Genomic DNA, 57,671 nt, shown 5'->3' with positions numbered 1-57,671 from the left:
AACGAATTTGTCGTTCTAACGCATCAAGATGCCAACAAATACGCAAACAGCAAACGACAGGAACTTAAATCTTGGCTAAGTTACATACAGCTGCTGGGCGGCATTTTCCTCGTTTGTTTGATCTTATTGCTGCTTATAAGTTATCGATCCATCCGAAACTTAAAGCAGGTCAATGACAAGTGCTACGCATTAGAATCTAAATTACAGGACGTTCTTGAAGAAAAAACCGACACACTGACCATGATTTCTCAAGAAGTCCGCGCCCCTCTTAACGCCGTGTTAGGCGTCTCAGGCAGTTTAAGTAAAGGGCCTTCCGCTGAACGCAGTAAGGATCTTGGGCGTCGACTGGAAGAATACGGGACACAACTGCTAGGCAGCATCGAGATGTTGCAAGATTTAGCTCTGATCGATGTACAACAATTGGAGCTTGCACCAAAATCAGGGTCCGTTCGCCTTAATATCGAAAGCTGTTTATTAAACAGCGGTCCTCAACTCAACCGCAAAGGGCTACGGTCAGTGTTTGTTGTAGACCCGTCTATTCCAGAAACCATCGTGGCAGACTTCTCCCGATTACGAGAAATTGTGCTCGCCCTGATTCAGAATGCCATTACTTTTACGCCTTCAGGTACAGTTAGCGTCATTTTACGTATGTCTGCGAATGAGCCGAATACCGTTAACCTATCCGACGAAAGTAGCGAACACGTTACCCAAATGATGCAAATAGCGGTAAGGGATACAGGGACTGGCCTGCCTCTCGCGATTCAAAAAGCCCTCAGAAACAACCCGCTGTTGGCTTCTCATTCAGAGAAGCATGCGGCAAAAGACATGAAGTTAGGCCTCACCCTGTGTCATAAGCTCATTTATTTAATGGGCGGCAACCTTCACTTTTCCAGTTCCTCCAGAAACGGGACAGAGTTTTGGGTTGATGTCCCAATCCACATAAAACACAATACGAAGGCGCTGTTTAATCCGCTTCTTAAGGACAAACACGTCTTGTTGGTTGATCCAGACAAGCATTTATCGCGTACCATTACCATATTACTCATGTCATATGGAATGCACGTAACCCATTCTGAAACAGCCGGTTTGCTGACAGATGAAGATTTCGATTTGGTGCTTTTAGCCCAAGATCTAGCGGTCAACAACGACGGCGTTGATTACCTTGTTGAGCTCTACAATAGCGGTATTCCGATTGTTGGAGATAAGCGCTACATCGGTGAACGCTGTCTTTCATTGCTGTCTGAAACTCAAATTAGATTTCCATATACGCACAATCAAACGGAACAAGAGCTGATTCGCCTTTTCACAGAGATGGAATCCAATGCAACATCAGAGTCTCTTTCTAAGGAGTGAACATGAGTAAGATCGACGATAATCTGTTAACGGAAGAACTCGTCAATGTAGAGCATTTATCCGAATTGAAACTCGTGATCGGATTGGACGCCTTAGACTCAATAAAAAAGACATACATTGCCGATGTGCAGCAAAAGTTCCCTGAGTTGCTGCAGCAATCCGAGCGCGGCAACTTTCATTCTATCCATCAACTCAGCCATTCTCTGAAATCAGCAAGCGCCAATATGGGGTTAGTACCGCTCAGCAAGTTGTATGCTGAAATAGAAAGTGCTGGAGAGAAGGAACAACATGAGTCTATTTTAGCGCTCATCCAACCCGTCCAAACCTTACAGAATGCTTCATTAACGGAGCTTAATAACGTATTTATGGCATTTGAAGCGCACGCTTTTGACGCTTCTATTTAGAAGCGTGTGCGGAAAACCTGACTGGAAACAATCACAAAAAACGCACCTCAAAACTGCCAATCAAAGTCTGTCGCTTCAATAAAAGAGTTGACCCAGTTCTCTAAACCAAACTGGTCTTCTTCAGTAAAACGGCCTTTTTCCGGACTGTCTATATCAAAAACACCGATAAATCGACTGTTGACCACGATGGGAATGACGATTTCAGATGCACTGTTCCCATCACAAGCGATATGGCCAGGAAACATATGCACATCTTCAATTCGCTGAGTCTTTAAAGATCGTGCGGCAGCACCACAAACACCTCGTGTAAAAGGGATACGAGTGCATGCGACTTTGCCAACATAAGGCCCTAATACCAGCTCTTCACCACGAGCAAAGTAAAACCCAGCCCAATTCACGTTTGGTAAGGCTTGCATAACAAACGCAGAAAATTGCGCTGCATTACAAATTAAATCTCGCTCTCCACTTAGCAGAGCGGACAGTTGTTTGTTTAACGTATTATAAGATTCTGTTTTAGGTAAGTTATCGCTTAGCTCAATGGTAAACATACTTCATCTCCTTACTCTTATCGTTATATGAAAATCATATGCCGAGACGACTCATAAAGAAAGAAGAGAGATTAAAAGAGCAAATGCGAAATAAACGTGAGGAAATGAAAGCGGGAAAAATTAATAATGGAGAAAATTAACAATAGAGAAAGTCATATTGTAAAACATAACCCCCGCCAGCGACATTCGAACGAGCGACGGGGGTTACGAGTTTTTAGCGCCGTAATTTACTTCTTGTCAGAAACTTCTTCAGACAACTGGCTGACAGGAACATGGCGTACATCCTGTCCTTTAACCAAGTAAATTAAATGCTGGCAGATATGCTGAGCATGATCGCCAATACGTTCAAGTGAGCGAAGTACCCAGATAACGTTGATCACACGTGTGATCGAACGAGGATCTTCCATCATGTAAGTCACTAAAGAACGCATCGCGGTCTTGAACTCCATGTCGACGTTGCGATCTTGCTTCGCTACGCGAATAGCGGCATCAACATCCAAACGCGCGTAAGCGTCCAACGCGTCGTGCACCATACGCGATACCATTTGACCGATACGATTGATTTCAACGTAACCGCGTGGCGATTCGCCTTCTTCAACCAATGTAATGGTCAAACGTGCAATTTTCTTCGCTTCATCACCAATGCGCTCAAGTTCACCCACGGCTTTACCGATGGACAAAATCATACGCAAATCGGTTGCTGCCGGCTGTCGCTTGGCAAGAATGCGAGTACATTCTTCGTCAATGATGCCGTCTAGCTGATTCACCGTCGCGTCTTTGTCTTTCACGTCTTCTGCAAGAGCGCCGTCGCTGTCCAACATAGACTGAATCGCATCTGCGACTTGATTTTCAACTACACCACCCATTGTTAGAAAATGCTGGCGTAATGTCTCTAGTTCAGCGTTGAACTGCTGAGAAATATGATCTGATGTGAATTCTGTCATGTTCCCTCTCCTCGACCTAACCGTAACGGCCAGTGATGTAGTCTTCAGTTTGCTGCTTAGTTGGGTTTGTGAACAGCGAATTAGTGTCGCCAAATTCAACCATGTCACCCATGTACATGAAAGCAGTATAGTCAGAAACACGAGCTGCCTGTTGCATATTGTGCGTTACGATGGCAATCGTGAATTCTTCTTTCAACTCGTGAATCAACTCTTCAATTTTCAATGTAGAGATGGGATCAAGTGCTGACGCAGGTTCGTCCAACAGCAAAACTTCAGGCTTAACAGCTACCGTACGAGCAATAACCAAACGCTGTTGCTGACCACCGGACATACCCAACGCACTTTCATGCAAACGGTCTTTTACTTCATCCCAAAGCGCCGCTGAGCGTAACGCCCATTCAACAGTTTCGTCGATAACACGCTTTTTATTAATACCTTGAATACGAAGGCCATACGCAACGTTTTCATAGATGCTTTTCGGGAATGGGTTTGGCTTTTGGAATACCATACCGACTCTACGACGAAGCTCTGCGACGTCCGTCCCTTTTTCATAAATATTTTGCTCATGAAGCCTGATTTTACCGTCAATGCGACAGCTATCTACCAAGTCATTCATGCGATTGAAACAACGCAATAACGTAGATTTACCACAACCAGAAGGACCGATGAACGCCGTTACCTTCTTTTCAGGAATGATCATATCGATGCCTTTCAGTGCTTCTTTTTCACCGTAATAAAGGTGAAGGTCTTCTACTGATAGACAAATTTTTTCATCTTCAATGCGCAACGGTTGTTGAGTACGCTGCATTGCAGAAATATCAATTGAGTGTGTTTTAGTTTCGCTCATAATCGTCTCTTCTCCGCCGCTTTACATTTCCAGCGATTTGTATTTTTCACGTAAGTGGTTACGAATCGTAACTGCCGCTAAGTTAAGCAATGCAATAACGATCACCAGCAATAATGCCGTTGCGTATACAAGAGGGCGTGCTGCCTCTACGTTTGGACTTTGGAAACCAACATCGTAAATATGGAAACCCAAGTGCATGAATTTTTGATCCAAGTGGATAAAAGGGTAGTTACCGTCTAATGGCAAAGAAGGCGCAAGTTTTACAACACCCACCAGCATCAACGGAGCCACTTCGCCAGCCGCTCGCGCCACCGCAAGGATAACACCCGTCATAATAGCTGGGCTCGCCATTGGCAAAACAACTCGAAACAAGGTTTCAGCCTTTGTTGCACCTAATGCCAAGCTGCCTTCACGAACATTACGTGGAATACGTGACAAACCTTCTTCCGTCGCAACAATCACCACAGGAACTGTCAACAGTGCCAGCGTGATCGACGCCCACATAAGGCCGCCTGTACCAAACGTCGGAGAAGGAAGCGCTTCAGGGAAGAACGCCTGATCGATACCTGATCCAAGGAAGTAAATGAAGAAACCTAAACCAAATACACCGTATACAATAGACGGTACACCCGCCAAATTGTTTACCGCGATACGAATGATACGAGTTAATAAACCTTGTTTCGCATATTCACGAAGATAAACCGCAGCGACAACACCGAAAGGCGTCACCAATACCGTCATCAACATAACCATCATGACCGTACCGAAGATGGCAGGGAAAACACCCCCTTCTGTATTTGCTTCACGCGGTTCTGCCGTTAAGAATTCACCCAACTTAGCTCCGTAGAAACCAAGCTTCGCCACAATGCCCATTGCATTCGGACGGAATGCACGAACGATCTTCGATACTTGAATCTCATGTTCAGAACCGTCCATGACTTGTACGATGAATGAATCACGGTTGATTTGCTGATAAAGGTCGACAAGCTTACTTTGCAAGCCTTTATACTCTGCATCGTATTGAGCACGCTCTGCATCAAGATCCGCACGGCGTTCAGGTGTAAACGTGTTATTAAGCTCATAACCACGCTGTTCCAAGCGTATGCGTTCAAGTGCGTAGTTGATCTTACCAATGTCATGCTTCTCTACTTGGTAGATTTCATCATGAATGGCTGTTGCACGATCAATACGCTTCTCAAACTCGTCCCAAGTATTAAGAGCAGAGTCGGTTGGCGTTAGATCTTTTGTTTGCGCGATGATCTTGCCGTCTTCCTTAACTGCTTTTAGATAACCGTATAAGTTACCCCACTCATGACGCTCAGCAGCAAACAGCATTTCCGGACGTTTAGTGTCGGTTACGTAGGCATCAACGACCCAACGGAAATCCGATCCGTAAACATCGCGGTTACCTGTTTTCATCAGTGTACGCATCATAATGTCATGATGCTCACCAACGTTAACACCCGCTTCACGAAGCTGTGCGGCTGGCACTTCTACGCTTTCAACGCGCTCTGCAACAATGTTGTATGCAGAATCACCCGGTAACTCGTAGGTTGCTTCAACAATATCAGCAGGCCAGAAGTGTCCCAAGCCACGAACGGCAATAAGAAGTAAAAGACCAATTACCATGATGACCGAAATCGCCACAGCGCCTGCGTTAAGCCATACCCATGGATCACCAGACTTGACCCATTCAGTTACGGACTTGTTCTTCATTTTTATTTCATTACTCATTACAAAGACCCGTATTTCTTACGTAGGTGCTGACGCACGGTTTCAGCGATTGTGTTCACAACAAAAGTGAAGACAAAGAGTACAAACGCTGCCAAGAATAGGATTCGGTAGTGAGAGCTTCCCACTTCAGACTCAGGCACTTCTACCGCTAGGTTGGCTGCCAAAGTACGCATACCCTCGAAGATATTGAAATCCATAATCGGCGTGTTACCCGTCGCCATCAAGACGATCATGGTTTCACCCACCGCACGGCCCATACCGATCATGACGGCAGAGAAAATACCTGGGCTCGCAGTAGGTAGTACAACACGTACCATAGTTTGCCAATATGTAGCACCCAGCGCTAGAGACCCTTGAGTCAACGCTTTAGGCACGGAGAATATGGCATCTTCGGTAATCGAGAAGATGGTTGGAATAACCGCAAATCCCATCGCAAACCCAACAACTAACGCATTACGTTGGTCAAAGGTAATGCCAAGATCATTGGTGATCCAGCCACGGATGTTGCCGTCAAAGAAGTTCAACTCAATTGCTGGGCTCAAAGCAACACACATCCAGCCAAGGAAAACGATAACAGGGATCAACAAGAGCGGTTGCCAGCCATCAGGCACTAACCAACGAATCTGCTGAGGCATGCGCGACCAAATGAAGGAGAACAAGAGCACACCAACAGGCAATACGATCAACACGCTAAATGCCGCAGCCAAATTCTCTTCAAGGAAAGGTGCAAAGAACAACCCTGCCAAGAAACCAAGAATTACGGTAGGCAGTGCTTCCATCAATTCAATGATAGGCTTGATTTTACGACGCAGCGCTGGCGCCATGAAGTAAGCCGTGTAGATTGCACCACAAATAGCCAAAGGAACGGCCATCAACATAGCGTAAAACGCCGCTTTAATTGTACCGAATGCCAACGGCATTAAGCTGTATTTAGGTTCAAAGTCGTTGTTGGCAGCAGAAGACTGCCAAGTGTAAGTCGGCTCTTGATAGCCTTCATACCACACTTTGCCCCAGATAGAAGACCAAGACACTTCAGGGTGTTCGTTATCAACGTAGAAGAATTGAATGCCTGATTTGTCTTCGAGTAACAGACCGTTTGCACGAGGTGTAAACGAAATCAGTCTTGCGGAACTGTCACTCAACTGTTCATCCATGACTTGGCTGCTTGCTGTTGCGTTGTATATCGCAACCACACCGTTTTGATCCAGCGTTGCAAAGCCTTTGCGTCGATGCTCCATAGCAACGCCCGTCAAACCAACAGGTTGCTTAACATCGCGAATAAACGTCAGCACTTCTTCGTTATCATCACCGCGCACGTTAAACCACTGACTGACGCGGCCAGAAGAGTCAGCGACCATAATCGAAGACTGTCCCACCAAGTAACTCATCGAGATCAGTTGTGTATCGCCTTTTAGAAGCGGAATTTCAGCTTTAAACTTAACGTCGTTCATATTGCGAAGATCGTACTCGGACAACGTGCCGGAGCGAGTCGCAAGGTATAAGTAACGCTGATCACCTGAAATAAGCATCTTAAACGCGTCCTGCGTCTTCGGAAGTTGAGCAGAAGTTTCACTTAACGTCACTTCACCGGAAAGAAAATCTTCTTCTTTCTCAAAGACTGTAACAGATGCTCTTCCGTCTTTAGCCATCGCCGCAATCGTCAATTGCTCTTCAGAATCACGAACAGAAAGTTCAGACACAGGGAAATCAGCAACGTTTATTGCTTCTTCACCGTAAGGGTATTCAACTTGAGGGGTAATCTTACGAACACCGTCTGGGTACGTAATCTTATAAGCATGCCTCGCTAACAAGACTTGACCATCTTCATAGCCGAATGCCAATAAGTGGCTTACATCAGACTCAACAGCCAATGCCGTTACTGCTTCTGAACGAGGATTTTTGACCTGCTCAATAACAGCGCCATCCGCTACATTAAAGAAAATAATGTCGCCATTTTGGCCAACTCGCATTCCCACTTCTGATTGCTCTTCAGCGGTGATATACAAGCTTGGACCTGCTTCTGTAGCAGGAAGTGCATAGCTGGATTCTTTCTCTATGCTCGCACCTGTAAATAAAGGCGCAACTTCATACAATAAGTAGAAACAAATTAGCAGTACCGCCAAAATGACGCTACAGCCCCCTATAGCAATACCGATTGTGGCACTGCGGTCTTTTAATGCACGAACTTTACGATGACGCTTTAACGCGGGCGTATCGAAGTCTAATTCGGGCATTTTGTGATCTGTTGAAGTACTCATTCGATCTCAACTCTATGTGACAATTTTGTGACAGCGTTCAATACAAGAAAAGCAGGAGAGCGATTAACCTCTCCTGCTTACAAGCATCTTTCGTGTCGTCCGTGACCTCAGATTATGTTACTGAATACCTAGATCTTTAAGGTATTTGTTAGCAACTTTTTCTGGTAGTGGAACGTAGCCGTCTTTTACAACAACTTCTTGTCCCATTTTAGAAAGAACCATTTTAACAAATTCACGCTGTAGTGGAGCAAGTGGTTTGTTAGGTGCTTTGTTTACGTAAACGTAAAGGAAGCGAGACAATGGGTACTTACCAGTCGCAGCGTTTGCTGGAGTTGCTTCGATGAACTTACCACCTTCTTTCTTAGTTAGAGGGATAGCACGAACAGAAGACGTTTTGTAACCGATACCTGAGTAGCCAATACCGTTCAAAGAAGTCGATACAGACTGAACAACAGAAGCAGAACCAGGTTGCTCGTTTACAGAGTTTTTGTAGTCACCTTTGAAAAGAGCTTTTTTCTTGAAGTAACCGTAAGTGCCTGATACTGAGTTACGACCGAAGATTTGGATATCACGGTTCGCCCAAGCACCTTTAAGGCCAGTAGCACCCCATTTAGTGATGTCTTCGCTGTGTCCACCTTTACGAGTAGAAGAGAAGATCGCATCTACTTCAGGAAGAGAAAGACCTTTGATTGGGTTATCTTTGTGTACGAATACTGCTAGTGCGTCGATTGCAACAGGGATAGCGGTTGGCTTGTAACCGTATTTTTTCTCGAAAGCTGCTACTTCTTTGTCTTTCATTGTACGAGACATAGGACCGAAGTTAGAAGTACCTTCAGTAAGCGCTGGTGGCGCAGTAGAAGAACCTGCTGCTTGAATCTGGATGTTCACGTTAGGGTAAAGACGCTTAAAATCTTCTGCCCATAGTGTCATCAAGTTCGCTAGAGTGTCAGAACCAACACTAGAAATATTACCAGATACGCCGCTTGCTTTGCTGTAAGAGTGAAGACCAGCGTCAACGTCCGCTACCGCATTTACAGATACGCCTGCTAGGGTTGCTACCGCTAGACCTGCAACTAGTTTTTTCATCACACAAACCTCAATGGTTATTGTCAATTTAGATGGAATTATTCCATCAGCTCGTTCGATGTTTGCTAACTATAGAGTGCTTATGTGACAAAAATGTTAAAAATTGAAATATTTGCGAGTTCATGAAGATTCTTTTTGCGATGAATAACTGCGTTACACAATCGATACAAAACCCTATTAGTGAAAACGACATGTATTAACTAGCTTTTAGGAGTAGAAATATAAATCCATTGTTCCTACTTCTAAGCTGTAAAAGGAATGAATCTCACACTCGTACTTAGAATGTATCAGGGATGTAACACGTATGACCCGACCGTCTACCGCTCATTTATGGAATTCGTTGCGTTTCGCGGGCCTTTGCTTCTTATGTTATTTCTTTTCTGCGGGTTTATCGTTGAGTCTCGCTCAAGGCGAAAACGCGCCCACACTGATCTGGTATGCCAACATCATAGGCGGATTTTTACTCATCTTTAGACCTCGCTCTGAGTGGGTAATGCTGCTAACAACCATGACGGCAGCACACGCTTCCGTTTACTATTTCTTTGAGGTTTCGCTGCACAACACGCTCATGTTTCTTCCAGCAAATTTGGTGGAAATAACGCTAATTGCCTACCTTCTTACCGAAAAATCCACTTTTAAGCGAGCATTCAATTCCTTACCTGACTACCTACGAGCCTTAAGCCTTGGTGTAATCATACCGGCGTTTTCCGCCTCAGTGGTCGCTGCGGTTCTCTTTGCCATCGGTACAGGACAACACCTTCTAGATGCGTGGCTCATCCATTTCAGTAGTTCGCTCGTTGGCGGAATCTCATGTTTTCCACTTGGGATCTACCTGATCAATAACACATCGAAGAAAGCCTTTAAGCACATCGTCAATCCAAAAGGCTTCCTAGCCATTGGCTGTTCGGTATTGATTACTGCTTTGGTCTTTTCAGCGCTCTCTTATCCTTATGCGTATCTTTCCGCCGCTTTACTGTTTTTTGCGCTTAAAAGTAATTTCGCAATTTTAGCCGTTACCATTTTTTTAACTGGGGTCATGTCCTACTTTTCTGTCGCTTATAATCTCTATACACCTGTTAGTAACGACTATCAGCACAGCGAAGTCTTTTTCTACGCCCCTTTATTGCTCACACTGCTGACTCCTACTTTGCTTTGTGTATTGACTATTCGCATGAAGAAAACGCTTGCTGATTTAGAAATATCTGAAGAAAATTTTAGAGGCTTGTATGAAAAGGCACCAATCCCCATGCACACAATCAATGACGCAGGTGTTATAACCTATGTCAGCGACAGATGGCTCAGTATGCTTGGCTTTCAACGCCAAGAAGTGATAGGCAAACATTCCATTGATTTCCTTACGCCTTCAAGCAGAAAAAAAGCAAAAGAAGAGCATTTACCGAAACTGCTTTCAGAAGGCAGCATTACTGACGTAGCAATTCAAGCCGTTAGAAAAAACGGTTCCATTATTGATTTAGATATCTCCGCAGTCGTTGATCCAATTAAGACTAACCATGCAATACATGCCCTCGCCGCCTTAAAAGATTCCACAGAAGAAGTTCATTTGAGAGCCGAATTGGCCGAAGAGAAAGAGCTGCTTGAAATAACCCTACATTCCATTGGAGATGGCGTTATCGCTACAGATAGAAAGGGCAGCATTACCTTTCTAAATCCCGTTGCTGAACAGGTTTTACAATTATCAAAATCCGACGCAATCGGAACGGAATTTGAAAAAACCGTGTATTTGTTTGATCAACGAACAGGCAACATGATCGACGACCTGATCTCACGAGTACTTACCTTAGAAAAAACACAAAGAATTGATCAATTTGATGCAGCAATACGCAACCGGAAAGGGCAAGTGTACTGCATACAAGACTCCATATCCCCGATAAAAAACGACTGTGGTGAGGTCGTCGGCACGGTAATGGTCTTCCAAGATGTGACTGAAACGCGAAACCTGTCGAAACAAATGGAGTATCTTGCCCACCACGACATGCTTACAAAATTACCGAACCGCGCACTATTGATCAGCAAACTGCTGGAGCTGTGCCCTCACGACAATACCGAGCCAAAAGACAACTTTGCGGTTCTCTTTATCGACATAGACAATTTAAAATCCGTTAACGATCAATATGGCCATAAAGCGGGTGATGAGCTGCTAATTGGCACGGTAAAAAGCGTACAAAAAGTCATGACTGAACACGATTTTCTCGCACGTATTGGTGGCGATGAGTTCATACTCATCTCTCCAAACTTCAAAGATAAGGTGACTCTAGAGCTGTATTGCCGCCAGCTGATCAAAAGCGTTAGCCGCCCTCAGAATATCTATGGCAACGACGTTCAAACCTCAATCAGTATTGGTGTATCGCTTTATCCCGAAAATGGCCAAGATGCCGATACGCTGCTCAGTCACGCCGATGCTGCGATGTATCAGGTAAAAAGCAAAAATAAAAATGGCTACCGTTTCTACACCCCAGAATTTGATAAAGAAACCATTTGGTTAGCAGAAGTCGAAGAAAAAATGCGCAATGGATTACCCAGAAAGGAGTTTGTCCTCTACTTCCAACCTATTATTGACTGCTCAAACCAAACCATCACATATTTTGAGGCCTTGTGTCGTTGGCACAGTGACGACCAACCCAATATCATGCCTGACACCTTTATTCCGATTGCTGAGCAAGCGGGTTTGATTGGTTCGTTAACGACTCAACTCTTGCATCAGGCGTGTTCATTTATCAAAGAGTTGGATGAAAGTGACATTCGAATTTCCTTCAACATCAGCGCAACTCACCTCCAATCACCTGATTTTTTAGCCGAGATAAAAGCGGTGTTTGATAAAGAGAACGTGACGCCGTCGTGCTTTATATTTGAAATAACCGAGACGGTTCTAATGCAAAACTGGAAGCGCAACGTCTCATTGTTAAATAACCTAAAACTGATGGGTATCGAAATTGCGATCGATGATTTTGGCACGGGTTACTCAAGCCTTGGGTACTTAAAACAATTCCCTGTCGACATTTTAAAAATTGATCGCGAGTTTATTCGGGAGCTTCATCATGATGCAAAAAACAGAATATTCGTCGGTGCCATTGTCAGTATGGCAAGCGCGCTTTCGCTGCGCATTGTTGCCGAAGGCGTCGAAAATAAAGAGCAGGCGTCGATACTTGCGGAAATGAACTGCTTTTTACAACAAGGTTACTATTACGCAAAACCTCTCCCTATTCTCAAAGTATTGCGCCATATAGGAACCCATTCGGTGAATTCCAATGTAATTCAGCTTAAATAAAGTGATTTTACGCTACTTTCCGATCTCACTTATTCACTCTCCTTTTAATATCACATAAACTGACCCGATCAAAAAAGAGGCCACACGTTGTTGAAATAGGATGTTCATTCAACCTTCTACACAACTGGCTCGATTCAAGATAATCTGTGGGAAACAACATGCTTAACAAACTTATCTGCGCAGCGGAGTCAGTGTCTACGATCACTGGCCGATGCATCGCGTGGCTAACTCTCATAATGATGATACTCACCTGTGTGATCGTTTTATTAAGATACGGTTTCGGCTATGGTTCAATCGCCATGCAAGAATCCGTACTCTATCTCCATGCCATCGTCTTTATGCTAGGCGCTGCCTATACTTTTAAGGCCGATGAACATGTTCGTGTGGATGTCTTTTACCGTGGTTTCAGCGCTAAAAAGAAAGCCTTGGTCAACATTGCAGGCGGGCTGTTTTTACTTCTCCCATTCTGCTGTTTCACGTTCTATATGAGCCTAGATTACGTCGGCGCATCTTGGCGGGTATTTGAGACGTCTCCTCAACCCGGAGGTCTAGCGTACGTTTACCTTTTGAAAACCCTGATCCCTATTATGATGGTCACACTTATTGTGCAGGGTCTTGCTGATATCTTAAAAAATCTCGCTGTGATTTCAGGCAAAAACACGGTAGAAGGACACTAAATCATGACAGAGTTTTTACCTTTATGGCTTTTTGCTGGCGTTTGCCTATGCCTGCTCTTCGGTTACCCCGTCGCCTTCTCATTAGGCGGTACTGCACTGCTATTTGCCGGCGGAGGCATCTTATTCGGTACATTTGATCCTGTATTCCTTCAGGCTTTACCAAACAGACTGTTCGGGATTGTCGGTAACGAGACTCTCATCGCCGTTCCACTTTTCGTCCTAATGGGTGTCTTACTGGAAAAATCCAAACTGGCAGAACGCCTACTGGATTCCATGGCGATGCTGTTCGGTTCGCTGCGAGGCGGGTTAGGCATCTCTGTGATACTTGTTGGTATGCTTATGGCGGCCAGTACAGGCATTGTGGGTGCAACGGTCGTCACAATGGGGATGATTTCATTGCCTACCATGTTGCGTCGCGGATACGACCCTGCACTGGCGACAGGCACTATTTGTGCGACAGGCACACTTGGGCAAATTATCCCGCCGTCAATCGCGTTGGTGTTACTTGGCGATGTTATGTCAAACGCATTCCAAAAAGCACAACTAGAAATGGGCATATTCTCACCTAAGACAGTGTCGGTCGGAGACTTATTTGTCGGCGCGATCATTCCTGGTTTGCTGCTGATTACTCTGTATATCGTTTATGTCGCCGTCGTTGCCTGGCTGCAACCTCATAAAGCACCTGCGGTACCAAAAGACGAGCTGAAAAAGACACTGAATGGCGGATCACTTGCTGTAGAACTGATAAAAGGCTTAGTGCCTCCTCTTATTTTGATCCTAGCGGTACTGGGCTCTATTTTAGGTGGCATCGCTACACCAACCGAAGCAGCAGGTGTTGGAGCATTAGGAGCGGCCGTTCTGGCATGGATGTCCGGCAGACTGGATTTAGCCACGTTAAAAGAGGCCGTGAACAGTACAACGAAAGTCACGGCAATGGTCTTTATGATCTTAATCGGCGCATCGCTGTTTTCCCTTGTTTTCCGTGGTTTTGGCGGCGAAGAGCTGATTCACGAATTCTTTAACCAATTACCGGGTGGTGTCATCAGCGCTGTCCTCATCGTCATGCTGGTGATGTTTGTATTGGGCTTTATTCTCGACTTTATTGAAATTACCTTTGTAGTCGTCCCCATCGTTGCACCCGTGTTACTGGCAATGGGGCTTGACCCAGTTTGGTTAGGCATCATGATGGCGATTAACTTACAAACGTCCTTTTTGACACCGCCATTTGGCTTTGCTCTGTTCTACTTACGTGGCGTGGCACCGCCAGAAGTCAAAACACAGTCCATCTACAAAGGCGTGATTCCATTTATCTTGATACAGTTATTTGTATTAATCATGCTCGCGGTATGGCCAGAGCTGGCAACGTGGCTTCCTGAGCAGGTCTATGCCAACTAGCGAGACAAGAAATGAATCAGAGACAAGGAAGTCGTTTTCGTTAACGGCATAACGCTCAAAATTGACAAAAGACACGACATAAAAGGCGCCTATATGAAAGCAATGCAAATCACAGACTATGGCACTGCGAGTGACCTAAAACTCGTAGAGGTTGATCAACCCCTGTTTGCAGAAGACCAACTCTTGGTGAAAGTAGGAGCCGCTGGCGTTAACCCAGTAGATACTTACATTCGCTCTGGTGCAAACAATTACAAAGCAACGTTTCCTCATACTCCGGGTTCAGATGGCGCGGGCATTATCGAAGCAGTCGGTAAAGACGTCGAAGGCTTCAAGGTGGGTCAGCGCGTCTATTTTAGTCGTAACCTTTCCGGCTCCTCTGCTGAATACGCTGTCTGTGCAACGACGCACACCTTTCCACTTGCCGACAATTTAAGCTTCGTTGAAGGGGCATGCTTGGGCATTCCTTATACCACGGCGCACAGAGCGTTATTCGGTCGTGCTCATGCACAAGCCGGTAACAAAGTATTGGTTCACGGCGCAACAGGCGCCGTTGGCATTGCTACGGTTCAGCTTGCGCTCTCTTCAGGTATGCATGTTGTCGCATCGGCAGGCTCTCAAGCTGGAGCCGAGCTATTAGAGCAGCTTGGCGCTCATGAAATCATCCGCCATGACAGTGAGAACCATTTGGCGCCATACCAATCACTTGACGCTGGTTTCGACGTTATTATAGAAATGTTAGCCAACCACAACCTTGATAACGATTTAAAAGCACTGGCCTTTGGTGGCACCGTTGCTGTCATCGGTAATCGAGGAACCGTTGAAATCAACCCAAGAGATTTAATGGCAAGAGACGCCGCCGTGGTTGGTGTTGCATTGGCAAATGTTAAGCCAAACGAGCTGAAACGCATTGCTCAATCCATGAAACCACTGTTTGAAAACGGCATATTAAAGCCGATCGTGAGAAAAGAATACTTATTGGCGGAGCTACCGAACGCTCATGAAGACGTTCTTAAATCCGGTGCTTTAGGCAACTTAGTCATCACGATAAACGCGTAAATTAACAGTACAATCAGAAACGTCTAGGGAAGGGACTTGTTCGTACCTTCCCTAGACGTTTCTGATGGAAAACTTTTAGCCTATGTACACACTTCCCTTTAAAAACTTCACACGATTTCGCTAAAAGCTCCTTGAAAGAAGTGAATCCGCTTACCACACTCATAGAAAAGCCTGTAACAGGAGTACACTATGAGCGTGACCGCTGTCGTTAGTTTCAAAGTCAAACCCAATAAACTTCAACCTTTCATGAAGCTACTGGAATCGAATCAATCCAACATGATCAATGCTGGAGCTCAGACCGTTTCTTTGCTTCAAGACACAGACACTCGCAATAGAATCGTCGAAATTGAGAAATGGGATTCTATCGAAGACCATCAAAACTTCGCCAATTTAGCCGCCCAGTCGCCCGCATTTAAACAACTGAAAGAGTACTTAGTCGAACCCTATAAGGTTCTGTATTTGGAAGAACACGCTAGACGAGACGCTTTCTAAAACTTAGCGCTACTCAACCTTTGTAAACGTCGTTATACTTTAAAAACTGGCGAGTAGTGCCCCTAATTTACTTGATGAGAATAGGTTGTTAGTTGTCCAATTTCGACTCTGACGTCTTTAGCTTACCAGCTGAAGCGAATACACATGATCATGATTACCACCAGCTTGTGGTCGTATTGGACGGCAACACCGACTTTAATATAACGGGTAACAGTCGCCAACTTCACGTCGGCGAAGGGTGCATTGTTCCATCTTCAGAAGGCCATGCCTTCGCCGGACTGGGTCAAAACCGCATCATGGTGGTTAATTTACCAATTCCTCCACAAAAAGCCATCACGGACGAAGAATACGAAGTCGTTTCACGCCTGTTCGATCAAGCGGCGTATTTTGAACTCAACCCAAGATTACAGATACTGGCCTCGGCATTATCAGGGGAGTTAGAACAATACCCCGATGACTCGATTCTGGCTCGTGCATGCGGCAATACCTTGCTAAGCGCGATTCGACATCAACTAAACAATAAAAATTCGCGCATTCGAGGCAACCATTTAGACATTGATAAGTTAGATCAGTTTATTGAGCTAAATTTATCCAAAAAAGTGCACATTAGCCAACTAGCCAATTTTTGTTTTTTGAGTGTCAGTCAGTTTCACGAACGCTTTAAAGAACATACAGGAAAAACCCCGCATCAGTACCTCGTAAACAAGCGACTGGAACGAGCGCAAGAGCTTTTAAAAAGTGGCTATCCTTCTATTCAAGTTGCCGAAATGTGTGGATTTTCCAGCCAAAGCGCAATGACAAATGTCTTTTCTCAAACCTTGGGGATTACACCCTTAAAGTATCAAAAAAAGCACAGAGATCAATAAACTGAGACCTTTTCATCTAGATTGAACGACTCTTCGTACTGACAATGGCTTTTGTCTAAGAAAACACACGTATTCGCACACCCAACCCGATTTTCCTGTAAAAAAAACCGACTATTTAGAAAGACGAATCCCAGTACTGACGACTACAGTGTACTTATTATTTAGGTGTTTATTTCCAACGTTTCACTACGTTAGAAAGCACGCCATGTTCTATAAAAATGACAGTGACTACTGAGCATTTTTGCTTAGCGTTTGTAGTGGGAGAATCGAATCATGTTTAACGCGCTAGAGGTGTTACAACCTAACTTCATACAGCGTCCGCTGAACGAACTTTGGCAACGTATTTCGCCACTTTACACAGTAAACGAGGATCAGTGGCTCTCACAGCTACTGCCTTTAGCGCAGCCGACGGATACTCAATTAAAAACATGTACAGAGGCTGCAACCCACCTCATTGAAAATGTTCGTAAAGACGACGAATCCACCTCGATGATAGACGCATTGTTACTGGAATACAGCTTAGATACGAAAGAAGGGATCTTGCTCATGTGTCTCGCGGAAGCGCTCATGCGAGTACCCGACAAAGAAACCGCAGATGCCTTCATTAAAGACCGATTAAGCGTTGCCGATTGGGCGTCTCATGCTAAAAATTCCGACTCTTTCTTTGTAAACGCATCAACTTGGGGTCTGATGTTAACAGGTAAAGTCGTTACCATGAATGAAAAGGAGGACGGCCGACCTGCTAACCTAGTCAATCGTATGGTTAACCGTGTTTCTGAGCCTGTCATTCGTAAGGCGATGAATCAAGCGATGAAAATCATGGGACATCAATTTGTATTAGGTCGCAGTATTCATGAAGCGCTAACACGAGGACAAAGTTACCGTGACAAGGGGTACACCTACTCATTCGACATGCTCGGTGAAGCGGCTTTAACTTCAGACGATGCCAGAAAATACTTAAAATCCTATGAAGACGCCGTTGAGTCCGTTGGCAAAGATACCGACAACAAAGGCCATCGTCCAACGATCTCCATCAAGCTTTCTGCACTTCACCCACGTTATGAAGCAGGCAATGAAGCACGTGTGATGACGGAGCTTTTTGAAAGCGTGAAAGGCTTGATCAAAAAAGCCCGCGCTTTAAACGTTGGCATCACGATTGATGCCGAAGAGGCGGATCGTTTGGAACTGTCTTTGCGTCTCTTTGAAAAATTATATCGCGACGATGCCGCAAAAGGCTGGGGGCTATTCGGTCTTGTCATACAGGCGTATTCGAAACGGGCTTTACCCGTCCTTACATGGCTTGCAGCCCTTTCGAAAGAACAAGGAGACCGTATCCCTGTTCGCCTAGTTAAAGGCGCTTATTGGGATTCTGAGATCAAGCTTTGCCAACAAAAAGGCTTGAGTGGCTACCCTGTCTATACCCGAAAAGAATCGACGGATGTGTCTTATTTAGCCTGCGCTCACTTCTTGCTAAGCGAACACACTCGTCAGCATATCTTCCCACAATTTGCGAGTCACAATGCTCATACCATCGCCACGATCTATTGTCTGGCGGAGCAGCTAGGTGCCTACAATGACGAGTTTGAGTTTCAACGTTTGCACGGCATGGGCGATGCGCTTTACAACAGTTTAATGAAAGAACACGATGTTTGTGTACGAATCTATGCACCCGTTGGAAGCCATAAGGACTTACTGCCCTACCTAGTTCGCCGCCTACTCGAAAACGGCGCAAACAGCTCATTTGTTCACCGCCTTGTTGATGCGACCTACCCAGTCGCCGATCTTGTCGATCACCCCGTTACGACCCTTAAAGGCCGTAAAACGCTTCATAATCCCCACATAAAATTACCCATCGACCTGTTTGAAAACCGTAAAAATTCATGCGGCCCCAACATCGAAATAGAGTCCGAATGGATACCATTCAAAGCAAAAATAGATGCTTTTATGGGGCAACGCACGCAATGGCGAGCTTTTCCAATCGTAGGCGGACTGAACAGCGAAACCAGCGACACTCATATCATCAACAGTCCATATGATCACAGCCAAAACACGGGACGTATAGATTGGGCCAATAAAAACGTTGTGACGTGTGCTATTGATAAAGCAGAAGCCGCTTTTCCTGAGTGGAACACAAAACCCGCTTCAGAACGCGCTATGTGTTTAGATAAAATGGCCGATCTAATGGAAGAAAACTACCCTGAGTTAATGGCGCTTTGTCATCGTGAGGCAGGAAAAACCATTCAAGACAGCATCGATGAAGTTCGCGAAGCCGTTGATTTTTGCCGTTATTACGCTCAAGAAGCACGTAACCAATTTGAGCACCCAACGACGTTTAAGAACTATCAAGGTGAATCAAAAACAATCCGACTAAAAGGGCGCGGTATTTTCGCATGTATCAGTCCATGGAACTTCCCATTGGCCATCTTTACCGGTCAAGTTGTTGCCGCACTGGTATCCGGAAACACGGTGATTTGTAAGCCTGCCGAGCAAACGTCTTTGATTGCTTACCGAGCAGTTCAAATGCTACACGAAGCGGGCATTCCGAGCGATGTACTGCATTTTCTGCCAGGAGATGGCGCGACAGTCGGTGCGCCGCTCACCCAAGACAAACGCATCGCAGGTGTGGCTTTTACAGGCTCTACGGGTACAGCGCAGTTAATCAATCGTACATTAGCCGCTCGTGGTGTCGCGCCCGTCCCAGTCATTGCAGAAACAGGTGGTCAGAACGCGATGATCATTGATTCAACCTCATTGCCAGAACAGGTTGTTCGCGACGCTGTCCGTTCTGCTTTTGCGTCTTCAGGCCAGCGTTGTTCCGCACTGCGTGTGATGTTTGTTCAGGCAGACATTGCTGATAGAGTCATTCCTATGATCAAGGGCGCAATGAAGGAACAATCTGTAGGGTTACCTTACCTACACAGCACCGACGTAGGGCCCGTTATCGATAAAAAAGCGCAAGACATGTTGCTAGAGCACATTGAACATATGAGATCTGTCGGTAAATTGATTGCTCAATCCGACTTGCCAGACGTTGCAAACAACGGCACCTTCGTAGCACCAACCGCATTTGAAATAGAGTCCATCGATCAGCTTACCGACGAAAAATTCGGCCCTATTTTGCATGTTGTTCGTTACCAAGCACACGACCTAGATAACATCATTGATACGATCAACCGCTCAGGGTTCGGCCTGACGATGGGCGTTCACAGCCGTAACGAGACGACCTGCGCTCGAATCGCTCAACGCGCTCGTGTTGGCAATCTCTACATCAACCGCGATCAAGTCGGCGCTGTGGTAGGGGTTCAACCCTTCGGTGGACAAGGCTTATCGGGCACGGGTCCTAAAGCAGGCGGCCCTCACTATTTACAACGTTTTGCTATTGAACAATACATTTAAACGACGTTAAAAAAGGAGAAGCGTATTATGTCTATCGTACAACCCATTCAAATTAACGTCGCGTTAGAGGTGTTCGAACATTGGGACAGTCTAGGCGTTGAAGCACGTGCAAATCTACTGACACGCTCAGCTCGGCTGCTGAGTGAAAATCAAGCGTCTATGGCAACATGGCAAATTGACAATGCGATGCGCCAAATAAGTGAGCCACACACAATGCCGGGGCCTACAGGGGAAAGCAATGAGCTCTCCACGCGCGGTCGAGGCGTCTTTCTGTGTACTGCAACCGATACAACCAGCGAGCAAGTAAAAGTAGGCCTTGTTGGTCAAGTATATGCTGCTTTAATTGCTGGCAACACTGTGATTACGGTCGGAGTTGAAGGGCAGAAGTTAATGGATTCACTTGCCTCGGTGTTGCCAGAACATATTGTACAAAATGTCGCAGATTCAGCCCAAGACTCGATTATCGCCGCCGATCATTTAGCGGGGGTTGCGGCTATATGTGATCAGAATACAGCTCAAGATTTAAACCAAAAACTGTCCATGAAGTCGGGGCTCATTTCCCAGCTGTGCGAAGAGACTGACTGGCAAAACTTATCAACCATTGCCGCACCACATTACGTACTGCGTTTTGTAACAGAACAAACGGTAAGCACGAACACCACAGCCATTGGGGGAAATGCTAGCTTACTCGCATTGGGCAGCCACGAGGATCAGTAAGAAAGGAACACGTCCAAACAGACATAGATTTAAGATAAAATGGGACGAGGTTATCGCGGATATAGCACTTACGTGTGAGTTCTCAAATCCAGAAATTTGAGAACTCACATTAATAACTAGACACAAAGAGGGTTGTTCGTAGAAGAGTTTTGCCCCACTCCCCACAGGATACAGTTGCGACCGTTCTGCTTTGCTTTGTAAAGCAATTGATCGGCCTCACCGAGTGCCTCCAACGGCTCTGAAGTAGAATCAGGCGAACAATATACGCCTCCCATACTCACCGTTATATGTTCTATAGAATCTTCTCGTAAATGAGGAATGTTCAGCTCTTTCACTGCGTTCCAACACGCTTTTGTAAGGCGTTGTGTACACTCTTCGTCTTTTTTAGTGAGCACCAGTACGAACTCTTCTCCGCCGTATCGCGCAACCAAATCGTCTTCTGGGTCGATACAAGATTCAATGGCTGCGGCCACCTTCTCTAGTACCGCATCACCCGCAGCATGGCCAAACGTATCGTTATACTGTTTAAAATAATCGACATCAATCATGACCAAGGCAAACGGAAACTTTTGCTCTTGGCTTTGCTCCCACGTTACCTTAAGGCTTTCATCAAACTTACGTCTATTTGCCACAGACGTAAGAGGGTCGATGTTGGAAAGGCGCTCAAGCATGGAGCGCTGCTGAAGAAGCTTCAAATGCAATTGCACTCTGGCTTTAACAATATCTGCATGGAACGGTTTATGGATATAATCGCATGCGCCAAGCCTAAGTCCATTTGCCTCGCTGTCAACGTCACTCAACGCACTGACAAAAATAACAGGGATTGAGCTGGTTTCCGGTAATCTTTTTAATTCCGAGATAACAGAAAAACCGTCCATACCCGGCATAACAACGTCAAGCAACATCAAATCTGGTTTCATTTGCCTTGCTTTGGCGATGGCTTGTCGACCGTCCTTCGCCAAAATCACGCTAACGTCTTCTCGTAATATATCGCTGAGAATACGCAAATTACTCTTTTCATCATCAACGATGAGTACGGTTGGCCGTTCTTTGCTAATCATAAAAGTACTATAGCTCGAGTTGCTTTTTTAGCTCAGTAATTACAGTAGCGGCTTTTTCAAACTCAACGTCATCCACTAGCTTATCTATCACTAAAACATGTTCATACCATGGCGTCTCTTTAGTGACATTTTTCAGTTCGTTAAGGTACTTTTCGACTGAAAAATCGGACTGTTCGAGACGAGTTTGTATTTCAGAAACTAAATCATTGAGTGAAGATATACTAAATTCTTGCTCAGTTTGCGAGCAATTTATGAAATTTGTTACCGATTGGTCAACTTTTTTCAATAAAGGGCTCAATATTGAACAAACTCGCTCAAATTCAATGTTAGAAGGTTTGTTATTTGCGAGTGACGTCTCAAGATCTTGTACCAATTCAAACGCGGACATTGCCCCAATGTAGGCTAAGTTCGACTTAAGTGAATGAACTTTAATATAGAGCGCTTCACGATCATCACTTTTTAAACAAGCTTGAAGTTCCTCAACCACATTTCGATATAAAGCATTAAACTCAATGACTGTGCTCACATAAAGAGGTAAACGCTGCTTAAGGCGAGACAGTGCACGATGAGTATCCAACCCTACTTCGTTATACAACGACTGAACAAAGTTCACATCTGCTTCCTCTCCAGACAACGGCTCTTGCAAAGGCGTTTCTGTGGACGATGACACATGTCGTCTTAAAGCCCTGTACAACTCGTCAATATCAATCGGTTTAGTGACATAATCGTTCATGCCGGCTTCTAGACATCGTTGTTTATCTTCTACACTGGCATGAGCGGTCATGGCTACAATTGGGAGTGCATTCTTATCAAAAAATGTACGAATTTTTCGAGTCGCGGTTAAGCCATCCATTACCGGCATTTGAAGATCCATTAATACCAGATCATAGTGGGCGTTACCCACCTTATCTAATGCTTCCTGCCCATTATGCGCCGTGTCTATAATGAGTTCAGACTCTTCCAAATATCCCATAACAACGCGACGATTCAGCTCATTGTCTTCCACTAGTAAGACCCGCTTATGTTTTAAATCCGCGGTTTCCTCGGTCTGGTCAGCAGTGGATCCCATTTCCATGAGTCTATCAGGGAAATGCTCAATTAAGATCTGGCGCAATGAGCTCAAGTCGACGGGTTTATCTAAGACATCATCTACGACATGATCGTCACATAATAATTGTTTTTCTTCCTCTGAAAACGACGACACAATCACGCCCGCCAAATTTGGGTTGGATGATTCTTTCTTTATTTTGCGTATTGTATCAAGGCAATCCACGCCTGCGAGATAACGTTCCATCAAAAGGATATCGTAGTTCGTTGCGGCATTATTGCCTTCGCGAATGCACTCTAACGCTTCAATTGGCGCACCAACATTATCGCATTGAACGCCTATTTCTTTGAGCATATACACGAGTGCTCGTCGTGCAACGTTACTGTCATCCACCACCAATACTTTGACTTTAGAAAAGTCCAAATTCTTGTAAGCAAGGTCCCCTTCTTCTTGATAAGTATGAACTGGGATTCTAAATCCGAATGTTGAGCCTTTGCCAAAGTGGCTACGCACCCATATGCTCCCCTTCATAAGCTCAACTAACTGCCTACAGATTGCCAGCCCTAAGCCCGTACCACCGTATTTACGTGTGATCGAAGCATCTGCCTGCGTAAAGGGTTTAAACAATTCTCGTTGATGATCTTGCGTTAACCCGACGCCTGAATCGGTCACATCAAATCGAACATGAGGCAGTTCGTCATTCGACTCTTCCAAACTCACTCGAATGCCGATAAAGCCGATTTCAGTGAACTTGATGGCATTGATTACCAAATTTGTCAGCACTTGCTGTAAACGAAGAGGGTCGCCCAGCAGCACGGTCGGCACATCGGGAGCAATATCGATGTGCAACTCCAAACCTTTTTCTTTTGCCTTGAGTGAGCAGACAGTAATGATTCTAGAAAGGACATCTTGCAGCTCAAATCGCGTTTGCTCCAGAACCATTTTATGCGCTTCGATTTTCGAGTAATCCAGAATATCGTTGATAATGCCCAGTAACCCTTCTGCGGATTCAAGGACTTTGTCCATAAAGTCTTTTTGATCTGTGTTAAGCGGCGTCTTAAGTATCAAGCGACTTAGACCAATAATGGCGTTCATCGGCGTTCGAATTTCATGGCTCATAGTAGCAAGAAACAACGATTTAGCGCGGTTCGCTTCCTCAGCAAGCACCTTGGCGTCGTTCAATTGCTCTGTCCGTTTGTTTACACGCTTTTCAAGCGTTTCGTAAACCATGGCATTTTCTATGGAGATAGCGGCTTGTCCCGCTAGAATATTGAGCGCCTGCAAACGATCGGATGTAAACGCAGAAGAGACTAAGTTGTTCTCCAAATACAACAATCCTATGATTTTCCCACGCTTCAATATTGGGTAACACAGAACAGACAGAGGTCCGTTTTTCGCCACATAGACATCTTTACGATAATTGTTATTTTGACGCGCATCATCAATGATCACAGGCACATGAGTACGTCTAACATAGGTAATAATGGACAGCGGTAGCTCATGCTTCAAGTCATCTGACAGCGCACGATCTTGCATAACCTCAATTTCATCACCTTGAATATTTCCCGATGCCTGAACTCGCCATTGCCCATCCATATTTAGAACGAGCGTGCCCTTTTGAGCGCCAGCCTCCGCCAAAATGGTCGACATCATTTTCTCAAGCAGCTGCTCAAGTACGATTTCTTCAGAAATAATTTGAACGGCTCTCATGACCGACATTAGATCCAAATTACCTGAGCTAATGGTGGTCTCAGAGAAACTCTGGGAGGTGTAGTGTTCCGAATATGTATCGCGGCTGCGAATTAATTCGGGATAATCTTTCTCGAGTTGATTTGCTTTTGCGTATGCGCCCCAGCTCATGTAACCGTGATGCGCTTCTCGCAGATAATAGTAAGCAAACTTACGCTTATTTTTATTCTGCCAAAAGCGCGCGGCCAGCTCATTTGCGAGTGCGGCATGCTGTTTGAATCCGTTATCTAAAGCCAGCTCAATGGCTTTGTCATACAAATCAATGGCACTGGTGTCGTTTCCTTCGAGCCGAGCAATTTCTGCCTCTAACAAAAGCTCTCTATGGATAAAATTATGCGCATTGTGATTTGCCCAATCTTTTAAACGGCTGAGATTACTATGCAGCTGTTTTTGGCGACGCTCAACAAACGGGTGACCGTCTTCAAGTGAAGTCAATAACAGACTTTGTATAAAATAATATTCCGCATTCGTTAACCAACCAAACGTCGCAGGCAAGGTTGCTTCTGCTTGATTCGCCATGGCAACACCTTCCTCAAAACGACCAAATAGAAGGCATTCCAGCATTTTTGACGTGTGATAATAATTCAGACACAAGGCATGTTTTTGATCTTCCATCCCCTGAACGAATTCGTCTTCACTAAACCCTTCTTCATCCCAAGAATACAAATTGCTGCTTTCACCAGAAAGAAGGCGATTGTTTCTTTCTAGTATTTCCAATACTTCGATTGTATTGGGATCCCCCATACTCTCAATTATCGGGCGGATCGTTTTCGTTTCTGCCTGAAGCTCAGCGATAGAGAAACCCGCCAATTTCATCAGCTTTAAAATATGGAAAGCGCTGTAACTAATCCAGATACGATCTCCAACATCCATTCCCGCAGTCAATGCAACACGCAGTAGTTTTATGCTCTCTCTTACAGGAATAGTCCATGCACTGTTGGTTACACCGAACATGGTGTAGACCTTACATCGATATGGGATATTGTTCGTTTTTTCGACGAGGTTTACTGCCAATTCACCAAAGTCGTAACCCGACTGATAGTCGCCAAAGAACGCACTTAACATCGAGCCGTAGTTTGCATACCCAAATGGCGAGATATCTCCGTTGCCATATTCGATAGACTGCACCACCATTTTGACAACCGCTAACGTACTCATCGGCAAATTAACATTGATAGCCGGCCCCCAAATAAGACCGTATAGCTTGCTCAATGTCACTTGCGTTGCGTCCGACATTTCTGGAAGAGCAAGCAGGGACGACACAGTATTATTTGCTAAATACGCATTAATACGCTCTGATTCACTCAACATTGCTTGCTCAAGCTCTTCAGAATCATCAGGCCAATGTATTCCCAGCAAGCGAATGCCAGCGCAGCCAGACTCAAGCGCTTCAGAAAAGCGCCCATGATTCGAATACAACTCTGTTTGCAAAGCATAAACGTCGGCTTTGGCTAGGTCGCTGCTAGCGTGCTCTAATAACGCATGGCAATGGGCATGAGCGGCCTCAATATCGCCGCACAGTTGTTCCGCTTCAGCACTTTCTTTCGTACATTCGAACTTAAGGTCGCTATTCGCTTCCCAAGCACTCTCTCCTAACAATTCGTTAGCAACGTTGATGTAGGTTAATGCCAAATCGTATGCGTTTGTGCGTTTTGCTCGTTGGCAAGCGGCGAGGTTGTAGTGAACCAGCTTTAACTTAAATTCTTCTGAGTCAATCAAACTGATAGATCGATTAAGATGATTTACGATGCTAAATAGATCTTCTGCAACCAATTCACCTTTATCACGTCCAATCAGCAACTTACCAAGTTTAAAGTGTGCATCCGATCGTTCAACGTCGGACGCCAAAAAGTAGGCAGCTTGCTGTACTTGATCATGCAGAAAACGATATCGCATTGATGAAGTTGAACGCGTGGAGGATAGACGCCCTTTATAAATAACAATACCTTGCGATACGGCATTGTGAATATGTTGTTCAACATCGTTGATTTCACGATTGTCCAAACTCGCAAGCGTCACCAAATCAAACTCGTTCCCTATACAGGCTGCAAGTTGACATAGCGTCTGACTTTCCTGCGGCAATCGGTGGATCTTACTCTGCATCAAATCTACGACGTTATCCGACACCTGCCACGCATCAATGCGGTCTATGTTCCATGACCATCGACCGTCTAGTCGATCAAAATACAGTAACGCCTCTTTATGCAATGCTTCCAACAATTGGTTTAAGAAAAATGGATTCCCCAATGTTTTGTTAAAGCAACGCTTCGCTAATGCTTTCTGATCAGGATCATTTCGGTTAACCGTATCTGCGATTAAGGATTCCACATGCTCAAGAGACAGCGCCTCTAAAGAAATATTAATCACACGAAAATGCGCTTGTTGACGTATTTCTTTCAACACTAAGAGCAACTTATCCGCAGCTGTTATCTCATTTTCTCGATAAGCGCCAAGCAATAGGAGGTGATGCATTTGGCTGTTTCGTGCGATATTTTCGATCAATTGCAACGAGGCACTGTCAGCCCACTGTAAGTCATCCCAAAAAATCACTAAAGGATGCTTTTCATCGCTAAATAGCTCTATAAAACGCGGAAACACAATATTGAATCGATTTTGAGATTCAATCGCAGATACATCTGCCAGTTTAGGCTGATCCCCTATAATCAAAGACAAATCGGGAATAAAATCCGTCATGACGCGACCGTTCTCACCCAGAACATCGACTAGGCTTTCTCGCCATACTTCAATTTTCGTTTCGTCTTCTGACAGAATTTGGCCAATTAGATCATGACAAGCGCTTTTGATCGCCGAGTAAGGTAAGTCACGATTGTATTGGTCAAACTTCCCCTGAATGAAGAAGCCATTTTTTGCTTCAATAGGCTGACGTAGCTCGTTGATAAGCGCTGACTTACCGATGCCAGCATAACCACTGATCAACCCAAATACCGCGTCGCCAGAAAAGCTCGAATCCACGGCGTTAGACAGCTGAGCAATCTGCTTTTCTCGTCCATACAGCTTATTCGATATTGAAAAGCTGGACGACTGGTCCCTTTGACCAATCATAAAGTCCGAGATTTTGTTATGTAAATCCAACTCATCAATGCAGCGGCGTAAATCATGAATTAAACCAGATGCGCTTTGATATCGACCTTCTGGTGTTTTCGCCAACAGCTTTTGAACCACGTCGGAAACGGCTTTAGGAACACTCGAAATTAAGGAAACGAGAGGAGTCGGCTCAACAGCAAGATGGCAATGAATAAGATGAACAGGGTCTTCGGTTTCAAAAGGAGGCTGCGCTGACAGCAGGTGATACAGTGTTGCTCCAAGTGAATAATAATCTGCACGATAATCCAATGCGCGATTAACTCGTCCAGTTTGTTCTGGAGAAGTATAATGAAGCGACCCTAAAAAGTTCTGACTATGAGACCTAGGTTCACGTACACCAAATTCACACGCGATACCAAAGTCGAGCAACTTCAAGGTATCTTGGCGACTGTCCCATAAAATGTTACGTGGCGTTAAATCGCCGTGTATGACCTGTTCACCGTGTATTTCAGATAATGACGTAGCGATTCTCAGAGCAATAGAGAGTGCTTCACGTAATGAAACTGAATGTTGCGTTAAATAAGTACTTAAGCTTGACCCACTAACGTACTCATACACAATGCATACCGAACTTTCATAGCGTTCTAATGCCATTACGTTAACAACGCCGGTTACATGCTCCAACTTACTGCAAATCGAATATTCCCGTTTAAAAGCGTTAATCTGATCTATTGTGGGAAACTCATCACGTAATAGCTTCATAGCAACAGGCAGCGAATCCACCTGCCTAATCGCTTTGAATACCAGAGAGTTTTTCCCCTCAGAAAGCAATGATTGGACTTGATAACCCGGAATTTCGATCATTTCCTATTTCCCTAACGTCAGAGAACATTCTAAAAGAGAGAGAGTATGTGAAGCAATGTAATAACCTGTTGCAATACCCTACTTGTACCGTCATAACCCTATGGTAAATTGTAAAAGAAGTGCAAGACGTTTCAATAAATTTAACATATTAAAACCATATTACATGAAAAGTGGTTGCACTTTTATGCTCGGTGACAACGAGTAACAAAGAAAGTACGCACCGATAACACGACTATAAGGAAGGTAATATGCATTCGCTAAATCAAAATACACCCGAAAAAATCGCAATTTTAGGCGGTGGCGTTTCTGCCATAACCACTGCGTTTCGCTTAACAAGGGAAGACAATTGGCAGGAGAAGTACGATATAACGATTTACCAACTCGGTTGGAGAAATGGCGGCAAAGGTGCCAGCGGTCGCAACATGGAAGAGCATGCGCGCATTGAAGAGCATGGCATTCACGTTTGGTTTGGCTTTTACCAAAATTCCATAAAGTTTATGCGCGAATGCTATGAAGAACTCAATCGAAATAGTGGGCCTATGCAAACGTTTGACGAAGCATTTGTTCCCCATAATTCGACCGCAATGGCACAATACTACAAAGATGAATGGATTCCGTGGGTATTAGACCTCGAAGCCTTTTTTGACAATTCGTCACAAGTGAACGATGACACATCATTTGCTGAAAAGATTGTACAAATCATCCAACAATTTTTTTCTCCGCTTAAAAATACTCTGGACAGCCACCCTAAGTTTGACAGCCTAATAAGCGTAATTGAACAAGCAGAAACGCAATTCGAACGTTTTGAGGATAACGTTGACAATACCACTGACACTGGGCTGGTAGACATACTAATAGACTTAAGAAAGACCCTTGAAGAAGTCTGTGAAAAAGCAGAAAACTTACTACCACTGCTAAAAAATCCCGTATTGCGACTCATGTTAAGTAAACGGCTTGGCATTGATATTACCAAACATGATGTATCAGAAGCTGAGCTGTGCGTTACCCGTTTGTGGCTAATGGCGGATTTCGGACTGACACTTGCCATCGGTATGTTTAAGGATGGCGGAGAACATGACCACTACGATCACCTTAACAACATTGAATTCGCAGACTGGATGAAGAATCACGGCGCTAGTGAAGACACACTTAATGGTCCATTTTTAAAAACAGTCTATTGTGGTTTCTTTGCTTATAAAGACGGCGACGTTAATCAACCTAATCTGGAAACCGGTACCTTCTTAAATGCAGTGATATACGGCGCGACTCATGGCAATGGCACCTTCGTTTATCGAATGCACGCCGGAATGGGCGACGTGGTGTTTGGGCCTTACTACCAAGTACTAAACCAAATAGGCGTGAAATTTAAGTTTTTCCATAACGTTCAGGAATTGGTAGCAGGTACCGATGCCAGCGGCAATCCAATTGTTGAAAAGATCAAAATTGCTAAGCAGGTCGAGCTTAAAGACGAAAGCAAAGGATATGACCCTCTCGTCGATGTAAAAGGCTTACCATGTTGGCCGTCTACTCCGCGCTATGAGCAGATTGAAGACGACATCGCAGAAAAACTCATTGCTCATAACATTGATCTTGAATCGATGTGGACAAACTGGCCTGAAATTTACAATCAGCCTCAGATCGAGCTGGTCGCAGGTGTCGACTTTGATCGTGTTGTATTGGGTATGTCGGTCGCATCGATTCCTTATGTTGCGCCCTCTTTGCTTGAAAAGAGTCCTAAAATGGCTCAAATGACCGAAAAAGTGGAAGCGGTATGCACTCAAGCGTTCCAACTTTGGTTCAACAAAGATGTAAAAGAGCTTGGCTGGCCTGCTTACAAAAAAGGCAGCCTTGAGCCTGAGTGGCTAGGGTACGCTACACAACAAGTAGATAACTGGGCATCGGTAAGCTATTTGACCAAGGTTGAAGACTGGCCGGTAGACGCAACACCCAAAAACATCAGCTATTTCTGTGGGACGTTTACGCCAACCACTCCAGCACCGGACGCGCCAAACCCTCAATACCCAATTGATCAAAAAGCCTCCGTTAAACAGCTCACTAAAACCATGATGACAGAGAGATTTCATCCATTTATGAACAATGCCAACCCAAAACCTGGCGAGTTTGAATGGAACTGGTTATCCGATACCAGTGAATCAACAGGAGAAAGCAGGTTCGATAGCCAATACTGGCGTTCAAACATCGACCCATCAGAGCGTTATGTACAAGCCATCACAGGCACGACTCAATACCGTCTAAAAACCGATGAAAGTGGCTTTGATAACCTGCTATTAACGGGTGATTGGATTCAGAATGGCTTTAACATGGGCTGTGTAGAATCTGCAACATTGTCAGGTATGCAAACCGCGGACGCGATTATCAACCCTAAAAAATAAAATGAGCGCTCATTAGAGCACTCAAAGTACCAAAAAAATAGCGCTCAGGAGTCACCTTCCTAGCGCTATTTTTTTGTGGTTATATCCCGTTATATCGCAGGATAAAACGATTTGTTTTTACTCGGTATCCCGTGCATTAATATACGCTCGTTCCGACACCGAATGCCACGCCGACACTTTGCTCATAAAGTTTTTGAAGGATTCATAAACTTTTTTGCTCATTTCATCGCCTGCCGCCACTTCATCCAATGTTTCCTCAGACGCTTTTTTCAGTGCTTTTAACACATCTTTAGGGAATGGGCGAAGATCGACATTGTGCTCATTAATCAATGTTTGCAAGGCGTCATTATTTTTAGCCGTAAATTCATCAAGCATGTCTTGCGTTGCCTGACGCGAAGCCGCTCTCACAATGGCTTGCAAGTCCTTTGGCAACGCTTCAAATGCTTGTTTGTTTACCAGCAATTCCATTTCAGAGCCTGGCTCATGCCAACCTGGGTAATAGTAGTATTTCGCAGCTTTGTACAAACCAAATGCTAAGTCATTGTATGGCCCAACAAACTCAGTTGCGTCAATTGTGCCAGTTTGCAATGCTGTAAAGATCTCACCACCCGGTAGGTTAATCGGCGTTCCGCCCACTTTAGACAACACTTCGCCACCCAAACCCGGAATGCGCATTTTCAACCCCTGAAAGTCTTCCAAGGATTTGATCTCTTTATTAAACCATCCTCCCATCTGTACCCCACTGTTACCAGAGGTCAAAGGAATCAGATTGAAAGGCTCATAAATTTCTTCCCACAGCGCCATGCCGCCACCGTGGTAGATCCATGAATTGATCTCCTGAGCGGTCATACCAAAAGGTACGGCAGTGAAAAATTGTGCCGCTGGGACTTTGCCTTTCCAGTAATATGACGCACCGTGCCCAAGCTCTGCCGTACCGCGCGATACCGCATCAAAAATCTCTAGAGGTGGAACCAACTCACCCGCCGCATACACCTTCACTGTCAGCCTACCGCCCGACATCTCAGTGATGTTTTTGGCCATATATTCAGCGCCCGTGCCTAAACCAGGAAAGTTCTTTGGCCAAGTCGTGACCATTTTCCATTCTATCTTCTCTGGCTTTGGTTCTGCTTTGACCGCTTCTTGCGGCTTATCAGATCCGCCACATGCAGACAGCATCGCCGCAGTGACACCCGCCAGTGCCCACTTACCCCATTTATTTATTTTTAGCATTATTACTCCTTGGGAGGTTTGTTTTTATTATTTACAGAACGATTAATTCGTTACCGCAAACAGTGTAAAAACAGAACACGAAAACAACAACTGTTTTCTAGCCGTTGTTTTCGTAATAGACGCTCTCTTAACTCTGGCTTGCAATCTGAGAGTACAAACCAAAACACCACCCAAGCAGAAGAAACAAAAAAGCCCCAGAAATTCTCTTTCTGAGGCTTTTAGAGCATTCATTTAATGAACGATAAGATAGGACTTATTGCGCATCTCGTGCATTGATATAAGCGCGTTCCGACACATTGTGCCACGCCGATACTTTGTCTTTAAATGCTTTCAATGAATCGTAAACTTTGCGGCTTGCAGGATCCGTTGCGGCTAATTCTTCCATTACCACTTCAGACGCATCACGAAGTTCCGCCAGCGCATCCGCAGGGTATTCACGCAGCTGAACGCCATGCTCGTTGATCAAAGTCTGCAATGCTTCGTTATTTTTAGCCGTAAACTCGTCAAGCATGTCTGCATTCGCTTGACGTGCAGCAGCGCGAACAATGGCCTGCAAATCTTTAGGCAATGCATTAAACGCGTCTTTGTTTACCGTGATTTCCACTGCAGAACCCGGCTCGTGCCAGCCAGGGTAGTAATAGTATTTTGCCGCCTTATACAAACCAAACGCTAGATCATTGTATGGACCGACAAATTCCGTCGCATCGATAGCCCCTGTTTGTAATGACGTGAAAATCTCACCGCCAGGCAAGTTTACAGGAACACCGCCCGCCTTCTTAAGCACTTCACCGCCTAAGCCAGGAATACGCATTTTCAAGCCTTTAAGGTCTGCCACAGAGTTGATTTCTTTGTTAAACCAACCGCCCATTTGCACACCGGTATTACCGCCTGCCATCGGGATGATATTAAAAGGTTGGTAAATCTCTTCCCACAGCTCAAGACCGCCGCCGTGATAAATCCAAGAGTTCAATTCCTGAGCCGTCAAACCAAATGGGATAGAAGCAAAGAACTGAGATGCAGGCACTTTACCTTTCCAGTAATAAGACGCTGCGTGACCCATTTCTGCCGTGCCACGGGATACTGCATCAAACACTTCTAATGGTGGCACAAGCTCGCCTGCAGCATATACTTTGACTTGCAAACGTCCACCAGACATCTCATTAATATTCTTAACAAGATATTCCGCTCCAGTACCCAAAGCAGGGAAGTTCTTCGGCCACGTTGTAACCATCTTCCATTTAATCACCTCAGGTTTTTTCTCTACCTGAGCCGTTTTTGCAGCTTCTTTTGTTGCTTCTTTATCGCCAGACCCACCACACGCGGTCAACGCAACGGCTAACAAACTCGCCGCAGCAAGCTTACTTAACTGTATTACTTTCTTCATGTTATACCTTAGATTTAATCGAATGTTACTCAATTTCCGCATTACTCGTTTTCGCGAAATTGGTGTAAACAAAAACAAACGCTTTTCATTACACCCTATTCGTATTCTTCATTCACTTAGTGCTTTGACGTTTTTATTTTCGATTAAGTCATGATGTACGAGCTGTTTTTGCAAACAGAAAAACGGGGTAGGCATAGTAGAGAGGGTTGAGCAAAAATTCAACTATTGAACAGCCACATCAGATTGAGACGTGAGCTAATAGGACGTTAATACGACCAAACTAAACGCTGCCCTAGTCGATCGGATTCCAACGCCAAATTCAACGCATAGACCAGTTCGCACGCTTCTGTGTGTGATACAGGTGTTGCTCCTTCTCCTTGAATTGAGAGACGAAGAGCCTTATAGAACGCACCGTAGTCACCAAAATTAGGACGCTCTTTTGTTTCTGTTATCTGATCTACATCATGCTGGGTTGCCTGAAATAAAGCAAAGTGCTGTGCCACTCCCGCCTTTGCGTATTCAGAATCATTAGGCAATTGCCCTTTTCTAAGCGCTTCTTCTTGTGGGTCTAATCCATGACACTGCCAGCTCCCTCCCGTAAATCGAGCGTTGAAACGCATAACCCGCCCAGCCTCAAACGGGGATGAACCCAACTTTACGCGATGTCCTTTATATCCCAGCTCTAATTCAAAACTGTCGTGGGTTTGGCTGTCATCACGCAATCTGTCAATACTGGCGTTTATCCAATCTGGTGTTCCCAATAGATGCAGCGCTTGATCCAACAAATGCGGCCCCAGATCCCAAAATATCCCTGTGCCTTCCCCCGGCAGCTCGCGCCAGCGCATGCGAGCGTTCGGGCGGAATCGGTCAAATCGAGATTCGAGCTGTTTAAGCTCACCCAGCTGTTTGGACTGCAACAACGCTTTCAATCGTAGAAAATCACCGTCGAACCGACGATTTTGATACACGCAAAAGACCAAATTATTCTGTTCTGCTAATGCAGTTAACCCTTCTATCTGTTCTTGCTTTGTGACAGATGGCTTTTCCAATAATACGTGTTTACCCGCCTCTAATGCGGCTTTCGCTTGAGAAAAGTGCAACGCATTTGGACTGGTAATCACGATCAAATCCAAATCCTTGGACAAGAGGACATCGTCGATATGTCGGGCAAGTTTTACTTGTGGATAGGCAGAAAGCACTTCCTGCGTTCGAGAGCTGAAAACCAGAGAAAGCGCCATGCCTTCATCAGCGACTATAAAAGGCGCATGAAATACGCGACCAGAGAGGCCAAAACCAATTAATCCTACGTTGATCATTGAACTTACTCCTTACCTTATTCAGTTCTTGATTCCGCTCCTAATACCGCACAGAACAAACACCCAATAAAGCCATCTATCAGTCAAAGAAAAACACTCGATCATTGGAGAAAAGGCCGCCAATAATCGAGGTTAAAACGTTACAGCACTTCTAACTTAGCAAAAGACAACACCAGCCACTTAGTGCCTTCGGTATCGAAGTTCACTTGAACTCTGGCCTGTGGCCCTTGCCCTTCGTAGTTAATAACTAAACCCTCACCAAAAACCGGATGCTTCACTCGGTCGCCCATTGAAACGTTGGTATCTGGCACTTGATAGCCTTGTAACACGCTTTGATTTTGCTTTTGCAACGTACCTTGATAGTTTGGACGCTGCATAGAGATTGGCCTTGCGACTTGCGAGCGCAAACGCACCTCTTCAATACACTCTGGAGGAATTTCACGAATAAAGCGCGAAGGGCTATTGAAAGATTCGCTGCCGTGCAGACGGCGAGATTCCGCATAAGTGATATAGAGCTTCTCCATAGCCCGCGTAATGCCAACATAGCAAAGACGTCGCTCCTCTTCGAGACGCCCCGGCTCCTCGAACGACATTTTTGAAGGAAACAGGTTTTCTTCTACGCCCGTTAGGAAGACCAATGGGAACTCCAACCCTTTGGCGGAATGCAATGTCATCAACTGGACAGAGTCTTGATACTCATCGGCCTGAGCTTCACCCGCATCCAACACAGCCTTATCCAAAAAGGCCATCATCGGAGAACTGAATTCCTCGTCGTCTTCCGACCAGCTAAAGCCACTGGCCGCGCTGACCAATTCTTTTAAGTTCTCAATGCGAGCTTCGCCTTTTTCGCCCTTCTCTTTCTCATGATGAGGAATCAAACCCGCTTCCTGAATAATGTGTTCAAACACATCACCCAAGCCAAGATCAGGCTGGATCAAGGTATTGCCCATGCCATCAATCAGTAACAAAAAATTCTTTATCGCATTGGAAGCACGAGCAGGCATCACACCATGTTGCACAATGTGCTCAGCCGCTTGCCACATAGAGCATCCTTGATCTCGGGCGATTTCACGCAACGTACCAATACTGCGTTCACCAATGCCGCGCGGTGGCACGTTGATCACTCGCTCCATCGCACCGTCGTCATTTGGATCGACCGCCAACCTTGCATACGCCAGTGCGTTTTTGATCTCTAGCCGATCATAGAATCTGTGCCCACCGTAAATTCGATAAGGCAACTGTTCCCTAACAAGACATTCCTCGATCACGCGCGATTGCGCATTTGAGCGATACAGAATCGCCATGTCTTTTAGTGCCGTTCCGTCATCACGCCACTTTTTGACAATTTCCAAAATAAAGCGTGCTTCATCTTGTTCATTGAATCCGGCGTAAAGAGAAATAGGTTCGCCATCGCCACTGTCCGTCCAAAGCTCTTTACCTAAGCGATCGTCATTGTTTTGGATCAATCCATTGGCCGCTTTGAGTATCTGTCCGGTTGAACGATAATTTTGCTCAAGGCGAATCGTTTTAACGTCATTAAAATGCTTAGGGAAGTTCTGAATGTTCTCAATTTTAGCGCCGCGCCAACCGTAGATAGATTGGTCGTCATCACCCACCGCCGTAATTGTGCCCGTATCGCCCACCATGACACGCAACCAAGCGTATTGAATGGTATTAGTATCCTGAAACTCATCCACAAGCACATGTACGAACCGCTGTTGATAGTGCTTTAGCAAGGCAGGATTGGTGAGCATCAATTCATGCGCTCGTAACAATAGTTCGCCAAAATCCAATAAACCGTTGCGCTCACACGCTTCTTCATAATGGTAATAAAGCTCGCGCATTCCCTGAGAGAATGGGTCATGCGAGTCGGGTACATGAGCAGCGCGTCGGCCTTCGTCTTTTTGGGCATTGATAAACCAAGTCACTTGTTTAGGTGGCCAGCGTGTATCGTCGATATTGAATTCACGCATGATACGTTTAACAAGACGAAGCTGATCATCGCTGTCCATGATTTGGAAGTTTTCTTTCAATCCAGCATCACGCCAATGCGCTCTAAGCAGGCGGTGTGCTAGACCGTGGAACGTTCCCACCCACATACCCTGAGGAGGCAGCCCAACCAGCTGTTCGATACGTGCTTGCATCTCACGAGCGGCTTTGTTGGTAAAGGTAACGGCCATTAAGCTGTACGGCGACAGCTCATAGGCATGCATTAGCCAAGCGATTCGATGGACAAGTACACGTGTTTTACCGGAGCCTGCACCCGCCAACACCAAACTATTTTGGAGTGGCGCGGCAACAGCCTCGCGTTGTTTATCGTTAAGGGCATCGAGAATAAAAGAAACGTCCATTGAGCTCCGCCATTTTTAAAATTAAGCCACAAAATGGTTGATTTTTGATCAATTTTGCGGTTTTTATATACAGGTAGTCTTGCTTTCTATCTATTTTGACTTTTTTCAACGGCTGATGACAGTGATTCGTCATATCTGTCATCAAAAGAGTCTAGAGGTATTACTCATGACATCTATAGAAGTAGCTGAAATTAAAACTGAATTGCTCCACGCATCCATCAGTTTAAAAAAAGAAGAGAACGAACGAAACCAAAAAGAAGACAGCGTGAGAATGCTCAAAGCACGCCGCGCTATCGAAAACTATCGAGAGGAACAGCGTCTAAATCAAGCGATTTCCGATGGTTGGGACGATTAACACCCAACGTCTCACTGAATAATATTATCCAGCCTAGGATCAATATGGCTGCATTCCACTGGTCTCCCTTTGATTGGACACCGGCTTAGGATCTGCTACCCCTCAAATTTTGTAACAAAATACGTTCCAATACGCGTTTTTTCTGTGCGTAATTACAAAAAGATAATCGACTAATTGATCTACTCTCTAGAAGCCTAATTGTGTTTCAAGTACCATTACGTCTGAGTTTTTTTTGATCATTAATCCACGATAAAAAAAATAAATATTACCCTACCGGGGAGTCACCATGTTTGAACACATCCAAGCTGCTCCAGCTGACCCAATTCTTGGTTTAAGTGACGCGTTTCGCCAAGACACCAACCCTAACAAAATCAATTTAGGTGTGGGTGTCTATAAAGATGAGCAAGGCGCTACGCCCATCTTAAAATCGGTTAAACAGGCAGAAGAACGCCTTGTTGACGATGAAAACACGAAAAGTTACTTAAGCATCGAAGGCGAAAAAGCCTACCGTTCAGCCGTTAAAGCACTGCTGTTTGGCAAAGATCACGACATTATCGCTAAAAATCGCGCCCATACCGCCCATACTCCCGGTGGCACAGGAGCGCTGCGCGTTGCTGCGGAATTTATCAAAAAACACCTGCCTGAAGCGACCATTTGGGTAAGCAACCCAACTTGGGCAAACCATCAAGCTGTCTTTCAGTCGGTTGGTTTAGAAGTTGGCAGCTACGCTTATTACGACGCCAACGCCAAAACACTGGATTTCGAATCCATGCTGGCAAGCTTGTCTCAAGTGCCAGAAGGTGACGTCGTACTGTTTCACGGTTGCTGCCACAACCCAACGGGCATAGACCCGACTCCTGCGCAATGGCAACAACTCGCTAAACTTGCCAGCAAACAAGGTTTCTTACCTTTGTTTGATTTTGCTTATCAAGGGTTTGGAAACGGTCTTGAAGAAGACGCAATTGGCTTACGCACATTTTTGGAAGAAACGCCTGAAATGCTCATCGCCAACTCCTTCTCTAAGAACTTCGGTTTGTACAATGAACGAGTAGGTGCATTAACCATCGTTGCGGAAACAGCAGAGCAAGCAAGCGCAGCTTTCACTCAAATTAAACGCTGTGCTCGTACCAACTACTCTAACCCGCCTTCTCACGGCGCTGCGGTCGTAACTGAAATTTTGACCGACGACCAACTGCGTAGCCTTTGGGAAATGGAGCTAGCCAGCATGCGTCAGCGTATTCAAGAAATGCGCACGCTCTTTGTTAACACATTGCGTGCTAAAGGCGTTGAGCAAGATTTTTCATTCATATCTAAACAGCAAGGTATGTTTTCTTTCTCTGGCTTGACTCCAGACCAAGTGGCCAGCCTAAAAGAAGATCATGCGATTTATATCGTCGGTTCTGGACGTCTCAATGTTGCAGGCATGACCAAGAACAACATGGAACAGCTGTGCGAAGCCATTGCTGCTGTCTTGTCTAAATAGACCATTCTCGCAAGAGAAGAAAGGCAGAAACACTCGGTAGGCAACACGACCAAGCGCCATACAAAACTTGACCAAAGAGCCAACAAACTGTTGGCTCTTTTTGTTTTACCTGTTAGTTTTGTTAATCTGGTTCTGACTAAGACTCTATGGAGCACTTTGAATGACTGCCACTCTGATTTACTGCTATGACCCCATGTGTAGCTGGTGTTGGGGCTTTAAACCCGTTTGGAACAACCTCGAAAAAGCACTGCAACCTTTGATCGACAAACAAAAGTTGATCATACAACCCATGCTGGGTGGATTGGCGCAAGATTCCGACGATCCAATGCCGTTAGCCATGCAAGAAAAGCTCGAAGCAACTTGGCATCGCATTTCTGAAACTCTAGACACAGAGTTTAATTTTGATTTCTGGCGTGAAGCAAAGCCTCGCCGCTCAACCTACCCCGCTTGCCGAGCCTGTCTGGTTGCGCGAGATGTCGGCCTTGAAAGCGAAATGGCCACTGAAATTCAAAAAGCCTACTACCTAAACGCACAAAACCCATCCGACCTAGACACACTAACACGCTGTGCCAAACACATAGGATTGAAAGAAAGCGGATTTCAAAAATCCATGTCGCTCGTGAAAGAAGAGCAAATACTAGAACATGAAATCACCCAAGCACGGCACCTAGGGCTCAATTCATTTCCGTCGTTAGCCGTCATCGTCGGGGACCACCTCACCGAAATCCCGATTGATTATGAAAACCACGAAACCATGCGTCAGGCAATAAAAGCCGCACTACCTGTTGAAACAGACTGACTTTTACAACGAAAAAGAAAGCAATTTTCCCTTCTTTTGGCGCCTTCTAAATAACCGACGGGAACCCTCAATACGTCGGTCTAACTCCTCCCTTTAAATTGCGGGAAAGGTTGAGAAAGAGGCGTAAACTGGACATAAGTCAATCACTTGCGCACACATCAAAGCGGTTCACAACGTTTCTGAATAAAAACAAGGTGTATATTCTATCTATTCTTGATCCATCTCAAAAATGCCACACTTTTTCTGAGTTGTATGACATTATCCGTCTCGCTGTGTCTACTACGCGTTTTAAAAGTATATTAATATCCAGTGCATAGTGAATGGTCGCCAAGATAGTGTGGCATACCGAGAAAATCTAAAACTCTATTTACATCATAGTGTTAGAGCTTTTTAGCATCGATATTTTCCATTTTCTAAAGATGTTAATGAAATAGGTACGAGGGCTGAGTGGACAATTCCTTTGAGGGTCTGTACACGCTCTCTTGGCACAGAGTTTAATTTTGACTTCTGGTGTGAAGCAAAATCTCGCCACTCAACCTACCCCGCGTGCCGAGCATGTCTTGTCGCTCGTAAAACAAAAAAAATACTAGAGCACGAAATCACCCAAGCACGGCACCTAGACCTCAACTCATTTCCGTCTATTTGTGATTAGATAAGCAATATAAAACCATAATTATAATTAACGACATTTTGAAACGATTTAATCGAGGCTTTTTATCTCATCGATTAAATCTAACCTAAATTACAGGAGCGAAACATGAATAACATTACCCAAATTACGAGTGAACACGTCACTAAACATGGCCTTCCTGCTCATGTTTTTAAAGACAGTGGTCTTTATGAGCAAGAAAGCGACAAAGTATTTGCTGCAGGCTGGGCTAGCATAGGCTGCGCGCAACAACTAGAAAAACCGGGCGACATCTTACCTGTTCGTATTGCAGGGCAATCGTTGATTATTGTTAAAAATCGAGAAGGTGAAATTGGCGTATTTCATAATGTTTGCCGTCATAAAGCTGCGCCTTTAGTTGACGAGCCTTGCAACAAAAGAAGCATGGTATGCCCGTACCATAAATGGTCATTTAAAATTGACGGTAGTTTACTCAGTGCGCCGCGCTACTTTGGTAACGACAACAAACCAATGTCAGAAGAAGACAAAGCAGATAAAGGGCTTATTAAAGTTCGCTTTGCTGTTTGGTGGGACATTATTTTTGTAAATATTGACGGTAACGCACAACCTTTTGACGAATTTATCGCACCGCTAGATGAATTATTAACGGATCATAATCCCGATAACATCAAAAAAATCAGCACTACTGATTACTCAGGAGAAGTGAATTGGAAGCTGGCTGTCGATAACTTTTTAGATGGCTATCATGTTCCTTTTGTACATTCACAGGCTTGTTCATTAGATGCAATACTTGATCAAGAAGACCTATTTGTTTCTGACAATATAGTTGGGCTTAGATTAGTCAATGGTGCCAGCGCCAAGCCCGCAAAAACAGCGAAGCAACTGCCTCATTTTGATAATTTGCCTGAGGCAAAAAAAGGAGCACAGCAATGGTTTGGTATTTTTCCTAACACCTTATTTTTTGTAGACCCGTGCTGGGTACAAACTATTGTGGTAAAACCTATGGGTGCAACAACAACCGATGAATCATTGAGTATTTATGTTGTAAATGACGAAGCGGCTAGCGATGAGTTCAAACTGGAAAGAGAACGTTTGAATGAAGTCTTAAACGAAGTAAACGAGCAAGACATTGAATTGTTAGATAAATTACAAATTACCCGTACCAATGAAATTGCCAACCAAGGTCACTTGGTGCCAGCATGGGATCAAATAAACATGTCATTCCAGCAAATGTGGCTTAAGAAAATGCAAGGTTAATTATGAGTTGTATTATTATTGGCGCAAGCCATGCAGGTGTTCAAGCGGCTGTTAACTTAAGGGCGCAAGGCTATAAAGATAGCATTACACTTATCAATGCCGAAAGCGTTATGCCCTATCAGCGCCCGCCACTGTCTAAGGCTTTTTTACAAGATGCCTTACCTGAACAAAGGTTGTGGTTACGCCCAGAAGCGTTTTACCAACAAAAAGACATAACATTGATGTTATCCACTCGTGTTGTGTCAATTAACGCCACAGACAACTCAATTAGCCTTGAGAACGGTAACAGCTTAAATTACTGCAAGTTAATAATAGCCACAGGCGCCAGTATTCGCCGCTTAACTATACCTGGCTCGGAATTGCCTCAAATACATTATTTGAGAGATCATAAAGATACAGTGGGTATAAAAGAGCAGATAAACAATATTGAAAAAGTAGTGGTTATTGGTGGTGGGTACATTGGTTTAGAAGCCGCAGCGTCCATGGCTAAGCTTGGTAAAAAAGTAACCTTACTTATTAATAGTGAGCGGCCGTTAGCTAAGAGCACTTGTACAATAGTCAGTGATTTTTTCACCAAATTACACAAGTCACATGGCATAGATATTAAGCTGAATACCCAAGCGAAAAGTATAGAAAAAGCAGCACAGGGCGTCATCGTCAACACGTCTGATGATGACGCTTTAGCTGCTGATGCTGTTATTGTGGGTATTGGTGTCACTCCAGAACAATCCTTAGCAGAAAACGCGGGGTTAACGGTTGAAAATGGAGTATGTGTAAATGAGTTTATGCGCACATCAAACGAAGATATTTATGCGATTGGTGACTGCGTAAGCTTTTATCACCCACTTTATAAAAAACAAGTACGCATTGAATCAGTTCAAAATGCCACCGATCAGTCAAAAACGGCGGCCAGTGCCATATGCAACCAACCAACACCTTATAACGCAACACCTTGGTTTTGGTCAGATCAGTTTGACGCTAAACTACAAATTGCGGGATTATCTGATGGCTACGACGATACTGTGATCCGCGAAGAATCAGAAAACAGCTTCGCCGTATTCTATTTCAAAGCGAAGCAGCTAATTGCGGTAGACACAATGAATCAGCCAAAAACATTTATGGCGACTCGTAAGCACTTAACACGCTTAGTGGAAGTAGATAAACAGCTACTGGCTGACACAAATGTAAATATTAACCACGTTTTTAACCCTGTAACAGGAGCCTAACCATGCTTGACATAACTTTTATTTTACCCGATGAGACAAGCGTTACCGTCGCGGCAAATGAAGGTGACAGCTTAATGCAAACTGCTGTAGACAATGGCATTGAGCAAATTGCCGCAGACTGTGGTGGCTGTTGTTCATGTGCAACCTGTCATTGTATTGTTGCCGACAACTGGCAAGACAAACTTACCCCACCTGATGCAACGGAAAGCGATTTACTTAGCAATGCAATTGAAGATGCTCAGAAAAACAGCCGTTTATCCTGCCAGATTTTCTTAGATGCGACGCATGATGGGTTAGTTGTACACGTACCTGAAAGCGAATGGTAGCCTAAGCTAAGACGTATATTACCCATTCTCTATTCTTTGCAATCAATAACTCGTTAGTTTCAAATAACAAACTCAAGGATGAGGCAACCTAACCATAACTTAGTGATATCTGTGTAGTTGTGCGTGCCTACTGATACATTGTTAGCCGCATCATAGGGACTGAGGTTTGAAGATTCGAAAAGCAAATCAATCCGATCTGGATGCCATTACTCTCTGTATCAATTCCTTGGATATGTTATCTCCCACACGATAACGGAAGACGGATTTGATAGGGCGTATATGAAAAAATGTCTCGTTTAAAAAACGGCTAACGAACGCTTCAAACCAAACTCAAAATCATGTCGTGTTTTTCCCTCCCCCTATAATGGCAAACTATTTTCAGGTGAACAACATTCACCTTCTCGCCATTTCTACTACGCTTTTTAAAAGTGTATTAGTATCAGATGTATAGTAAATGAGTGCCGAAATAGTGTGCCATAACGAGACATACATAGGCGCATGTCTACTAATAAAATGTTAGATTCTTTTCATGAGATGTCGCAAACCATGCTTTCTACGAAGTTAGAAAAACCTCTGTTTTATAAGAACAAATTTGCATTAAGATTCGAGCTTGGCCCTACCGATATAAGCTTATGGGCAGACAGTAAGCGAGAAAACATAAACGAAGAATACTTTCGGGTAGCTTCTAATCGCGCAGCGAGTATTTTCAGGTCAGCATTCTCTCAAAATGACGAGATTAATGTCTGCTATCAAATTTTCTCGGATGGGCGGCAGAAAATCAGGAAGAGCGACTACTTTTTCAAATTGTTTAGCAAGTTATCCGGAAAGCCTATGGTGTTTAGCGAACATCGAGACATTTACCGTGATGACCTAGAATATAAACGCTATTGCATTAAAAGAGTAACAATATCAGATACCTATACTCATGATCTCGACGAAGACGAAATTATCTTTACATTAATCAATAGTGATTTTGGTTATAGAGGACCTTCTCTCCTTGGGCAACTCTTCCTTATAAATTGCACTAAAGGTTTAGTATTCCACATCTATGATGATCGCGGGCTGGATTTAGCTGCAGATAACAAGCAACCTTTAGAGTCTATCTATCATGAACAAAACAGCTTACTACTAGATTATGACCGCGATTACATGGACAGCTTGTTTGCAAGAATATAACAAGGCCATCAAACATCGCCCCCTCCGGGAACCGGACTCGCAAAACACGCTCGCAGTTTATGGCAGGCGTTATACCTACTAGGAGAAAGAATGCGGTTAATAATTTTTATTACTATTTTCGTATTTTCAGGGAGTTTATCAGCGCTTGACATTAGTAACTTTAAGTCTGGACTTTCATGTACGGATACCAAATCGTTTGGATGGATATGTCATACAACCGAAGATATTTTCGTTACAGGACAAAGTCTATGTGTATGGAATAAAAGGCTTTTAACAAACCTCACTCAAGGCATCAACCAACTGCGTCATTTCATCTGGCGTGGTGTAATGCACAAAGGATAATCTGAGCACGCCTTTATCGGCATCTATTCCCATCGCTTGGAGTAATCGAACGGCGTAGAAGTTCGCCGCGCCGCATATGATTCCCTTTTCCCTCCATCAGACACTCATCAGAATCCATATCAAAAATGAAGCAAGGGGCCATTATGTCTAGAGCTACTTTGACAACCTCAAACATCGTACATACAATGTACATATGATTAAATTCGAATGGAATGTCGTAAAAGCCGCTACAAATATTAGAAAACACGGAGTTTCTTTTGAAGAAGCTAAATCTGTGTTTTTTGACGATTGTGCTTTGCAGTTTTTTGATCACGAACACTCAGAAGCTGAAGATCGATTTCTGATGCTTGGTATGAGTAATGAAACCAAGTTGCTTATTGTGTGTCACTGTGAACACAATAATGGAAATACTATTAGAATAATTTCAGCCAGAAAGGCAACGAAAAATGAGAGTAAGCATTACCAGAGAGAAGATTAATTATGAAAGATGAATATGATTTTTCTACAATGAAATCACGTAAGAACCCTTATGCAAATAAGCTTAAAAAATCAGTCACTATACGACTAGAAGAAGATGTAATTTCATACTTCAAAAGTATGGCTGAGGAATCGGGAATTCCTTACCAGAGCCTCATTAATTTGTATCTACGAGATTGTGTCGCTACACATAAAAAAATTGATATCAATTGGCATAAATAATCGACCTGCTAACAAGATGAGCCAACCAACGCGGGACAGTGCGCGACTGAAGTAAAGTGAGTTCCTGATATGTTTCCTTTGGTAGTGCAAGCTGAGGTTGTCGCTGACTTCGATTTATGGCTCTGTTGTCTTAGCGCGAGGCTTAAAGTCAAATCGCTTTCTAGGTATGAAAAGCCATTCGTTACATTGTAGCTCCCCTCAACAAACCTCACTCAAGGCATCAATTAACTGCGTCATTTCATCTGGCGTGGTGTAATGCACGAAGGATAATCTGAGCACGCCTTTATCGGCATCTATTCCCATCGCTTCGAGTAATCGAACGGCGTAGAAGTTCGCTGCGCCACATATAATTCCTTTTTCTACTAGACGCTTAGCAAGCACTTCTGAATCCATATCAGTGTGCATAAGGGAAACGGTCGCCGCTCTTTGTGATGCATCAACTGGCCCCAGTAAACGCAGTTTGGGGTGTTGATCGACAAAATCCAACAAGGGTTGCAGCAATGCGATCTCTGCGTCATGTAATAGGGTCCGCACTCTTTGAGCACGCTCCAGTACCGATTCTGACGGTTCAAAATGATGATCATGAAGTTGTTCAAAATAATCCAATACACCTTGTGCCGCGGCTATTTGAGCGTGATCCGGACCAGCAGGAACAAACCATTTATTGCGATACGCGGTATTAAAGTAATGCGATTGATTACCCAACTTTTCGGCAACAGCATTGCGTATAACCATGACGCCTAGGTGTGGGCCATACACTTTGTACAAGGATAAAAGATAGATATCTGTACCCAATTCACCAATATCTGGGATGCCATGTCCCGCATACGAGACACCATCGACGACGGTTACAATGCCTTGCGAACGGGCTTTCTCACAGATTTTTTTGACGGGATTAATATGAGCAACAATGTTGGAGCAGTGCGGGAAAGCCAACAGTTTCGTCTTAGGGGTTATAAGCAGATCCAAATCGCTTGGCGATAGCAAACCAGTTTGCGGGTCAACCTGCCACTCTTTGACAACAATGCCAGAATCGGCGAGCCGACGCCACACTCCGCTGTTTGCTTCGTGATCCTGATTCGTCACTATGATTTCATCGCCCGATTGCAGAATATTGGCAAATGCTTGCGCCAATACGTACGTGTTTTGCGATGTTGATGGCCCAAAATGGATGTCAGCTTCGTCTACGTTGAGGTATTGAGCAAAACGTTTATAGGACGCATCCATGGCATTCCCTGCTTTTTGTGACGCAGGGTGCACATGATAAGGCTGAAGTTTGGTTTCTCTGTAGTATGCGGTCAGGCGTTCAATTACTGGCTGACAGGCATATGAACCGCCTGCATTTTCAAAAAATGCCTGACCTTGCAAACTCGGCTCACTAAAAGCCGGAAACTGAGATCGTACAAACGCTAAATCCAGTTGGGTCATCATCTATCTCTCTTTTGTTAGCCAAAATCATGATTAATAAGATCCAGCATTGGGTTATATAAAGGCTCCTTTGCTGCATCGCGACCTTTTTCGGTATCACTGATGGATTCTTCTGTTACGGCTTCATTTGGTTCGTCAGCGGCGCCTGCAACCGAGTTTTCGGTCGTTTGCTCACTCTGTTCGTTTTCTTCGCTGTTGAGATCGGATTCAATCGTTTCATCGTCTACTTCTTCGACTTCTGCTTCTTCGCCTATTTCTTCCACAGCATCATTCGAGGCGTTATCTTGCGAGTTGTCTTGTGTGCTTTCTGAAGCTTCCGGTTCTTCGAAGACGGTATCAGAGGTTGTATCAGGTGCTGAGCCAAAGCCCTCATCGGTGTCGTCAATTGTGCTTTCTTCAACTAGGTCTTCTTCGCTTAGGCTTTCTTCAACAACATGTTCTTCATTTGAGTTCTCATCGTGAGCTTCTTCAAGCGTCTCTTCAAATGTCTCTTCAGAAGCTTCTACGGATGCGGCTTCAGGTTCGATCACAGCTGAGGCTTCGTTTGCCTTGATAAAGGCCGCCAGCATCGAGGCTAACTCCTCCATATGCGGATAGGTAACGTTGATCGCCATCCAATCAGAAGAATCCGGCTCAAATGCCATCAAGTTGCCGGGAACAATTGCGTGGCGATGTTTGGCGGCTAGAATCGCCATATCGGATTCATTTGGCTTCTTGCCCATTTGCATCCAAAGTGCCATTCCACCCTTAGAATAAGCAAAGCGAATGTTGTCGCCCAGCTTCGCTTCTAATGTCGCTTTGGCTTTTTCAGACAAAGACCAAATCTGACGGCTGCGTTTATTCAATGAGTGTTTTTGAGTGCTTAATAAAGCATCACTCAATGCTTGTTGCTGCGAATCGTTTAGTGCGAAATCAGCACTCAGAAAAGCCCCTTCCAAAATGGTATATCGGCTAGGAATACACCATGCCGCATTTCGGTCCGATCCTTTGGACTCAACCCCACCGATATAAATCACTCGGTCTTCGGTATCCAACGATTTATAGCTCATCAATGGTGATGATTTATAGCCAAGGTGAGAGGCCAAATCCCACTCCACGGCTGGAATGTTAATTTCATTAATGATGGCAAGCCAACGTCGCAAGCTTAAGTTTGATATCTCTTGTCCGGCTGGGAACGCAAATTGGCTAGGGAATACAATCAGACGAATATCGTTTTCTTTAATGCAACGAATGGCTTCGTCCAGATCCACGCCACGGTCTCCGGCTTGAAGACACAGCACTTCGCGGTGCAAGCTTTGTAATCCACCTAATAATCTCGGATCACACGGCGTAACGACTAAGATTTGATCTCCCGTTTTTGTAAGGCTTTGAACAACTTGGTTAAATATGCTGACGGCAGATCGGGCTAACCAAATGTTGCCTGATCGGGTCTTGATACCTAAATGCTTTAAATGATCAGACACGGCTTCTCGAACCGCTAAATGCCCTTTTCCGGGAACAGGTAATTCGGCTTCTGACGTCCGTGGACCGGGCAATAAGAAGGCATCACTTTGATCCACTAATGCTGCGCGATGAGACAAAGCAGACCAAATTAACTTGGCGTTTTCTTCAGACAGTCTTCGTACGTGATCGCCCGCCAATACATGGGCGTTTTTAGAGGTCGAACGGTGACAAACGAAATAGCCGGACTTGGGACGAGATTCAATCCATCCCTCTTCTGTCAAAATATCGTATCCATGAATGACAGTATTTAGGCTAAGCTTAAGTTGCTTCGACAAAGACCGCAGAGAGGGCATTTTATTCCCAGGGGTCAGAACCCCTTCAGCCACCTGTTGAAGAAACCAATCCACTACCCCTTTATATAAAAAGTCTGCCACGCTGTGTACCTTTCGATTTTCAATTTTTTTATCTGTTATCAATCATTGACCGTCGGCATTTAAAACGCAAGCGTGTTGCTGTATTTATGCGGTAATCCACGCTCAATTTCACGGCTTATAGGCCTGTTCTGGCACTTGGAATCGTTTGGTCTATTTATAGTGCTCGCAATTTATTCATAAAAAACAACGAACAGGATACAATCACTTTTTAGAATGACTCTTTCTATCATTTGGTGAAGGCAAAAATAGGGGCTATATGGCGTTTTCTTCCAACAACATACGATCAGACTTTCCCATTTTGAAAGTCACGACAGATGATCACCCTATCGTCTACTTAGACAATGCCGCAACCACTCAAAAACCTTTGGCCGTTTTACAGAGCATTCAGGACTATTACCTTTACAGCAATGCAAACGTCCATCGAGGCGCGCACTTCTTAAGTGACCGAGCCACGTCGGCCTTCGAAAACGCCCGCGATACCGTCGCTAATTTTCTAAATGCAGGCCAAAACAGCCATGTAATATGGACAAAAGGCACGACAGAAAGCATTAACTTAGTGGCTTACGGTCTTGAGCACCTTATCGAAACAGACGATGAAATTCTCATTACCAGCCTTGAGCACCACGCCAACCTCGTTCCTTGGCAGCAATTGGCGTTTCGAACGGGCGCTCGCCTTAGAGTATTACCCCTCACTTCTACGGGAGAGTGGGAGCCTGAATATGCGAGCTACTTTACCGATAAAACCAAGATCTTCGCCTCGACTCACATTTCTAATGCGATTGGTGTCGCAACACCGCTTGCTGACATGCTTAACGAGGCGAAAAAAGTCGGAGCCTATACACTGATCGACGGCGCACAAGCTGTGGCGCATTATGAAGTGGATGTAGAAACGCTCGATTGCGATTTTTACGTTTTCTCAGGTCACAAAATGTACGGGCCAACAGGCATTGGTGTTTTATACGGCAAATCTGCCGCGCTAGAAATACTGCTTCCATACCAGACGGGCGGAGAAATGGTACGCCATGTGGCCTATCAGGCGACAGAATTTAACGTTTTGCCGTATCGTTTAGAAGCAGGCACTCCACACATAGAAGGCGCAATTGGGCTTGCTGCCGCGTGCGACTATTTAACGAAGCAAGACCGCCCAGAGTTGCTCAAATGGGAACAAAATCTGGCCAAAACGGTTTATGATGAACTGTATCTCGATCCCAGAATTGAAATCTATTCTCCGTCTAGCAATACGACTTTGGTGTCTTTATCTGTACCCGACGTTCACACGCTTGATCTCAATAGCTACTTAGACAGCAAGGGTATTGGCGTACGAGCTGGCAGCCATTGCGCTCACCCTTTAATGGAGCAATTGGGTGTTGGAAGCACCTTACGCGCTTCATTCGCTTGCTATAATACCAAAGAAGAAGCCGAACGGTTTTGCGAAGTCTTACTAGAAGCCATTGATTTACTCGCAGACTAGACACATCAATACATCACATATTTGCAAACAGACATGACTCACTTACTTGATAGCCAAACCATCCAATCTCGTCTTCAAGCCTGCACCAGCAAAGAGGCTACTTTTAAAGAACTTGTCGCCCTCAGTAATCAGCTCGAACGCCTGACCGACGAAGATAAATCTGAAGAACACAAAGTGAAAGGCTGCGAAAGTGCCGTTTGGCTGATCGAGGAACACATTGATGGAATGTGCCACTTTAAAGCCGACAGCGACGCTAAACTCATGCGCGGCGTATTGGTTGCCGTGCTCAGCCTAGTGCAAGGCAAAAGCAAAGCAGATATCCAAGCAATGGATTTAGTACAAGAGCTGACCCAGTTTAACTTAGGCAGTTACCTAACCAGCTCTCGTACAAATGGGGTGTTGGGGATTCTTAAGAAACTGTCTTCTTAAGATCTATAGATTCGCATCACGGCCCATCCCCACTATTCCCTCTTCAAAGCGCGGTTTGATTGTTACTCTTGAAGTCTAATGAGGTCACCCAACCGCTGTTACTGATTGAATGTTCCACACGCGTTATCGTGTATTGTTCGTCGTCTAATGTTAGGCGACTTCCTGCATACATGATCTGACCGGGCACTGACGCATTCCCTTGAGCGGTACCTTGATTTGCTCGTTTCAACGCATTGATCGCCTCCTGCTTCGCCTTATATTCACTGGTAAAGTGGCCTTGTTTTATCAAGGTAGGTTCTCCTTTCCCAACACTCACCGTGACCATTTTGTTCCGTATAGTATCCTGATATTTAACGGAACAACGCCGATAGAAGGTCGTATTAGAATGACTGATTTGGCTATCGATACAGTGGTCTATGTCCAACATCACTTCTGGCGGAGCCTCTTCTTGCTTCATTAGGTACAGAATTGAGTTTTTTATATTAAAAATCACAGAATGATCTTTTGCGATTCTGTTCAATAAATTAATGTCAGACTCATTTACCTGATCAATATCGTGCAATTCTTCAGTGAGATCCGATTTATACCCCAGTCCGTGACGCGTAGCGATGTCGACCACCAACTCCGCCAAGGTTATTTGTTCATAACGATGGTGACGAAGCTCTTTGATATTGGAGCTAAAATCCATACCCGTCGCGTTTACCGAAAGCTCGCTGTTATTACGTATACTGGTCTTTTGAACATAAAAAGCGCCAGCAAAGTGCTGCTGCTCTTCCCCTCCTAGAAAGACCTTTATCTGATCCCCATATTCAGGCCGCTTAAACTTAGCGCTGAAAACCAAACTCAGTTCATCGCTGTTGTCCTTTTCATTGTCCGTGACACGTAAGCTAATAAGATAGGGCGATACTCGCTCAGTCACGTCCTTATCATTCACAAACAATCGATAGGTGGGTGTCATTACCATAAGACCTCCTCCGTCACGACGGCGGATTTCTCAGGTAATTCCACAACATCTCCCTTTGAAAGAAACAGCCCTAAGCTTGGGTTCGCTTCGTTTACGGCTGAAAACTGCTCCAATGAGCCGTAATACAACATCACGACTTCATCCAGCCTCATTGTCGTTTTCGTTATTTCATAAGTTGCCATGTATCACCACCAGCTGTACTTCAAAGCTCTGTTTATAAAACTCCCCTCCTTTCAAAAAGTTGGACTGATCCGCGCTGATTTCCATAATCAACACCGTCAAGGCTTGACCAAAGGAAAGCGCAAGCGTGACCGGTTCCTTCTTTTCCGCCAACGCATACAAGCTGTTCAACGCTCCCATACTTTGTTCAATCAATACACCGCTCAATGTCAATTTTTGACTGTGGCGACCTACTTTTTGCCAGTCATCAAAGCCATTAATGATGCTCTTGTTGGCAAAGTGATAACTTGATTGACGTGAAATATTGGCAATATTGACGCCGCTACTTTCAAACTTAACGTGACCTAATTGACACAACATTAGATATCCTCATCTTTCAGTGATGGGCTGGATGTCGACGCCTGACCACGCATAACGTTTTCAATGGCTCGCTCTATATCAATATTGCTCGTTGGGTTATTCACGGTAACCTGAACATTAATATGCTGAACGACTTCTTTCGTCGGCGATTGCCCATTGTTGATTGGCGAAAGCTCATAACTTTGAACCATACTTCCGGTCGGTGCTGGAGAAAGTGCTTTTGCTTCATCTGACGATGGGTTCATCGCAGCCGCACTCGTCGTCACCAACATGCCTGCGCCGATGGCGGCCAGTTTGCTATTCGATGTGGCTTTCTTTTGTGTCGTTAATGGCGTAACAGACCCACTAGAACGCCCTTTTTCACTGGAGGTCGCAGCCTCGCTCGAAGCCTCACCCTCATCGCCAAATAACCCTAACTGCTTACCAACCCAACCGATTCCCTTAGCCACCAGCATGATTGGCGCTAAGGCCGCTTTAAATACAGAACCGATCACTTCACCAAACTTCATACCACTGGCTGCAAAGCCTGCAAGCTCCGCTTGGCTACTTTGAATAGGCGTGAACAACGCACCGAACCAATTGATCACCTCAGACACCTTGCTCGCGATCCAAGCAAAGGCATCACCGACAGGCGCTAGCAAATTCAATAACGGCTGAAAGGCGGTAAAGACTGGCTGTATTGAGGCATATAGACCATCAAATACCCCACCAAAAAAGGCTTTTAGGGGTTGCCAATATTTATAGATCAAGACACCGGCTGCCACGAAAGCGCCTACTATTATGCCTATTGGGTTTGCGAGCATCGCAGCATTCAAGCCCCACTGCATCATCGCTCCGGAGCGTAAGGCTGTAGCAAAACCAAAGACTGTGGATTTCGCTCTCATTAGCCCTGCCCCTGCATTTTTTAATCCGCCACTAACGCCAGCAAGAGATTGATTAAACGAGGAAAAAGAGCTGACAAGCTTCGACCCTGAGTCGTAAGTATTTACTAACTTCAAACTCAAGTCCGTTAAACCCGTTACGCCTTGCTTTGAAAAATCAAACGTTTGCACGCCATCATACAATCCCGTAAGCGACTTTTTGAAGTTTGAGAAGGTGCTTACGAGCTTCTCACCGGACTGTACCGCACCTTTCATTCCTTGTGATTTTCCGCTCGCGTCGTCGCTTTTTTTCTTACTCGATTTGTCGTTCTCTTTAGATGAAGACGCCTCTGTCTCTGAAGATTCATTTGAATTGAGGCTCGTAAAGGACGTTTTCAACCCAGCAAAAGACTGTTTCAGCGTTGAAAAATTACCCGCAAGTTTTGAACCTGAATCCAGTAAACCCACAACCCCTTTTTTCGACAGTTCAAAGTTCTGTAGCCCACTCGATAAATCGGTAAAAGATTGTTTAAATGTTACCGCGTCTGTTATGAGCGTAGACGCGGCATTCTGTACCCCCTTTAACGTTCCTAAGTCCGCATTGTCGTTCGATCCTTGTTCAGCATTCGCATCGTGACCTTTTTTGTTTTTGGTCTTTTTTTGACGCTTTTTAGCGCTAGGTTTCTTTTTATTACTCTGTGATTGATTCTTTTTAAGCCCAAAACCGGAAAGGCTTTTTTGCATCTTATTCAACTTACTCGACAAGGTGCCCGTCATTTTCGAGACAGACCCGACCAGACTATTAAGGTCTTTACTTAAAGAGGACACTCCGGTTTCAAAACTGCTCGTCATTGTCGCCATCGCTGTGCCCACTTCCGCGAACCCAGTCATTTGGGCCTCAGCGCCAGCCGATTTTTTAGAATCTGTACTTTGCTCCGCTATCTTTTTTGTTGCTCCTGATTTTTCATTATCTGTACTTTGCTCCGCTGTCTTTTTTGTTGCTCCTGATTTTTCATTAGCAGCAGATGGCAAGCTATCAAATAGTCCTCCTAAGAGGCCACTCTCTTCGAATGTGCTCAGCTTCTCAAAGTAACCACTAAGGTGCTTTTGCATGACGCTTGTTACATCGTTAGCCAAGTCTGTAATGTTGCCCGTTGTATCAAAACTGATAGAGACACTTCCTAGTGACATATTTATCTCTCCGCCTATCTTTCGACTTCACACAAACGTTTCGCGGTCTCTGCAAAGGTTTCAAATTCGTCTAATGTCATTTCCAAACAATCACAAAAACCAAGATGAAGCTTTGCAGACACCATCGCGATTGCGTTTAAGCAACCGCTCCAGTCGACGACAAAAAACTCTCTGCGGTATCCTTTAGCAGAATAAAATCGTCGTAATCCAATGCATCCAATTCATCGACGGTCATTTGCGCCAGTGTTCCAACGATGGCGATTTGACGCTCTTCTAGATTTGGCTCACTAAAGTGGATGCGGATATCCCGCAGTTTAGGTTTGCGTACTTTGACAATACGTCCATCGGACAAAGCCACTTCTTTTTCTTTTAATAGTTCTTTAGACATGTTTCTTAACCTTTTTAAATAAATTGAGTGATCCTATAGATCGAAAACGATTAATTTTGTACATTAGTGTCTAAAGTAAAATAACGTCTCAACCATCAATGGCCGTTGATATCACTGAGACGCTGCTTACTTTTTGACTGTATTTACTGTGTTACTGTCGCGGTCCCCACCACAAAACAGTAACCACATCGCCATTATTGACGGGGCTTTGCTTAAGAAAGTACGTGAGTGCGAGCTTTCTCCAATAGGTCCACATCGTTAATTTTGGCGATCATATTCTTCGCATCTAACATACATTGTTCAGTGCCATTCACTTTTAACGCGTAAAAATCAACGTACACTTTCAGTTTGCGTTCTGCTTCTTTGCCGGTTTCCCAGTTACCGTCGTCGATATCAAGGCTGCCTTTAATGGTTGCTTCAATCGGGTAATCCTGACCGTCTTGACTCAAATTGCCTTTGATCACAAACAGCGGTGGCACTGCTAACTTGTTAGCCGCTTTGAAAACAGAATCGTGATACTCATTGAGCGTAATTTCGGCCTCCATGGCTTTAAATACTCCGGTAGACATGGCGCGTTCAAAACCGCCAGCCGTCACCGTTTCACGGGTAATCTCCACCTTAGGCAAGGTGACTTGTTTGGCTGTGCCAAGCAGGCCGACGCCGTCAATAAAGACCGTCATTGCTGATAAATATTGTGGTACTTGTGTCATGGTTAACCTTCTCCATTAATGTAGTTAATTAGTACGTCGTTCCAGTCGTCAGAGTAGACAAGCTCAACATTTAGCTCACGCACACTTGGCATATCACCCAACTTAACGGTTAGATAGAACTTGCCAGCCGTAGCCGTGGCTTTGGTATTTTTTTCAGAATCAAAATAGGCATCAAAACCCACGATGACATCGTTCCCTTTAAGCTCATTCATAAACTCAACAACGGTTTGACGAACCCAAAGTAGCTCACTGGCTTCACGATCTCGCGCCCATTTAGAAGAAACGAGGATGGCTTGTAGCAAGCGCTGAAAGGTACGAACTCGATCTAACGATTGCCAAATCGGATCAATATCTGTGGTTTCAAATCCATAAGTACGCCAACCAATGTCTTGCAAAATAGTGGCGACGCCAGCCTGACGCATACGACGCGCTTCGCACTCTGCACCATCGAGGTATTCAATGACTCGATCCGTTGAACTAACACCTTGAACAACACGGTTTGAGTGTGACTTCGCCCAACCAAATGAGGTATTAGCATCACGAAACGCCGTAACACCAGCATAGAGCGCTGAAGCGGAAACCTTCACACCGTCAGCCGTGTACATACCGTGCGTCACTAGACAAGACTGGGAGCCATAATTCGCGGCATAAGCCAATACATCCGCTTCGTTTACCCCAAAGTTATCGACAAATGCTGTGGCGGTGATCGCACTGGCCGTCGCTACCAATTTCACGCCTACGTCCTTAGTCGCAGACAAAACAGGCGCAATCAAAATGCCGCCAAATAAGCTGACACCGGTTAATCCCTCTGATTTTTTGAATAGATCAATGGATTCCAATATCGCATCGGATGAACACACATTGACAATAATCGGGCAGTTAACACCTTGCAGATTAATGCCTTTAAGCGCATTCACGACCGTTCCCGCTTCGCTATCGCTTTTAAAGTGTTCGATCGCCTCCGATGCATTGTTAAATTTCAAAAATTCCGCCGTGCTGGCCACACCGATTACACCAATGGCGGTTGTTGAACTTACTGTAACAGGACGCGCGGCGGCGGCACTGATACTGCCATTAATACCAAAGTTTAAGTTCATAAAACTCTCCTTTTATGCTTGATTGCTTTTTAAGATTTCAGCAACTTGTGTTGCTCTGTTTTCAATATCGCTCACCACGTTTTCCACGCCTTTTACTTGAAAGGGAAGAGATACCTCACCCGCTTCCACCTTGGCTAAGAAACCCGTCGCAAGTTCATTGAATGGTTCTGCCGCTGCACGCACTTCCGCCAAAGAAGACGCTGCGCTTAAAGCAGTGTTAAGTTGTGAGAAGGCGTGCAGAAGCAGCTGCATTCCGTCTGTGGTGGTGCCGAGAACACTATTAGTGTCGCCCACTCGAGTTTTAATCGTTCCACGCGTTTTAAAGCGGGTATGATTTGCTTCTTGAGCAATAGCAAACTCAACCGCTTCTTCATGTGTCATAATCATTTCAGTCATTGTTTTTTTCCTTATTCAGTCTCAACTGGCGCTTTAATCTCCGCCATAGGTATCGGGCTTACAGTAAATGCAACGTTTTGATATGTATGAAGCACTCTTGTACTGTTTACATCGGATTCATCATCCAAACGGAGCGGGGTAAACTCCCAGTTTGACGACAATACATAATCCAACCCACCGCCTCTTAGATACACACCGGAGAATAAATAATTGGTTCCATCAGAACCGTACGTAGGTGCATTACCATCTGTTGAAACACGACTGGCATACCCGCCGAACTGAAGATGGGACGCAGTCTCGTTGTAACGATAATGGGCTTTTTTGACCCGCATATAATTCGTATCTCCGCTCCAAGGGTAGGCATTTCCCTCAATACTCAACAGCAATGAAGCAACGTGACTATCGTGTAATGTTCCCCTATTCCATGAATAATGACGGCTAATTTCAAGCCGACCTATTCCAAAATCATTACTTGGAAACCTCCAAAAAACTGGATACAGATACTCGCTTGACCCTCCGACCGTTATTT

General features: G+C 44.7%; 45 protein-coding genes (2 of these 45 running past the window's edge). 22 read left to right on the top strand and 23 right to left on the bottom strand.

From position 1 onward, the window contains the following. Together DFP79_RS11390 and DFP79_RS11385 are read left to right on the top strand one after the other, a co-directional pair. A protein-coding gene (locus DFP79_RS11390; protein WP_133504065.1) for a sensor histidine kinase crosses the window boundary here: on the top strand, positions 1 to 1,353 show its 3' portion. 480 nt of this gene lie to the left of the window's left edge; only the last 1,353 of its 1,833 coding nucleotides appear in the window; its start codon lies beyond the left edge, outside the window; the stop codon is at positions 1,351 to 1,353. Between the two features lie 2 nt (positions 1,354 to 1,355). Continuing rightward, positions 1,356 to 1,757 (top strand): Hpt domain-containing protein, encoded by a 402-nt coding sequence (locus DFP79_RS11385; RefSeq protein WP_133504064.1) that lies wholly within the window; start codon positions 1,356 to 1,358, stop codon positions 1,755 to 1,757. Positions 1,758 to 1,804: 47 nt separating this feature from the next. On the opposite strand, the gene DFP79_RS11380 is transcribed toward DFP79_RS11385, so the two are convergent. The 6 genes from DFP79_RS11380 to DFP79_RS11355 form a co-directional block, all read right to left on the bottom strand. Further along, positions 1,805 to 2,305, bottom strand: a complete 501-nt coding sequence (locus DFP79_RS11380) for a GAF domain-containing protein (protein ID WP_133504063.1) — start codon at positions 2,303 to 2,305, stop codon at positions 1,805 to 1,807. Between the two features lie 227 nt (positions 2,306 to 2,532). Continuing rightward, positions 2,533 to 3,249 carry a phosphate signaling complex protein PhoU gene (phoU, locus tag DFP79_RS11375; RefSeq protein ID WP_133504062.1) on the bottom strand — a complete coding sequence of 239 codons (717 nt, stop codon included), beginning with the start codon at positions 3,247 to 3,249 and terminating at the stop codon, positions 2,533 to 2,535. Positions 3,250 to 3,265: 16 nt separating this feature from the next. Continuing rightward, a complete protein-coding gene (pstB, locus tag DFP79_RS11370) occupies positions 3,266 to 4,096 on the bottom strand; it encodes a phosphate ABC transporter ATP-binding protein PstB (RefSeq protein ID WP_133504061.1) in 831 nt (276 codons plus the stop codon). A 21-nt stretch (positions 4,097 to 4,117) separates the two neighbouring features. Next, the gene (gene pstA / locus DFP79_RS11365; protein ID WP_208111420.1) at positions 4,118 to 5,830 is read right to left on the bottom strand and encodes a phosphate ABC transporter permease PstA; all 1,713 of its coding nucleotides are present in this window, start codon (positions 5,828 to 5,830) and stop codon (positions 4,118 to 4,120) included. Then, positions 5,830 to 8,088: an ABC transporter permease subunit gene (locus DFP79_RS11360; protein WP_166637692.1), complete on the bottom strand. Its 2,259-nt coding sequence runs from the start codon at positions 8,086 to 8,088 to the stop codon at positions 5,830 to 5,832. The genes pstA and DFP79_RS11360 overlap by 1 nt, the downstream gene beginning before the upstream one ends. Positions 8,089 to 8,205: 117 nt before the next feature. Continuing rightward, the gene (locus DFP79_RS11355; protein WP_133504060.1) at positions 8,206 to 9,174 is read right to left on the bottom strand and encodes a PstS family phosphate ABC transporter substrate-binding protein; all 969 of its coding nucleotides are present in this window, start codon (positions 9,172 to 9,174) and stop codon (positions 8,206 to 8,208) included. 304 nt (positions 9,175 to 9,478) lie between these two features. Between DFP79_RS11355 and DFP79_RS11350 the strand changes: the two genes are divergently transcribed. The 8 genes from DFP79_RS11350 (at position 9,479) to DFP79_RS11315 (ending at position 21,059) form a co-directional block, all read left to right on the top strand. Continuing rightward, positions 9,479 to 12,460, top strand: coding sequence for an EAL domain-containing protein (locus DFP79_RS11350; protein ID WP_133504059.1), 2,982 nt, complete (start codon positions 9,479 to 9,481; stop codon positions 12,458 to 12,460). Between the two features lie 158 nt (positions 12,461 to 12,618). After that, positions 12,619 to 13,137, top strand: a complete 519-nt coding sequence (locus DFP79_RS11345) for a TRAP transporter small permease subunit (protein WP_133504058.1) — start codon at positions 12,619 to 12,621, stop codon at positions 13,135 to 13,137. A gap of 3 nt (positions 13,138 to 13,140) precedes the next feature. Then, on the top strand, positions 13,141 to 14,532 hold the full coding sequence (locus DFP79_RS11340) for a TRAP transporter large permease (protein ID WP_133504057.1): 1,392 nt from the start codon (positions 13,141 to 13,143) through the stop codon (positions 14,530 to 14,532). 93 nt (positions 14,533 to 14,625) lie between these two features. Beyond that, positions 14,626 to 15,588: an NADPH:quinone reductase gene (locus DFP79_RS11335; protein WP_133504056.1), complete on the top strand. Its 963-nt coding sequence runs from the start codon at positions 14,626 to 14,628 to the stop codon at positions 15,586 to 15,588. Positions 15,589 to 15,777: 189 nt separating this feature from the next. Beyond that, entirely contained in the window at positions 15,778 to 16,080 is a 303-nt protein-coding gene (locus DFP79_RS11330; RefSeq protein WP_133504055.1) for a putative quinol monooxygenase, read from the top strand. A gap of 92 nt (positions 16,081 to 16,172) precedes the next feature. After that, a complete protein-coding gene (locus tag DFP79_RS11325; protein WP_133504054.1) occupies positions 16,173 to 16,946 on the top strand; it encodes an AraC family transcriptional regulator in 774 nt (257 codons plus the stop codon). Between the two features lie 273 nt (positions 16,947 to 17,219). Then, positions 17,220 to 20,342, top strand: coding sequence for a bifunctional proline dehydrogenase/L-glutamate gamma-semialdehyde dehydrogenase PutA (gene putA, locus DFP79_RS11320; RefSeq protein ID WP_133504053.1), 3,123 nt, complete (start codon positions 17,220 to 17,222; stop codon positions 20,340 to 20,342). 27 nt (positions 20,343 to 20,369) lie between these two features. Next, the gene (locus tag DFP79_RS11315; protein WP_133504052.1) at positions 20,370 to 21,059 is read left to right on the top strand and encodes a 1-pyrroline-5-carboxylate dehydrogenase; all 690 of its coding nucleotides are present in this window, start codon (positions 20,370 to 20,372) and stop codon (positions 21,057 to 21,059) included. A 116-nt stretch (positions 21,060 to 21,175) separates the two neighbouring features. Here the strand turns inward: DFP79_RS11315 and DFP79_RS11310 are convergent, their stop codons facing one another. Together DFP79_RS11310 and DFP79_RS11305 are read right to left on the bottom strand one after the other, a co-directional pair. Further along, on the bottom strand, positions 21,176 to 22,120 hold the full coding sequence (locus DFP79_RS11310; protein WP_133504051.1) for a diguanylate cyclase domain-containing protein: 945 nt from the start codon (positions 22,118 to 22,120) through the stop codon (positions 21,176 to 21,178). A gap of 7 nt (positions 22,121 to 22,127) precedes the next feature. Continuing rightward, entirely contained in the window at positions 22,128 to 28,826 is a 6,699-nt protein-coding gene (locus DFP79_RS11305) for a response regulator (protein WP_133504050.1), read from the bottom strand. A gap of 248 nt (positions 28,827 to 29,074) precedes the next feature. Here DFP79_RS11305 and DFP79_RS11300 point away from each other — a divergent pair, with 248 nt between their 5' ends. After that, complete coding sequence (locus tag DFP79_RS11300) at positions 29,075 to 31,219, top strand: NAD(P)-binding protein (RefSeq protein WP_133504049.1); 2,145 nt, start codon at positions 29,075 to 29,077, stop codon at positions 31,217 to 31,219. A gap of 117 nt (positions 31,220 to 31,336) precedes the next feature. Here the strand turns inward: DFP79_RS11300 and DFP79_RS11295 are convergent, their stop codons facing one another. The 4 genes from DFP79_RS11295 to uvrD form a co-directional block, all read right to left on the bottom strand. Continuing rightward, positions 31,337 to 32,449: a TRAP transporter substrate-binding protein gene (locus DFP79_RS11295; protein WP_133504048.1), complete on the bottom strand. Its 1,113-nt coding sequence runs from the start codon at positions 32,447 to 32,449 to the stop codon at positions 31,337 to 31,339. 253 nt (positions 32,450 to 32,702) lie between these two features. Further along, positions 32,703 to 33,833 carry a TRAP transporter substrate-binding protein gene (locus DFP79_RS11290; RefSeq protein WP_133504047.1) on the bottom strand — a complete coding sequence of 377 codons (1,131 nt, stop codon included), beginning with the start codon at positions 33,831 to 33,833 and terminating at the stop codon, positions 32,703 to 32,705. A 266-nt stretch (positions 33,834 to 34,099) separates the two neighbouring features. Further along, a complete protein-coding gene (locus DFP79_RS11285) occupies positions 34,100 to 35,149 on the bottom strand; it encodes a Gfo/Idh/MocA family oxidoreductase (protein WP_133504046.1) in 1,050 nt (349 codons plus the stop codon). 140 nt (positions 35,150 to 35,289) lie between these two features. Then, positions 35,290 to 37,500, bottom strand: coding sequence for a DNA helicase II (gene uvrD, locus DFP79_RS11280; RefSeq protein ID WP_133504045.1), 2,211 nt, complete (start codon positions 37,498 to 37,500; stop codon positions 35,290 to 35,292). Positions 37,501 to 37,666: 166 nt separating this feature from the next. Between uvrD and DFP79_RS11275 the strand changes: the two genes are divergently transcribed. From DFP79_RS11275 to DFP79_RS11225, 9 genes are all read left to right on the top strand, one after another. Continuing rightward, on the top strand, positions 37,667 to 37,855 hold the full coding sequence (locus DFP79_RS11275) for a PA3496 family putative envelope integrity protein (protein WP_133504044.1): 189 nt from the start codon (positions 37,667 to 37,669) through the stop codon (positions 37,853 to 37,855). A 286-nt stretch (positions 37,856 to 38,141) separates the two neighbouring features. Next, positions 38,142 to 39,338, top strand: a complete 1,197-nt coding sequence (locus tag DFP79_RS11270) for an amino acid aminotransferase (protein WP_133504043.1) — start codon at positions 38,142 to 38,144, stop codon at positions 39,336 to 39,338. Between the two features lie 160 nt (positions 39,339 to 39,498). Further along, the gene (locus DFP79_RS11265) at positions 39,499 to 40,137 is read left to right on the top strand and encodes a DsbA family protein (protein WP_133504042.1); all 639 of its coding nucleotides are present in this window, start codon (positions 39,499 to 39,501) and stop codon (positions 40,135 to 40,137) included. 757 nt (positions 40,138 to 40,894) lie between these two features. Then, on the top strand, positions 40,895 to 42,022 hold the full coding sequence (locus tag DFP79_RS11255; RefSeq protein ID WP_133504041.1) for an aromatic ring-hydroxylating oxygenase subunit alpha: 1,128 nt from the start codon (positions 40,895 to 40,897) through the stop codon (positions 42,020 to 42,022). Positions 42,023 to 42,024: 2 nt separating this feature from the next. After that, the gene (locus DFP79_RS11250; protein WP_133504040.1) at positions 42,025 to 43,248 is read left to right on the top strand and encodes an NAD(P)/FAD-dependent oxidoreductase; all 1,224 of its coding nucleotides are present in this window, start codon (positions 42,025 to 42,027) and stop codon (positions 43,246 to 43,248) included. A gap of 2 nt (positions 43,249 to 43,250) precedes the next feature. Next, complete coding sequence (locus DFP79_RS11245; RefSeq protein WP_133504039.1) at positions 43,251 to 43,574, top strand: 2Fe-2S iron-sulfur cluster-binding family protein; 324 nt, start codon at positions 43,251 to 43,253, stop codon at positions 43,572 to 43,574. 498 nt (positions 43,575 to 44,072) lie between these two features. Then, positions 44,073 to 44,750, top strand: coding sequence for a DUF3885 domain-containing protein (locus DFP79_RS11240; RefSeq protein ID WP_208111419.1), 678 nt, complete (start codon positions 44,073 to 44,075; stop codon positions 44,748 to 44,750). Positions 44,751 to 45,285: 535 nt separating this feature from the next. Then, the gene (locus DFP79_RS11230) at positions 45,286 to 45,570 is read left to right on the top strand and encodes a BrnT family toxin (RefSeq protein WP_133504038.1); all 285 of its coding nucleotides are present in this window, start codon (positions 45,286 to 45,288) and stop codon (positions 45,568 to 45,570) included. Between the two features lie 2 nt (positions 45,571 to 45,572). Beyond that, the gene (locus tag DFP79_RS11225; RefSeq protein ID WP_133504037.1) at positions 45,573 to 45,791 is read left to right on the top strand and encodes a BrnA antitoxin family protein; all 219 of its coding nucleotides are present in this window, start codon (positions 45,573 to 45,575) and stop codon (positions 45,789 to 45,791) included. Between the two features lie 198 nt (positions 45,792 to 45,989). Here the strand turns inward: DFP79_RS11225 and DFP79_RS11220 are convergent, their stop codons facing one another. Both DFP79_RS11220 and DFP79_RS11215 read right to left on the bottom strand, forming a co-directional pair. Continuing rightward, on the bottom strand, positions 45,990 to 47,222 hold the full coding sequence (locus tag DFP79_RS11220) for an aminotransferase class V-fold PLP-dependent enzyme (protein WP_243730253.1): 1,233 nt from the start codon (positions 47,220 to 47,222) through the stop codon (positions 45,990 to 45,992). A gap of 14 nt (positions 47,223 to 47,236) precedes the next feature. Continuing rightward, the gene (locus DFP79_RS11215) at positions 47,237 to 49,096 is read right to left on the bottom strand and encodes an aminotransferase-like domain-containing protein (RefSeq protein WP_133504036.1); all 1,860 of its coding nucleotides are present in this window, start codon (positions 49,094 to 49,096) and stop codon (positions 47,237 to 47,239) included. A 256-nt stretch (positions 49,097 to 49,352) separates the two neighbouring features. Between DFP79_RS11215 and DFP79_RS11210 the strand changes: the two genes are divergently transcribed. Continuing rightward, positions 49,353 to 50,567, top strand: a complete 1,215-nt coding sequence (locus DFP79_RS11210; RefSeq protein WP_133504035.1) for an aminotransferase class V-fold PLP-dependent enzyme — start codon at positions 49,353 to 49,355, stop codon at positions 50,565 to 50,567. Positions 50,568 to 50,600: 33 nt separating this feature from the next. Then, positions 50,601 to 50,996, top strand: coding sequence for a SufE family protein (locus DFP79_RS11205; RefSeq protein WP_133504034.1), 396 nt, complete (start codon positions 50,601 to 50,603; stop codon positions 50,994 to 50,996). 43 nt (positions 50,997 to 51,039) lie between these two features. Here DFP79_RS11205 and DFP79_RS11200 read toward each other — a convergent pair whose 3' ends face one another. The 9 genes from DFP79_RS11200 to DFP79_RS11160 form a co-directional block, all read right to left on the bottom strand. Beyond that, positions 51,040 to 51,960 (bottom strand): phage late control D family protein, encoded by a 921-nt coding sequence (locus DFP79_RS11200; RefSeq protein ID WP_133504033.1) that lies wholly within the window; start codon positions 51,958 to 51,960, stop codon positions 51,040 to 51,042. Next, on the bottom strand, positions 51,954 to 52,142 hold the full coding sequence (locus tag DFP79_RS11195) for a tail protein X (RefSeq protein ID WP_133504032.1): 189 nt from the start codon (positions 52,140 to 52,142) through the stop codon (positions 51,954 to 51,956). The genes DFP79_RS11200 and DFP79_RS11195 overlap by 7 nt, the downstream gene beginning before the upstream one ends. Beyond that, on the bottom strand, positions 52,129 to 52,500 hold the full coding sequence (locus DFP79_RS11190; protein ID WP_133504030.1) for a phage tail protein: 372 nt from the start codon (positions 52,498 to 52,500) through the stop codon (positions 52,129 to 52,131). The genes DFP79_RS11195 and DFP79_RS11190 overlap by 14 nt, the downstream gene beginning before the upstream one ends. Continuing rightward, on the bottom strand, positions 52,500 to 54,551 hold the full coding sequence (locus DFP79_RS11185; protein ID WP_133504029.1) for a phage tail tape measure protein: 2,052 nt from the start codon (positions 54,549 to 54,551) through the stop codon (positions 52,500 to 52,502). Before DFP79_RS11185 ends, DFP79_RS11190 begins: the two co-directional genes overlap by 1 nt. Before the next feature lie 136 nt (positions 54,552 to 54,687). Continuing rightward, positions 54,688 to 54,939 (bottom strand): phage tail assembly protein, encoded by a 252-nt coding sequence (locus DFP79_RS11180; RefSeq protein ID WP_013663294.1) that lies wholly within the window; start codon positions 54,937 to 54,939, stop codon positions 54,688 to 54,690. Positions 54,940 to 55,151: 212 nt separating this feature from the next. Continuing rightward, positions 55,152 to 55,649: a phage major tail tube protein gene (locus tag DFP79_RS11175; protein WP_133504028.1), complete on the bottom strand. Its 498-nt coding sequence runs from the start codon at positions 55,647 to 55,649 to the stop codon at positions 55,152 to 55,154. Between the two features lie 2 nt (positions 55,650 to 55,651). Beyond that, on the bottom strand, positions 55,652 to 56,746 hold the full coding sequence (locus DFP79_RS11170) for a phage tail sheath C-terminal domain-containing protein (protein WP_133504027.1): 1,095 nt from the start codon (positions 56,744 to 56,746) through the stop codon (positions 55,652 to 55,654). A 12-nt stretch (positions 56,747 to 56,758) separates the two neighbouring features. Then, entirely contained in the window at positions 56,759 to 57,142 is a 384-nt protein-coding gene (locus tag DFP79_RS11165) for a hypothetical protein (RefSeq protein ID WP_133504026.1), read from the bottom strand. A gap of 11 nt (positions 57,143 to 57,153) precedes the next feature. After that, a protein-coding gene (locus DFP79_RS11160; RefSeq protein ID WP_133504025.1) for a phage tail protein crosses the window boundary here: on the bottom strand, positions 57,154 to 57,671 show its 3' portion. It continues 163 nt past the right edge of the window; the window shows 518 of its 681 coding nt (coding positions 164–681); its start codon lies off the right edge, out of view; its stop codon occupies positions 57,154 to 57,156.

It is taken from the genome of Marinomonas balearica (genome assembly GCF_004362145.1).
GTDB classification, from domain to species: Bacteria; Pseudomonadota; Gammaproteobacteria; order Pseudomonadales; family Marinomonadaceae; genus Marinomonas; species Marinomonas balearica.
The sequence above is the reverse complement of the archived record's forward strand: the minus strand, read 5'-3'. Positions and strand labels throughout refer to the sequence as shown.

What these genes read in the sequence shown, in the direction of transcription:
- DFP79_RS11385 (WP_133504064.1), top strand. Translation starts at nt 1,356, where the DNA reads ATGAGTAAGATCGACGATAATCTGTTAACGGAAGAACTCGTCAATGTA.
- DFP79_RS11380 (WP_133504063.1), bottom strand. Translation starts at nt 2,305, where the DNA reads ATGTTTACCATTGAGCTAAGCGATAACTTACCTAAAACAGAATCTTAT.
- phoU (WP_133504062.1), bottom strand. Translation starts at nt 3,249, where the DNA reads ATGACAGAATTCACATCAGATCATATTTCTCAGCAGTTCAACGCTGAA.
- pstB (WP_133504061.1), bottom strand. Translation starts at nt 4,096, where the DNA reads ATGAGCGAAACTAAAACACACTCAATTGATATTTCTGCAATGCAGCGT.
- pstA (WP_208111420.1), bottom strand. Translation starts at nt 5,830, where the DNA reads ATGAGTAATGAAATAAAAATGAAGAACAAGTCCGTAACTGAATGGGTC.
- DFP79_RS11360 (WP_166637692.1), bottom strand. Translation starts at nt 8,088, where the DNA reads ATGAGTACTTCAACAGATCACAAAATGCCCGAATTAGACTTCGATACG.
- DFP79_RS11355 (WP_133504060.1), bottom strand. Translation starts at nt 9,174, where the DNA reads ATGAAAAAACTAGTTGCAGGTCTAGCGGTAGCAACCCTAGCAGGCGTA.
- DFP79_RS11350 (WP_133504059.1), top strand. Translation starts at nt 9,479, where the DNA reads ATGACCCGACCGTCTACCGCTCATTTATGGAATTCGTTGCGTTTCGCG.
- DFP79_RS11345 (WP_133504058.1), top strand. Translation starts at nt 12,619, where the DNA reads ATGCTTAACAAACTTATCTGCGCAGCGGAGTCAGTGTCTACGATCACT.
- DFP79_RS11340 (WP_133504057.1), top strand. Translation starts at nt 13,141, where the DNA reads ATGACAGAGTTTTTACCTTTATGGCTTTTTGCTGGCGTTTGCCTATGC.
- DFP79_RS11335 (WP_133504056.1), top strand. Translation starts at nt 14,626, where the DNA reads ATGAAAGCAATGCAAATCACAGACTATGGCACTGCGAGTGACCTAAAA.
- DFP79_RS11330 (WP_133504055.1), top strand. Translation starts at nt 15,778, where the DNA reads ATGAGCGTGACCGCTGTCGTTAGTTTCAAAGTCAAACCCAATAAACTT.
- putA (WP_133504053.1), top strand. Translation starts at nt 17,220, where the DNA reads ATGTTTAACGCGCTAGAGGTGTTACAACCTAACTTCATACAGCGTCCG.
- DFP79_RS11315 (WP_133504052.1), top strand. Translation starts at nt 20,370, where the DNA reads ATGTCTATCGTACAACCCATTCAAATTAACGTCGCGTTAGAGGTGTTC.
- DFP79_RS11310 (WP_133504051.1), bottom strand. Translation starts at nt 22,120, where the DNA reads ATGATTAGCAAAGAACGGCCAACCGTACTCATCGTTGATGATGAAAAG.
- DFP79_RS11305 (WP_133504050.1), bottom strand. Translation starts at nt 28,826, where the DNA reads ATGATCGAAATTCCGGGTTATCAAGTCCAATCATTGCTTTCTGAGGGG.
- DFP79_RS11300 (WP_133504049.1), top strand. Translation starts at nt 29,075, where the DNA reads ATGCATTCGCTAAATCAAAATACACCCGAAAAAATCGCAATTTTAGGC.
- DFP79_RS11295 (WP_133504048.1), bottom strand. Translation starts at nt 32,449, where the DNA reads ATGCTAAAAATAAATAAATGGGGTAAGTGGGCACTGGCGGGTGTCACT.
- DFP79_RS11290 (WP_133504047.1), bottom strand. Translation starts at nt 33,833, where the DNA reads ATGAAGAAAGTAATACAGTTAAGTAAGCTTGCTGCGGCGAGTTTGTTA.
- DFP79_RS11285 (WP_133504046.1), bottom strand. Translation starts at nt 35,149, where the DNA reads ATGATCAACGTAGGATTAATTGGTTTTGGCCTCTCTGGTCGCGTATTT.
- uvrD (WP_133504045.1), bottom strand. Translation starts at nt 37,500, where the DNA reads ATGGACGTTTCTTTTATTCTCGATGCCCTTAACGATAAACAACGCGAG.
- DFP79_RS11275 (WP_133504044.1), top strand. Translation starts at nt 37,667, where the DNA reads ATGACATCTATAGAAGTAGCTGAAATTAAAACTGAATTGCTCCACGCA.
- DFP79_RS11270 (WP_133504043.1), top strand. Translation starts at nt 38,142, where the DNA reads ATGTTTGAACACATCCAAGCTGCTCCAGCTGACCCAATTCTTGGTTTA.
- DFP79_RS11265 (WP_133504042.1), top strand. Translation starts at nt 39,499, where the DNA reads ATGACTGCCACTCTGATTTACTGCTATGACCCCATGTGTAGCTGGTGT.
- DFP79_RS11255 (WP_133504041.1), top strand. Translation starts at nt 40,895, where the DNA reads ATGAATAACATTACCCAAATTACGAGTGAACACGTCACTAAACATGGC.
- DFP79_RS11250 (WP_133504040.1), top strand. Translation starts at nt 42,025, where the DNA reads ATGAGTTGTATTATTATTGGCGCAAGCCATGCAGGTGTTCAAGCGGCT.
- DFP79_RS11245 (WP_133504039.1), top strand. Translation starts at nt 43,251, where the DNA reads ATGCTTGACATAACTTTTATTTTACCCGATGAGACAAGCGTTACCGTC.
- DFP79_RS11240 (WP_208111419.1), top strand. Translation starts at nt 44,073, where the DNA reads ATGTCTACTAATAAAATGTTAGATTCTTTTCATGAGATGTCGCAAACC.
- DFP79_RS11230 (WP_133504038.1), top strand. Translation starts at nt 45,286, where the DNA reads ATGATTAAATTCGAATGGAATGTCGTAAAAGCCGCTACAAATATTAGA.
- DFP79_RS11225 (WP_133504037.1), top strand. Translation starts at nt 45,573, where the DNA reads ATGAAAGATGAATATGATTTTTCTACAATGAAATCACGTAAGAACCCT.
- DFP79_RS11220 (WP_243730253.1), bottom strand. Translation starts at nt 47,222, where the DNA reads ATGATGACCCAACTGGATTTAGCGTTTGTACGATCTCAGTTTCCGGCT.
- DFP79_RS11210 (WP_133504035.1), top strand. Translation starts at nt 49,353, where the DNA reads ATGGCGTTTTCTTCCAACAACATACGATCAGACTTTCCCATTTTGAAA.
- DFP79_RS11205 (WP_133504034.1), top strand. Translation starts at nt 50,601, where the DNA reads ATGACTCACTTACTTGATAGCCAAACCATCCAATCTCGTCTTCAAGCC.
- DFP79_RS11200 (WP_133504033.1), bottom strand. Translation starts at nt 51,960, where the DNA reads ATGGTAATGACACCCACCTATCGATTGTTTGTGAATGATAAGGACGTG.
- DFP79_RS11195 (WP_133504032.1), bottom strand. Translation starts at nt 52,142, where the DNA reads ATGGCAACTTATGAAATAACGAAAACGACAATGAGGCTGGATGAAGTC.
- DFP79_RS11190 (WP_133504030.1), bottom strand. Translation starts at nt 52,500, where the DNA reads ATGTTGTGTCAATTAGGTCACGTTAAGTTTGAAAGTAGCGGCGTCAAT.
- DFP79_RS11185 (WP_133504029.1), bottom strand. Translation starts at nt 54,551, where the DNA reads ATGTCACTAGGAAGTGTCTCTATCAGTTTTGATACAACGGGCAACATT.
- DFP79_RS11180 (WP_013663294.1), bottom strand. Translation starts at nt 54,939, where the DNA reads ATGTCTAAAGAACTATTAAAAGAAAAAGAAGTGGCTTTGTCCGATGGA.
- DFP79_RS11175 (WP_133504028.1), bottom strand. Translation starts at nt 55,649, where the DNA reads ATGACACAAGTACCACAATATTTATCAGCAATGACGGTCTTTATTGAC.
- DFP79_RS11170 (WP_133504027.1), bottom strand. Translation starts at nt 56,746, where the DNA reads ATGAACTTAAACTTTGGTATTAATGGCAGTATCAGTGCCGCCGCCGCG.
- DFP79_RS11165 (WP_133504026.1), bottom strand. Translation starts at nt 57,142, where the DNA reads ATGACTGAAATGATTATGACACATGAAGAAGCGGTTGAGTTTGCTATT.